Here is a 57,324-nt window from a genome sequence, read left to right as displayed (position 1 = left end):
GACGACGCCGGAACACGACACGAGCAGCACCGTAAAAACGGCGGCGACCAGCGGTGATACCACCGTCGCGCTGCGGTTCACCGCGGTCTCCTCACTCGGACTTCGAACCCCGGCACGCGAACGACGATGCCCGGAGTACAGTGCTGAGTATGCAGCGCGCACTCCTCCTTGGTTGCCGCGACGGGGTCTGATCCAGACTGGCTTCCCGTCGCGGGGTTTTTCGTGCGCCGGTCGACACAGCCGTTGGACTCCCGACAGTCCACATCGAACCTGGAGATCAATCCCATGTCCCCCGCTGACGCCTTTACCTCCGGAACGCGCACCATCACGCCGCCTTCCAAGCCTGCTCCCTCCGATCAGCCGGAATGGAACACGCAGAAGAATTCGTCGATGCCGACGTTCCGCTACCGCTCCTTCTCCGAGGAAGTGGAGCCGGTGTCGCTGCCGGACCGCACGTGGCCCGACAAGATCATCGACCGCGCCCCGCAGTGGTGCGCCGTCGACCTCCGTGACGGCAACCAGGCACTGATCGACCCGATGAGCCCCGCCCGCAAGCGCCGCATGTTCGAACTGCTGGTGCGGATGGGGTACAAGGAGATCGAGGTCGGCTTCCCGTCGGCGAGCCAGACGGACTTCGACTTCGTCCGCGAGATCATCGAGGACGGCGCGATCCCGGACGACGTCACCATCCAGGTGCTCACGCAGTCCCGGCCGGAACTGATCAAGCGCACGTTCGAGGCCTGTGAGGGCGCGAACAAGGTGATCGTCCACTTCTACAACTCGACGTCCGTGCTGCAGCGCCGGGTGGTGTTCAAGGCCGACCGCGAGGTGATCAAGAAGATCGCGACCGACGCGGCGACGCTGGCCCTCGAAGAGGCGAAAAAGTACCCGGACACGCAGTGGCGCTGGGAGTACTCCCCCGAGTCGTACACCGGCACGGAGCTCGAGTACGCCAAGGAGGTGTGCGACGCCGTCACCGAGGTGCTGCAGCCGACGCCGCAGAACCCGGTGATCCTGAACCTGCCCGCCACCGTCGAGATGGCGACGCCGAACGTGTACGCCGACTCCATCGAGTGGATGCACCGCAACCTGGCCCGCCGCGACTCGGTCATCCTGTCGCTGCACCCCCACAACGACCGCGGCACGGGTGTGGCCGCCGCCGAGCTGGGCTACCAGGCCGGGGCCGACCGCATCGAGGGCTGCCTGTTCGGTAACGGCGAGCGCACCGGCAACGTCTGCCTGGTCACGCTCGGGCTCAACATGTTCACCCGCGGCGTCGACCCGCAGATCGACTTCTCGAACATCGACGAGATCCGCCGCACCGTCGAGTACTGCAACCAGCTGCCCGTCCACGAGCGCCACCCGTACGGCGGCGACCTCGTGTACACCGCGTTCTCCGGCAGCCACCAGGACGCGATCAACAAGGGCCTCGACGCGATGAAGGTCGACGCCGATTCGCAGGACGCGGACGTCGACGACATCCTGTGGGCGGTCCCCTACCTGCCGATCGACCCGAAGGACGTGGGCCGCACGTACGAGGCCGTGATCCGCGTGAACTCACAGTCCGGCAAGGGCGGCGTCGCGTACATCATGAAGGCCGATCACGGGCTGGTGCTGCCGCGTCGCCTGCAGATCGAGTTCTCGCAGGCCGTCCAGCGGATCACCGACGGCGAGGGCGGCGAGGTGTCGCCCAAGGAGATGTGGGACGTCTTCCACGAGGAGTACCTGGCTCCGATCACGCCGCTCGAGCGGATGAAGCAGAAGGTCACCGCGGCCGAGGAGGACGGCGGCACCGACTCCATCACCGCGACGGTGAAGGTCGACGGCAAGGAGCACGAGATCTCGGGTTCGGGCAACGGCCCGCTCGCGGCGTTCGTCGACGCGCTCGCCACGATCGACTTCGACGTACGCGTCCTCGACTACTCGGAGCACGCCATGTCGGCGGGCGACGACGCCCAGGCGGCCGCCTACGTCGAGTGCGCCGTGACCGCTCCCGACGGACGGAACACCGTGGTCTGGGGTGTCGGCATCGCGACGTCGATCACCACCGCGTCGCTGCGCGCCGTCGTCTCGGCGGTCAACCGGGCGCACTGACCACTTCCGCACCACCGCTGCCGCAGGCGCGCATCACGCGCACCTGCGGCAGCGTCGTTTCCGGGCCTTGTTTCGGGGCGCGAAAGTGGCGCTCTCCGGGCACCGGGTGACTACCCTGGTAACGGAGTCCACACCGGACCCGAACCGCCTCGGACCCTTCGGGGGGCGTCGTGAATCTGGCATTTCAACAGCATCGGCCGGTCCGTCCGTATCCGGCCCGGCGTCGCCCCAAGGGCGCCTTCTTCTACAAGATGATCACGACGACGGATCCCAAGGACCTGGGGATTCTGTACCTGATCACGTCGTTCGCGTTCTTCATGGCCGGCGGTCTGATGGCGCTGCTGATCCGCGGCGAACTGGCCGTCCCGGGTCTGCAGTTCCTGTCGAACGAGCAGTACAACCAGTTGTTCACGATGCACGGCACGATCATGCTGCTGCTGTACGCGACGCCGATCGTGTTCGGGTTCGCCAACTACATCCTGCCTCTGCAGATCGGCGCCCCCGATGTCGCGTTCCCCCGTCTCAACGCGTTCAGTTACTGGGCGTTCCTGTTCGGCGGGACCATCGCGATCGCGGGGTTCGTCACGCCGGGCGGCGCCGCGGACTTCGGCTGGACGGCGTACTCGCCGCTGACGAGCACGCTGCACTCGCCGGGGGTCGGCGCCGATCTGTGGATCATGGGGCTGGCGCTGTCCGGTCTCGGCACCATCCTCGGCGGCGTCAACATGATCACCACCGTCATCTGCCTGCGGGCGCCGGGCATGACGATGTTCCGGATGCCGATCTTCACGTGGAACATCTTCGTCACCAGCATTCTGATCCTGGTCGCGTTCCCGATCCTCACCGCCGCACTGATGGGCCTGTTCGTCGACCGGCACCTGGGCGGGAACCTGTACGACCCGGCGACCGGCGGCGTGCTGCTGTGGCAGCACCTGTTCTGGTTCTTCGGCCACCCGGAGGTGTACATCGTGGCGCTGCCGTTCTTCGGCATCGTCACGGAGGTCTTCCCGGTGTTCAGCCGCAAACCGGTGTTCGGGTACAACGGGCTCGTCTACGCGACGATCGCCATCGCGGCCCTGTCGATCGCCGTGTGGGCGCACCACATGTACGCGACCGGCGCGGTGCTGCTGCCGTTCTTCTCGTTCATGACGTTCCTGATCGCGGTGCCCACCGGGGTGAAGATCTTCAACTGGGTCGGCACCATGTGGAAGGGTCAGCTGACGTTCGAGACCCCCATGCTGTTCTCGCTCGGCTTCCTCATCACGTTCATCTTCGGCGGCCTCACCGGCGTGATCCTCGCGAGCCCGCCACTGGACTTCCACGTCACGGACAGCTACTTCGTGATCGCCCACTTCCACTACGTGCTGTTCGGGACGATCGTGTTCGCCACGTACGCCGGCATCTACTTCTGGTTCCCGAAGATGACCGGGCGCATGCTCGACGAACGCCTCGGCAAGTGGCACTTCTGGACGACGTTCACCGGGTTCCACGGCACGTTCCTCGTCCAGCACTGGCTCGGGGCGGAGGGGATGCCTCGCCGCTACGCGGACTACCTGCCCTCGGACGGTTTCACCGTCCTCAACTCGGTGTCCACGGTGTTCGCGTTCGTCCTCGGCGCGTCGACGGTGCCGTTCGTCTGGAACGTCTTCAAGAGCTACCGCTACGGCGAGGTGGTGACGGTGGACGATCCGTGGGGTTTCGGCAACTCCCTCGAGTGGGCGACCAGCTGCCCGCCGCCGCGGCACAACTTCACCGAGTTGCCGCGCATCCGCTCCGAGCGGCCGGCGTTCGAACTGCACTATCCGCACATGGTCGACCGGATGCACCGCGAGGCGCACGTGGGCCTGCGGGGCGCGGTGGCGCACGCGACCGAACCGGCCGCCGTCGAACCGACGGTGAACCCTCAGTAACTTCCGTGTGAAAGTTCCCGTCTGCGAGAACATCTCGAAAAACCGGACGAAACCGACTCCGTGACAACGGGTTGCAGATAGTTTGCCGAAGGACGCCCAGTTCGACGGAATTCCGGCCTTCTTACTCTCTCGTAGGGTCGACACGCAAGTCCTTGAAGACTTGACAAGCCGATCCCGGCCTCGCAGAAGTTACGCGCGGGTACATATTTTCGACGTTATGCTCGCATTCCCCGAGCATCGAACCTGCAACGACGCAGGTCCGACGATCGCGTTCGGGGCGCCCCTGGAGGTAGTCAAGCGGGTTGTGCAGGGGTGCACGTGTCCGCGAAGGCGGCACCCAGTCCTCGGCGGACATGGCCTTGGCCATCGAAACACTCTGCGGATCAATGAGTTTTACGGAAACGGAGCGATAACAGATGTTCAAGCGAATAGCGATAGTGAACCGCGGCGAGGCGGCCGTCCGCCTGATTCGTGCGGTGCGCGAACTGAACGCCGAGCACAACTACGGCATCCGCACGATCGCCCTGCACACCGAGGCTGAGCGTCGCGCGATGTTCGTCCGGCAGGCCGACGAAGGTGTGTGCTTGCGCACAGTCAAGACCGGCACCGCCTACCTCGATCACGCCGAGCTGGCCCGCGCGCTGCGCGAGAGCAAGGCCGACGCCGTGTGGGTCGGCTGGGGCTTCGTCGCCGAGGATCCCGCGTTCGTCGAGGTCTGCGAGCAGCTCGGCATCACGTTCATCGGCCCGCCCGCCGAAGCGATGCGCCTGCTGGGCGACAAGGTCGAGGCCAAGCTCCTCGCCGAGAAGGTAGAGGTCCCGGTCGCGCCGTGGAGCGGTGGCCCCGTCGCCACCCGCGCCGACGCCCGCCGTCACGCCCAGGCCATCGGCTACCCGCTCATCATCAAGGCCCGCTCCGGTGGCGGTGGCCGCGGTATCCGCAAGGTGTGGTCGGAAGACGAGCTCGAACTCGCGCTCGAACGCACCCAGGGTGAGGCCCAGCGGTCCTTCGGCGACCCCGTCGTGTTCATCGAACGGCTGGTCACCGACGCACGCCACGTAGAGGTACAGGTCATCGCCGACAACTTCGGCAACGTCTGGGCTCCCGGTGTGCGCGACTGCTCCATCCAGCGCAAGAACCAGAAGGTCATCGAGGAGTCCAGCTCCCCGCTCCTCACCGACGAGCAGTCGAACCACCTGCGCACCGTCTCCGCCGAGCTCGTGCGCGCCGCCGGCTACCGCGGCGCCGGCACGGTCGAGTACCTGTACCAGCCCGAGCAGAAGACGTTCACGTTCCTCGAGGTCAACACCCGCCTGCAGGTGGAGCACCCCATCACCGAGGCCACCACGGGCATCGACCTGGTGAAGCTGCAGATCCTCGTCGCCAGCGGCGAGCCGCTCGTCGGCGACTGCCCGCCCGAGTTCGGTCACGCCGTCGAGGCCCGCCTCAACGCGGAGGACGCCGCCAACGGCTTCGCTCCCGCACCCGGCGCCGTGCAGCTGCTCAAGTTCCCGCTCGGCAGCGGTCTCCGTGTCGACACCGGCATCGCCCAGGGCGACGTCATCCCGCCCGACTACGACTCGATGGTCGCCAAGGTCATCGCCTGGGGCCGCGACCGCTCCGAGGCCCTCGCGCGTCTGCGCACCGCACTGCGCGAGACCACCGTCGTCCTGCAGGGCGGCACCACCACGAAGTCGTTCCTCCTCGAACTGCTCGACCGCGAAGAGGTCATCTCCGCGTCCGCGGACACCGGCTGGCTGGACCGCACCGGCGTCGGTAGCGTCACGACGCCCACCAAGGTGGCCGATGTCGCACTGATCGCCGCCGCCATCGACGTCTACGACGCCGAGGAGAAGCTCGAGCGGGAGGCGTTCCTGTCCTCCGCTCGCGGTGGACGCCCCCGCGCCGGTCACGCCATCGGCCGCAAGGTGGAGCTCAGCTACCAGGGTCAGGCCTACGGCCTCACCGTCACGCAGGTCGGCGCCCACAGCTACCGCGTCGACGGCGACAGCCCCGACGTCGAGGTCGAGGTCGACCGGCTCAGCGAATTCGAGAGCCGCCTCGTCGTCGGCACCCGCCGGCACCACGTCGTCTCGGTCGCCGGCCGCGCCCAGTACCTCGTCGAGGTCGACGGCATCAGCCACCAGATCAGCCAGGACGAGGCCGGTGTCGTCCGCGCACCCGCTCCCGCTGTCGTGGTCGCGGTGCCCGTGTCCGTCGGCGACGAGGTCGAGGTAGGCGACACGCTGGTCGTCCTCGAGAGCATGAAGATGGAGACCGCCGTCCGTGCGCCCGTCGCAGGCCGGGTCCGCGAGGTCCTCGCGATGGTCAACTCCCAGGTCGACGCCGGCACCGCACTGCTGCGCGTCGAGGAGACCGCGGAGGAGTCCACCGCCCCGAAGTCGCCGCGCGTCGAATTCGAGGTCGCCGTCCCCGCCTCGAAGGGCGACGTCCGCACCGACGCCCTCGAGCAGATCGACGCGCTCGCCGCGCTGCTCACCGGGTACGACGTCAGCGCGAAGCGGGCAGGCGTCCTGCTCGCCGACTACGAGAAGCTGCGCTCCGAAATCGCCGGCGACGCGGATCTGGTGCAGGCGGAACTCGCCCTGCTGAACACGTTCGCGGACATCTGCGAGATCGGGCGTAACCGTCCCACCGCAGCCGAGGAGGACGCCGACGAGCGGGTCCACAGCCCGCGCGAGCACTTCCACACCTACCTCCACACGCTCGACGTCGAACTCGAAGGCCTGCCGGAGTCGTTCACGACCCGGCTGTCGCGGGCGCTGCGTCACTACGACGTCACCGACCTCGAGCGCACCGGCGAGCTGGAGGAGGCGGTCTACCGCCTGTTCCTCGCGCAGCAGCGCATGGACAACCAGGTTCCCGTCATCGCCGCCCTGCTCGACCGGTGGCTGAACGAGGGCAACGCTCCCGGCCGCGCACCCAGCGGACTCGGCGAGGTCCTGGACCGGCTCATCACCGCCACCCAGGTCCGTTACCCTGTCATCGGCAACGTCGCCCGCAACGTGCGGTTCCGCTTCTTCGACGAGCCGCAGATCCGCAAGGCCCGCGAGCAGGTGTACGACGGTGTCCGCGGCAGCCTCGAGTACCTCGCCGAGAACCCCGGCGCCGGCGACTACCAGGAACGCCTCGAGGCCCTGGTCGCCACCCCGCAGTCGCTGACCGAACTCCTCGGACAGCGGATCGCGCGCAAGAGCACCACCGTCGGCCCGCTGCTCGAGGTCGTCACCCGGCGCTACTACGACATCCGCACGCTCGAGGACGTCACCGCCTTCGAACGCAACGGACGCCGTTTCGTCACCGGCAACTTCGACCTGCTCGGCGAGCGCCTGAACCTGGTCTCCGCCGTCGCCGAGTACGCCGAACTCCCCGGCGCGCTCGACGAGATCGGTGCCGTCGCCTCGGAGAACCCCGAGAACCTCGTCCTCGACCTCTACCTGTCGTGGACCGCGCCGCCCGCCGACCCGGACACGATGTCCGAGGACCTGCGGAAGGCACTGACGGCGCTGCCGCTGGCCGCGACCTGCCGCCGCGTCACGGTGTCCGTCTTCGGCGGAACCGACGTCGACGTCCGCAAGTTCACCTACCGCCCGGACGCAGGCGTCCTCGCGGAGGAGAAGCTGATCCGGGACATGCACCCGCTCACCGGTCAGCGACTCGACCTGTGGCGCCTGAAGAACTTCGACGGCACCCGCCTCCCCGCGGCCGCCGAGACGTTCCTGTTCAACCTGGTCTCGCGCGACAACCCCACCGACGAACGCCTCATCGCGCTCGCCGAGGTCCGCGACATCACGCCGGTCCGCAACGAGGACGGCCAGGTCATCGGTGTTCCCGCCGCGGAACGCGTGCTGCAGTCGTGCCTCGACGGCATCCGCCGGGCGCAGGCCACGCGCGGCAGCAAACGCAAGCTCGACGCCAACCGCGTCGTGCTGTACGTGTGGCCGAAGATCGACGCCCCCGCCGAGGATCTCGAGGCGTTCGCCCGGGTCGCGGCACCGCTCACCGCGGGCGCCGGCCTCGAGGAGATCACCGTCATCGCCCGTCTCCAGGGCGAGCCCGGCACGGAGTCGCGGGAGAAGGCTCTGCGCTTCTCCTACCGCACCGGCGCCGGTGTGGTCGTCAAGGTCACCGAACCGCCGACCGAGCCGCTGCAGCCGCTCGACGCGTACACGCAGAAGGTCCGCAGCTCCCGTGCCCGCGGCACCGTCTACCCGTACGAGCTGATCCCGCTGCTCACCGGCCGCGACGGCAGCTTCGTCGAGCACGACCTGGACGAGTCGGGCCAGTTGGTGCCCGTCGAGCGTCCGTACGGCCAGAACAAGGCCGGCCTCGTCGTCGGTCTGGTCACGGCCCGCACCGACCGGCACCCCGAGGGCATGACCCGCGTCGCGCTGTTCGGTGACCCGACGAAGGCACTGGGCACGGTCGCGGAAGCCGAGTGCGCCCGCCTCGTCGCCGGTGTCGACCTGGCCGAGAAGCTGGGTGTTCCCGTCGAGTGGTTCGCGCTGTCGTCCGGCGCGACGATCTCCATGGACAGCGGTACCGAGAACATGGACTGGGTGTCGCGCGGTCTGCGTCGCCTCATCACGTTCACGCAGGACGGTGGCGAGGTCAACGTGATCGTGGCCGGCATCAACGTCGGTGCGCAGCCGTACTGGAACGCCGAAGCCACGATGCTGATGCACACCAAGGGCATCCTCGTCATGACGCCCGACAGCGCGATGGTGCTCACCGGCAAGAACTCGCTCGACTACTCGGGTGGCGTCTCGGCCGAGGACAACTTCGGCATCGGTGGTTACGACCGCGTGATGGGCCCCAACGGTGAGGCGCAGTACTGGGCGCCGAACCTGCCCGCCGCGTGCGAGATCCTGTTCGCGCACTACGACCACGCGTACGTCGTTGCCGGAGAACGCTTCCCGCGCCGGGCGCAGACCAGCGACCCGATCGGGCGCGACGTGCGGTCCTTCCCGCACATCCACCCGTCCAGCGACTTCACCACGGTCGGCGACATCTTCTCCGCGGAGACGAACCCGGAACGCAAGAAGCCGTTCGACATTCGCACGGTGATGCGTTCACTCGTCGACCAGGACCACACGGTGCTGGAGCGGTGGGCCGACATGGCCGACGCCGACACGTCCGTCGTGTTCGACGCGCACCTCGGCGGTTACCCGGTGAGCGTCATCGGCATCGAGTCGCGGGCCATCGCCCGTAAGGGATGGTCCCCGGCCAACGGTCCCGACCAGTGGACCGCGGGCACGCTGTTCCCGCAGTCGTCGAAGAAGACAGCCCGCGCGATCAACGCCGCCAGCGGCAGCCGGCCGCTCGTGGTGCTGGCCAACCTGTCCGGATTCGACGGTTCCCCGGACTCGCTGCGGCACATCCAGCTCGAGTACGGCGCCGAGATCGGCCGCGCCATCGTCAATTTCGACGGCCCGATCGTGTTCTGCGTCGTCTCCCGCTACCACGGTGGCGCGTTCGTGGTGTTCTCCGGAGCACTGAACGACAACATGGAGGTGCTGGCGGTCGAAGGCTCGTTCGCCTCGGTCCTCGGTGGCGCCCCTGCCGCGGCCGTCGTGTTCACCCGTGAGGTCAACTCGCGGGTGGCGGCGGACCCGTCGATCCGGGAGCTCGAGGCCAACCTGGCGGGCGCCCAGAACGACGCCCAGCAGGCTCACCTGCGGGTGGAACTGGCGGCCCAGCAGGCTGCGGTGCGCAACGAGAAGCTCGGTGAGGTCGCGGCCGAGTTCGAGGCCGTGCACAACATCCAGCGGGCACAGCGGGTCGGCTCCGTCGACGCCGTCATCCCCGCCGTGGAGCTGCGTCCGTACATCATCGGTGCGGTCGAGCGCGGCATGCGCCGGGCGGTCGAAGCAGGCAAGTAGTCCCCACCCGAACGGCCGCGGCACCTACCTGGTGTCGTGGCCGTTCGGCGTTTCACGGGGCCTGGGCTCTGCACGCCGCATTTCACCTGTTTCGGATGACGCGGGCGCCCCGACCCGGTGCGATAGTCAGCGCAGAGTGAATTCGACTGTGAATGGAGCGCTGCTATGGACTCTTTCTGGGACTTTCTCTGGGTGATCATCGTCACCTTCGGCTTCGTGGCCTACCTGATCCTGTTGTTCTCCATCATCACCGACCTGTTCCGCGACCATAAGACGTCGGGCTGGGTGAAGGCGATCTGGATCGTCTTCTTGTTCTTCGTCCCGCTGCTGACCGCGCTCGTGTACCTCATCACCCGCAGCAAGAGCATGGCCGAACGGTCGATGGCGGCCGCGCAGGAGGCGAAGCAGGCGCAGGACAGCTACATCCGTTCCGTCGCGGGCAAGTCCTCGGCCGAGCAGATCGCGGACGCGAAGGCCCTCCTCGACGCCGGCACCATCACGCAGGCGGAATACGACACGCTGAAGGCCAAGGCGCTGAGCAGCTGAGCACTGAGCAGCTGAGCGCCCGCCGCGACGAAGGCCCGCCTGCCCGGCGGGCCTTCTTCCGTGTCCGGCCCCTTCACACCGCAATCCGCTCCTTCACTCCCCGATCCGGGCCGCGACGTCCCGGAACGCCTGCAGCACGGTGGCGACGGCGGGAACGTCGTCGGCGGCGGGTCTGCGCGCCAGTTCGTAGATGCGGGCCGCACGGACCCCCGCGAGGGGAAGCTGGACCACCGAGCGGCTGGTCACCGCGTGCCGAGCCAGCAGGGCCACGCCGTGACCGCCTGCGACGAGTTCCTCGATGACCCGGAAGTCGTTGATGCGCATCGCCACGTGCGGCTGCACACCGGTCGCGGCGGCCACCGACATCAGCACGTCGTCGACAGGAAAGCCGCCGCGCACACTGATCCACCGCTCGTCCGCCAGCTGGTCCGGCCGGACCGCGTCCTGTCCGGCGAGCGGATGGCCGGGCGGCAGGATGAGGTCGATGGGCTCGCGCATCAACGGCTCGGCCGTCACCCGCGGCGAAGACGTGTCCGGGGCCCGCTCGTCGCGATGGGTCAGCACCACGTCGTAATCGGCGAGCAGGGCGGGCACCGCGGCCGCCGGCAGGTCCTCGTCACGCGCCCGCAGGTCCACCCCGCTGCCCGCGAGCGCGTCCAGCAGTCCGGGCAGCAGCAGCGCGGCACCGGACGGAAACAGCGCCACCCGCACCCGGCCGCGCGGCGAACCGCGGTAGGCGCTCATCTCCGCCGCCGCGCGGTCCAAGGCGGCCACGACGTCGTCGGCGCGGACGACGAGGGCCTGACCGGCATCGGTGAGCCGCAACCGGCGGCCTGCTGGTTCGAGCAGCGTCACCCCCGCCTCCCGCGCGAGGATCTTGAGCTGCTGCGACACCGCCGACGGCGTCATCGACAACGCCTGTGCGGTCGCCGCCACCGTCCCGCGGTCCGCGAGCTCGCGGAGCACACGCAACCGGGTCGCATCCATGTAGCAAAACTACATCGATGGTGCACTTTAATGCGCTTGTCCTGATTATTTCCGGCCCTCACGATGGAATGCATGACCTCCCGCGACCGGCTGCTCGGACTCACCGTCGTCGTCCTCTGGGGGCTCAACTTCCTCGCCATCCGCGCCGGCCTCGACCACTTCCCGCCGTTCTTCTTCGCGGCGCTGCGCTTCTTCGTCATCGCGATCCCAGTGGTCCTGTTCGTTCCCCGTCCGCAGGTCCCGCTGAAATGGCTGCTCGTGTACGGCCTCGGGTTCGGCGTCGGCCAGTTCGCGTTCCTGTTCTGGGCTATGCACGTCGGGATGCCGACCGGGCTCGCGTCGCTGGTGCTGCAGTCGTCGGCGCCGTTCACGGTGGTCCTCGGCGCGGCCGCGCTGCGGGAGCGGCTGCGGCCGGCGCAGGTGGGCGGACTGCTCGTCGCGATGGCCGGGATGACCGTCATCGGCTGGGACCGCGCCCAGCACGCCGCGCTGCTGCCGGTGGCCCTGACCCTGCTCGCGGGACTGTCGTGGGCGCTGGGCAACATCGGCAACCGCAAGGCCGCGTCCGACCAGCCGATGCGACTGATGCTGTGGATGTGCGTCATTCCGCCGCTGCCGATGCTGGCGCTGTCGCTCGGGGTGGAGGGCCCGTCGGCCGGCTGGGACTCCCTGACGTCCTCGCTGCACGGCACCGGCCCGCTGGCGCTCGCGGGCCTCGCCTACATCGTGATCCTCGGCACGGTCGCGGGCTCCGGTCTGTGGACGGCGCTGCTCAGCCGCTACCCCGCCGGGATGGTCGCGCCGTTCTCGCTCCTGGTCCCGATCGTCGGGATCGGGGCGTCCTGGCTGGTGCTGCACGAGGAGCCGAGCGTCCTGTCGCTGGTCGGCGGGGCGGTCGTCATCGCCGGTGCCGCCGCCACCCAGGTGAGCGCCAAAGTGCGTCCGGGCACACTTTCGCACTCACCTGCCCCCGCGCGAGTCGGCGTCTGACCGGACCCTGTGCAAAACTCGCGGAGTGAGTACTGGAACTGGGATCACCACGCGCGGCAAGGTCGCCCTGCGCGCAGCGGCCGCGGCCTCCTGGGCGTCGCAGAAGGCCGGGCGCGGCAAGGGCTCGATGATCGGCGGCCTGATCGCCCTCAAGATCGACCCGACCCTGATGGAACAGCTCGGCGCCCACCGGCGCACCGCGGTGATCACCGGCACCAACGGCAAGTCCACCACCACCCGGATGACCGCGGCGGCGCTCTCCACGCTCGGTGAGGTCGCGACGCAGGCGGACGGCGCCAACATGGACGCCGGCATCGTCGCCGCGCTCAGCACCCGCGTCCACGCGCCCCTCGCCGCCCTCGAGGTCGACGAACTACACGTCCCGCACGTCAGCGACGCCGTCAACCCCGAAGCCCTCGTTCTGCTCAACCTCAGCCGCGACCAACTCGACCGCGTCGGCGAGATCAACATGATCGAACGCAAACTCCGCGCCTGCGTCGCCGCGCACCCGGAATCCGTCGTCATCGCCAACTGCGACGACGTCCTCGTCACCTCCGTCGCCTACGACGCGAAGAACGTCATCTGGGTCGCCGCGGGCGGCGGCTGGGCCAGCGACGCCGCCAGCTGTCCACGCACCGGCGAACCCATCGTCTGGGAGGGCTCGCACTGGCGCAGCACCGGCTCCGACTTCGCGCGCCCGACCCCCGACTGGTGGCTGGACGACGAAAACCTGTACGGGCCCGACGGTCTGAAGATCCCGATGACCCTCGCCCTGCCCGGGCGCGCCAACCGCGGCAACGCCGCGCAGGCCGTCGCGGCGGCCGTCGCGATGGGCGCGAAGGCGGAGGACGCGGTCGCCGCCGCGGCCACCGTGCAGGAGGTCGCGGGCCGCTACAGCACCGTCGAGGTCGGATCGCACTCCGTGCACATGCTGCTCGCCAAGAACCCCGCCGGCTGGCAGGAAGCGCTGTCGATGATCGACCCCACCGTCGACGGACTCGTGATCGCCGTCAACGGACAGGTCCCCGACGGCGAGGACCTGTCCTGGCTGTGGGATGTGCGGTTCGAGCACTTCGAGGGCGTCAAGGTGGTGGCGGCCGGCGAACGCGGCACCGACCTGGCCGTCCGCCTCACGTACGCCGGAGTCGAGCACACCCTCGACCCGAACCCGTTGCGGGCCATCGCGTCCTGCCCGCCCGGACGCGTCGAGGTGCTCGCCAATTACACCGCGTTCCGCGACCTCAACACCGCCATCGCGAAGGAGGCGCGCAATGCCTGACTCGACCGTCCGCATCGGCCTGGTGCTGCCCGACGTGATGGGCACCTACGGCGACGGCGGCAACGCCCTCATCCTCCGGCAACGGCTGCGGATGCGCGGCTACGACGCGGAGATCGTCGAAATCACGCTGAACGACCCGGTCCCGGAGTCCCTCGACGTGTACACGCTCGGCGGCGCCGAGGACTCGGCGCAGCGCCTCGCCACCCGGCACCTCGCCAAATACCCCGGACTGCAGAAGGCCGCCGAACGCGGCGCCCCCGTCCTGGCGATCTGCGCCGCCATCCAGGTGCTCGGCAACTGGTACGAGACGTCGAGCGGCGAACGCGTCGACGGTGTGTCGATGCTCGACGTCACCACGTCCCCGCAGGCGACGCGGTCCATCGGCGAGGTGATCACGACCCCGCAGATCGACGGATTGACGCAGCCGCTGACGGGGTTCGAAAACCACCGCGGCGGAACCACACTCGGCTCCGGAGCCCGCGGCCTGGCAAAGGTCACGCACGGCGTCGGCAACGGCGTCGGGGACGGCCTCGAAGGCGTCGTGCAGGGTTCCGTGATCGGCACGTACATGCACGGACCGGCGCTCGCCCGCAACCCCGAACTCGCCGACCTGCTGCTGAAGCGGGCACTGGGCGTCGACGAACTCGCCCCCCTCGACCTGCCCGAGGTCGAGCAACTGCGCCGGGAGCGTCTGCGCGTCTAGGCACGTGAGTGGCAATGTGTGGTCCCGCACGCTTTCCCACTCACCTGGGCAGGTGAGTGGGAAAGAGTCCCCGGACACGTTTTTTCACTCACGTGGGCAGGCGGGACAGCGGTGCGTCGTGTCGGTCCAGCCCTCGCGGACCAGCACCCGCCGCACCTCTTCGAACCCCCCGCACGGGTCGCTGGTGGTCTCGTCCCACCCGTAGACCAACCGCGGACGGTCGGCGAGTTCCGCGGCATTGTCGCGCCGGCGGTCGCGGAAGCGGGACTGCTGCCCGCTGTGGTACTGCTGCCCGTCGAGCCGGACGATCAGCGGGACTCCCGTCGGGCTGTAGTCGACATCCTCGTACAGAATCCGGCCGTCCACGACGTGCGGCATCTGACGCTTTCCGGCCGGCAGTCCGTGCGACCTCTCGACGTCGAGCGCGTACCGGTGTTCGAGGACGGATTGGACGCCGTCGCCGAGCAGTGTCACGGCGTCGGCGATGTCCGTCGCGTGCCGGTACGGACGCCGGAGCTCGAGTTTCCGGCGGAGGGCGTCGACATGGACCTTTCCGTTGGTGGCCGCTTCGATCAATCGCGCGGCCGCTTCCTTCGGGGTTTCTTCGGACACCGCGAGGTCGAACACAGTGTCGGCCTTCGATGTTCGGGGTTGGCGAAACGGGACGGCGATGTGCCCGAATGCCCGGGACCGATGGACCACGACGCCGCCGTGCACGAGGGCGTTGCCGGCGGAGGTCGGGCGTGGACCGCCCGGTGTCCGTACCGTCGGCCCCTGGTTCACCGCCGAGCACTTGTAGGGCACGGTGATGTGGACGGGAGCCGACGGGTCGTCGACGCGAATCATCCCCCACTCCTCGGCCGCGGTCCGGTGGCTGAGGATCGCGCGACCGCCGCCGTAGAGAAGCGCGGCGGAGAGGGCCATCAGGCGCGTGAGCGGGCCGTTGGTCACCGCGATGACCCGGGGAAGCACCCTCAACCATTGGCCGGTGACCACCCGGTGCCGGAGTGCGGTGGCACTGACGCCGTGCGCCCGTAGCTGTGCCGTGGTGACGACGCCGTCCTGGGCGTCGAGAAGCGCTTGCCATAAGTCGTGTTCCATGCCGGAAACGGTGTCGGCCGGCCCCGACACGAAACGGCCCCACAGGACCAGTTATCCACAGGCTGTGCATAACCTAGGTGAGTGGCAATGCGTCCCCGGCGACGCTTTGCCACTCACGTGCCAATGCAACCGGAAAGTTGCAGAAAACATCAGACGTGTGCAACCATGGAGTTGCAGATCATCCCACGAGGAAGGTGACCGTCATGGACGCATCGAGCAGCATCACCCGGACCGTTGTCGTGAACGCCCCGAGATCGGCGGTATGGGCGGCGATCACGGATCCCGACAAGATCAGCCAGTGGTTCGGGCAGCGCACGTCGCTCGACCTCAGCGTCGGCGGCGAGGCCGCCTTCACGTGGGACGAGCACGGCACGGCCCGCGCCGTCGTCACGGAGCTCGACGAACCGAACGCGTTCGGCTTCCGCTGGGCCGCGGACATCGACGCTGACCCGGTGATCGGCAACTCGACCCTGGTGCGGTTCACGCTGTCCGAGCACGCCGCCGGCACCGAACTGACCGTCGTCGAGACGGGATTCGACACCCTCGACCGCGACGTTGCCGACCAGAAGCAGGCCCGCGAGGCCAACGTCCAGGGCTGGCACGCCGAACTCGACGAACTGGTCGCGTACCTGCACGGCGTGAAGGCATGACAGTGGGCACGTATGCCGAACTGGCCTCGGTGTTCGCGGCGCTGTCCGACGAGACTCGCTGGGAGATCCTGACCGAACTCGGGCGGTCCGACCAGTCGGCGTCGTCGCTGGCCACCCGACTTCCGGTGTCACGGCAGGCCATCGCGAAACATCTGACCGCGCTGCAGGCCTGCGGGCTGGTGGAGTCGGTGAAAGTGGGCCGCGAGATCCGCTACCGGGCGCTGGGCGCCGAACTGAACAAGACGGCGCGGACGCTGGAGCGAATCGGGGCCGAGTGGGACCGCCGCTTGGCGGCCATCAAAGAGATCGCGGAATCGATGGAGGAGTAAAGACCCCAGACAGGGGTTCGGCCGGGAATGCTTCTGCATTCTCGGCCGGATCTCTGCTTCTCGAGTTTTCTCTGCTCACAGGTACATTTCCTCGATCCGCATCACTGACGATACACGCGAGTGATCTACGTCACAAGAGGTTCCATTGGACTTTTCTTCGCTCGATCGTGCCCGGGCAGGGCGAGGGACACCGCGAACACCAGGACCGCCAGCACGGCGCACACCCCGTAGGCGATCGAGAATCCCGCGGCCGACGCGACGCCGCCCACCATGCTCGCCGCCAGGACCGTCGCGACGACCGCACTGCACATGGTCGTGCCCATCGTCCGCAGCAACACGTTGACGCCGTTGGCCGCGGCCATCTGCGTGGACGGCACGGCCCGGACGATCAGCATCGGCAGCGTGCTGTACACCAGCGCCGTGCCGATGGCCGCGACCCCGAGCGCCGCGATCACCAGCCACAGCTCCTTGTTCGGCACGGTGTGCAGTGCGTAGCCGAGGACGAGGCAGATCGCGCCCGACAAAATCGTCACCTTGGACCCGTAGCGCTCTGACACCCGGGCGCCGACCTGCGCGAACACGATCATCGACAGGCTCGTCGGGAGCTGGCACACCGCGGCCTGCAGGATTGTCAGGCCGTAGCCGGCGTCGCCGCGGGGCGCCTGAAGAAGCTGGGTGGTGATGAGGGCATTTCCGTAGAACGCGAAACCGACGAGCAGCGCCGTGACGTGGGGCAGCAGCACCGACCGTCGCGCCGACACCCGCAGGTCCACGAGCGGATTCCGGTTCCGTAGCTGCTGATACCCCCACAGCGCGAACAGGAACACCGACGACCCGAACATGCCGAGCACCGCGGGACTTCCCCAGCCCCACGAGCTGCCCTGGGTGATCGGGACGAGCAGGCAGACGAGCGCGGCGGTCAGGCCGACGGCACCGGTCCCGTCGAACCGCCCGCCCGACCGCACCTCCGACTCGCGGATGAACAGCGCCGCGGCCAGGGTGACCGCGAGCCCGATGCCGGCGATGACCCAGAAGAGGACGTGCCAGTTGGAGTACTCGGCAACGGATGCTGCGAACGGCAGTCCGAGCGCGGTGCCGATGCCGAGGGTCGAACTCATCATGGCGATGGCGCCGTGGACCTTCTCGCGCGGCAGTTCGTCGCGGAGTATCGAGATTCCGACCGGGATGACGGCGGCGCCTGCCCCCTGCAGTCCCCGCGCGAAGATGAGGAACGCGATGTCGGACGTCACGGCGCAGATCAACGCGCCGATCGTCATGAAGACGAACGCGACGAGGAGCATGCGCTTCTTGCCGAACATGTCGGCGAGCCTGCCGAAGATCGGGGTGACGACCGCGCCGACAAGCAAGGTGGTGGTGATCAGCCAGGACACCGACGTCTGACTCGCGCCGGTGAACGTCGGCATGCTGGGCAGGAGGGGCACCATGACCGTCTGCAGGACGGCCTGGAACACCCCCGCGAACGCGAGAATCGGAAAGAGGTAACGCGATCCGTTGGCCGACGCGGGTTGCGCGCCCGGGTGATCCGCGGGCGCCGAGAGCGGGCGCGGCAACGAGATCGTCAAATGTCACCCCTCGCGCCGCTGGTAAATGGTTGTTCACCACATTAGGTGAACAACCATTTACCCCGCAAGCCGGACAATCCGCCCTCAGCCGTCGAGCAACTCCTGCACCAGCGGGGCGTACTGCGCCACGACCTCGTCCGGGGTGCCCGTCGCATGCTCCTGCATCATCTTGCGGCGCATGACAGCGAGACCCGTCAGCATCGACATCACCAGTTCCGCACGCAGCCGGCCGCCGGGCCCGGGCAGTCGTTCGGCCAGCGTGTCGATCATCTGCGTCGAGTAGTTGGCCCGCAGCTTCCGGCTGGCCTCCTCACTCGGCCCGCTCATGAACAGGATGCTCAGCGACAACGGCTTGTACGGTTCGAGCGGCCGCGCGAACATCGACACCATCCGCTCACCGAGACCGTCCAGCGGACCGCTGAACAGCAGCTCCGCGGCGGCACGGAAATCGACGAGCGCGTCGAACAGCTGCTCCTTCGACCCGAAGTACTTGATGATCAGCGGTGCGCTGACCCCCGCGTCCTCGGCGATGTCCTTGAGCGTGATCTCCCGGTACGGACGCGTCGCGAACGCCCGCCCCGCAGCGTCGACGATCAGCGACCGCGACTGCTCGGCCGTCCGCTTCACGGGCGCCGCCGTGCCCGGATCCGACGTCACAGCGTGCGTCTCCCCGACAACGCCCGGCCCAGGGTGAGCTCGTCGGCGAACTCGAGGTCGCCGCCCATCGGCAGACCCGACGCAAGCCGGCTGACCGTCAGCCCCGGGAAGTCCCGCAGCATCCGCACCAGATACGTCGCGGTGGCCTCCCCCTCGGTGTTGGGGTCGGTCGCGATGATCACCTCGGAGACGTCGACGCCGTCCTCCTGATTGCCGATGCGCGCGAGCAACTCCCGGATCCGCAGCTGGTCGGGGCCCACCCCGGACAGCGGATCCAGCGCGCCGCCCAGAACGTGATAGCGGCCCTTGAACTCGCGGGTGCGCTCCACGGCCTGGACGTCCTTCGGCTCCTCGACCACACAGATCACCGTGCGGTCGCGGCGCGGATCGGCGCAGATGCGGCAGTGCTCCTTGTCGGACACCGTGCCGCACACCACGCAGAACTGGACGCCGTCACGCACCCGCTGCAGGGCGTTCTTGAGCCGGTCGATCTCCGGCGGCTCGACACTGAGCAGGTGGAACGCGATGCGCTGCGCGCTCTTCGGCCCGACGCCGGGCAGCTTGCCCAGCTCGTCGATCAGATCCTGAACCGGACCTTCGTACACGCCGCGCCTCTAGAAACCGGGGAGGCCTGGCAGGCCTCCCCCACCGAATCCACCCGCGAGCGGACCGAGCTTCTGCGCCGCGATCTCCTGCGCCTTGCTCGACGCGTCCTCGATCGCACCGATCACGAGGTCCTGCAGAGTTTCCACGTCGTCGGGATCGACGACCTTCGGATCGATCTTCAGACCGACCACTTCACCTGTCCCCTTGACCGTCGCGGTCACGAGTCCGTCACCGGCCTGCCCGGTGACCTCGGCCTCGGCCATCTCCTGCTGCGCGGCCATCAGCTGCTGCTGCATCTGCTGCGCCTGCGCGAGGAGCTGCGACATGTCGGGTTGTCCACCTGGTTGCACTGACGTGGTCCTTTCTGCTGTTTCCCCTGCCAGCGTAGACCGTGACCGTCAGCGCGGTCCGCCGCCGACGCCGTCGCGGGAATCCCGTCGACGACGCCGGAGCGAACAGGACCGGGTCAGCCGAGTTCGCGCTCGAGGTTCGCCAGCACCTGCCCCTGGATCTTCTTCAGACCCAGCGGGGCGAACGTCTTCTCGAAGAAGCCGCCGATGCCGCCCGCACCCTTCCACTCGGTGGTCGTGGTGACCGTCGACCCGCTGCCGCTCGGCGCGACGACCCAGGTGGTGACGAGCGACGAGTTCGCGTCCGTCTCGGTGATCGTGTTGCCCGCCACCGTGACCGTCGCCTTGATGTCGCGGGACCGCTTCTCGGTGGCCTTCAGCGTCCACTGCGCGACGGTGCCGCCGCCCTGCCCGCCCTCGAGGACGCGGTAGTCCAGGTACTGCTCCGAGAGGATGCGCGGACGCACCGTCTCGTAGTCCGTCAAAGCCGCGAGCGCCTTCTCCGGTGTGGCTGCGACGGTGATCGAACTGCTCGCGCTGACCTGACCCACTGTTCTGACTCCTCTTGTACGATTTGTACGAAACTGCTTCCTCCTCCCATCCTGCCTTCCGGCCGCGAGTCCGGGCGATGACGTGGCAATCTATTGTGAGGTAGCTCACTTCGGCATGGTCGCGACCCGCACATTGATGAGACATTTGTGTGAATCTTCGGTCGCGCGCGCCGATATGCGTGGCTTGAACCCTCGGAGAGGGATAGCGTCAAGGTGTGGCTGCCTCTTCGGTTGAACTACTGAAAAGCATGCGGGAGGGTGGACGCCCCTTCCGTGCGCATCGCACTCTGCCCGTCACGGGGATCGACGCTCACCGCGCCGGCGTCCGACGACTCCTCGCGTCCTACCGTGCGATTCCCACGGACGCCACCGTGCGGCTCGCGAAGAAGACGTCCAACCTGTTCCGGGCCCGGGCGCAGACCAGCGCACCCGGCCTCGACGTCTCCGGCCTCGGCGGAGTCATCTCCGTCGACCCGCAGGCCCGGACCGCAGATGTCGCCGGAATGTGCACCTACGAGGACCTGGTGGACGCCACCCTGCCGTATGGGCTGGCGCCGCTGGTGGTTCCGCAGCTCAAGACCATCACGCTCGGCGGCGCGGTCACCGGCCTCGGCATCGAGTCGACGTCGTTCCGCAGCGGGCTCCCCCACGAATCGGTCCTCGAGATCGACGTCCTGACCGGCAGCGGCGACATCGTCACCGCGACACCGGAAGGCGAGAACTCCGACCTGTTCTGGGGGTTCCCCAACTCCTACGGAACACTCGGCTACTCGACGCGTCTGCGCATCCAGCTCGAGCCCGTCAAACGGTATGTGGCACTGCGCCATCTGCGTTTCGACTCGCTGGACGAGTTGCAGTCGGCGATGGATCGCATCGTCACCGACCGCGTCCACGACGGCATCCCCGTCGACTACCTGGACGGCGTCGTCTTCACCGAGTCCGAAAGTTACCTGACGCTGGGCCACCAGACGGACGAGGGCGGACCCGTCAGCGACTACACCGGGCAGAACATCTTCTACCGGTCCATCCAGCACAGTTCGGTGAACCATCCCAAAACGGACAAACTCACCATCCGAGACTATCTGTGGCGCTGGGACACCGACTGGTTCTGGTGCTCGCGCGCGTTCGGCGCCCAGAACCCCACCGTCCGCAGGCTGTGGCCGAAGCGGCTCCTCCGCAGCAGCTTCTACTGGAAGCTCATCGCCCTCGACCACAAGTACGACATCGGCGACCGACTCGAGAAGCGCAAGGGCAACCCGCCGCGGGAACGCGTCGTGCAGGACGTCGAAGTGCCCATCGACCGCACCGCGGACTTCGTCCGCTGGTTCCTCGACGAGATCCCCATCGAGCCGCTGTGGCTGTGCCCGTTGCGGTTGCGGGAACCCGCCCCCGCAGGAGCGTCCTCGCAACGCCCCTGGCCCCTGTACCCCCTCGAACCGAAACGCACGTACGTGAACATCGGCTTCTGGTCCTCGGTACCCATCGTTCCGGGCAGGCCCGAGGGGGCGGCGAATCGACTGATCGAAGACAAGGTCAGCGACTTCGACGGACACAAGTCCCTCTACTCGGATTCGTACTATTCACGAGAAGACTTCGAACGCCTCTACTACGGCGGCGATCGATACACGGAACTGAAAAAACGCTACGACCCCAAAACACGATTACTGGACCTTTTCTCCAAGGCGGTGCAACGTCGATGACAACCCTGAAAGCTTCACGCTCGCAAGACCACAAGCTGACCATCGCAGAGATTCTCGAAACTCTGTCCGACGGCATGCTCCCCCTGCGGTTCTCCGCCTACGACGGCAGCGCCGCAGGCCCCGAGGACGCCCCGTACGGGCTCCACCTCAAGACGACGAGGGGCACCACCTACCTCGCGACCGCCCCCGGCGACCTCGGCATGGCCCGGGCCTACGTGTCCGGCGACCTCGAGGCCCGCGGCGTCCACCCCGGCGACCCGTACGAGATCCTCCGCGTCATGGGCGACGAACTGCACTTCCGCCGTCCGTCCGCGCTCACACTCGCCGCCATCACCCGCTCGCTCGGCTGGGATCTGCTGCGCCCCATCGCCCCTCCCCCGCAGGAACACCTCCCGCGGTGGCGCCGGGTCGCGGAAGGCTTGCGGCACTCCAAGTCCCGCGACGCCGAGGTCATCCACCACCACTACGACGTCTCGAATACCTTCTACGAGTACGTCCTCGGGCCGTCCATGACGTACACGTGCGCGTGTTACGAGAACGCCGAGCAAACCCTCGAAGAGGCACAGGAAAACAAGTACCGCCTCGTCTTCGAGAAGCTCGGCCTCCAGCCCGGAGACCGCCTGCTCGACATCGGTTGCGGCTGGGGCTCGATGGTCCGGTTCGCCGCACGCCGCGGCGTCAAGGTCATCGGCGTCACCCTGTCCCGCGAACAGGCCGAATGGGCGCAGAAGGCCATCGCCGAAGAGGGGCTGTCCGACCTCGCCGAGGTCCGGTTCTCCGACTACCGCGACGTGCCTGAGACCGGATTCGACGCCATCTCCTCCATCGGACTGACCGAGCACATCGGCGTCGGCAACTACCCGTCGTACTTCGGACTGCTGCAGAGCAAGCTCCGCGAAGGCGGCCGGCTGCTGAACCACTGCATCACCCGGCCCGACAACCAGAGTCAGGCCCGCGCAGGCGGGTTCATCGACCGGTACGTGTTCCCCGACGGCGAACTCACCGGCTCCGGACGCATCATCTCCGAGATCCAGAACGTCGGACTCGAGGTGCGGCACGAGGAGAATCTGCGCGAGCACTACGCACTCACCCTCGCCGGATGGTGCCAGAACCTGGTCGACAACTGGGACGCCTGCGTCGCAGAGGTCGGGGAAGGCACCGCCCGCGTGTGGGGCCTCTACATGGCCGGGTCGCGACTCGGCTTCGAACGCAACGTCGTTCAGCTGCATCAGGTCCTCGCCGTCAAGCTCGGGCCGAAGGGCGAGGCGCACGTCCCGCTCCGGCCGTGGTGGAAGTAGGCGGCTCCGCCGCCCGTGAGTGGTTAAGGAGTCTGCGCACTCCTTGACCACTCACAGGCCCGGCAGGGGATTTCGCCGGGCCTGCTCCACCCCTCCCGCACCAGCACGGTCTCCACCTCCTGGGCCACGACGCACGGATTCTTCGTCACCTCGTCGAACCCGTAGACGAGTCGCGGCCGCCCCTGCAGTTCCGCCGCGTTGTCGCGTCGGCGGTCCCGGAACGCCACCTCCGCCATGGCGTGTGCGCGGCGACCGTCAAGTCGCACGATGAGCGGCACACCGTGATCGGAGTAGTCGCAGTCCTCGAAGAGGGTGCGCCCGTCCACCACCACGGGTGACTGCCTTCGCGCCCGCGGAAGCCCGTGCGCGTCCTCGACGTCGGTGGCGTAGCGGTATTCGAGCACCGACTGCACTCCGTCTGCGAGTAGTCGTACCGCGTCCAGGAGCGACTTGCGATATCGGCGCGGACGCCGCTCCTCCATGCGTCGTCGAATGTCCCGCAGAGGGATCCGGGCATTGGTCACGAGGGCGATGAGGCGGGTGAACGCGTCCCGCGCCGTCGGTTCGGCGATCGCCACATCCAACGCGGTGTCCGCCCTCGACGTCCGAGGCTGGTCCGTGTCGACGGCAATGTATTCGTGCGCCCTCGACCGGTGCACGACGACACCGGGATGCAAAACCGTACCTTCCCGGTGGCACAGGCTGGTCGACGCGAGACCCACACCGACGGTCGGCGGCTGCGTGACAGCCGATCTTCCGTAGGGAACGGTGATGTGCACGGGGCGTGCCGGTTCGGCACGAATCATGCCCCATTCCTCGGCAGCGGTGTGGTGGCTGAGGACGGCCGCTCCGCCTCCGAACAGAAGTGCGGCTTCCAGCGCCATTTCACGACTGATCGGTCCGCTGCTCACCGCGTACACCCCGTGCAGCACCGCTTGCCACAGTCCGGATTCGACACGGTGCCGGACCCTGCTGTGGGGAAACCCGAGGGCACGGAGTTGGGTATGGGTGATGAGGCCGAACTGAGCGTCGACGACGTCTTTCAGAGCGGCGAATTGCGTAGAGGTCATACCGGCACGGTCACCGAGACCCCCGACCGGTCCCGGTGTCGTACCTGGGAAAAGAAATTGCCCTGTGGATAGCCGACAGGTTGGGGATAACTCCGCCCGTGCGTGGTTAACGAGTCCAGAGACTCCTTAACCACGCACGGGCGGCGGAGCCGCCTACGCCTTCAGCGACGCCGGCGGGGTGAAGCGCTCGCCGTACTTGGCGGCGAGTTCTTCGGCGCGCTTGACGAAGCCGGTCTGGCCGCCTTCGTAGCCCTGGATGTACTGCGACACACCGCCGGTCCAGGCGGGGAAGCCGATACCCATGATGGAGCCGATGTTGGCGTCGGCGGTGGTGAGGAGCACGCCCTCGTCGAAGCATTTCTGCGTTTCGATGGCCTCGATGAACAGCATGCGCTCGATGAGGTCCTGGAACGGGACTTCGAGTTCCTTGGAACCGAAGTTCTCCCGCAGCCCGGACCACAGGCCGGTGCGCTTGCCGTCGGCGTAGTCGTAGAAGCCTGCGCCGCCGAGTTTGCCCTTGCGGTCGAACTTGTCGACCATCGTGTTGATGACGTCGCCTGCCGGGTCGGCGGGCAGGTCCTTGCCTTCGGCCTTCGCGGCTTCCGCGGTTTCCTTGCGGATCTTCTGCATCAGCGTCAGGTTCAGCTCGTCGGACAGCTGCAGCGGTGCCGCCGGGTAGCCGGCCTGCATGCCTGCCTGTTCGATGGTGGCGGGCTCGATGCCCTCCGCCAGCATGGCGATGGCCTCGTTGATGAACGTGCCGATGACGCGGGAGGTGAAGAAGCCGCGCGAATCGTTGACGACGATCGGCGTCTTGCGGATGGCCTGCACGTAGTCGAAGACGCGGGCGAGGGCCTCGTCGGATGTCTTCTCGCCGCGGATGATCTCGACGAGCGGCATCTTGTCGACGGGTGAGAAGAAGTGGATTCCGATGAAGTCCTCTTGGCGCTTCACGCCGGTCGCGAGGCCGGTGATCGGCAGCGTCGACGTGTTCGAGCCGAGCAGCGCCTTCGGGTCGACGATGTCCTCGATCTCCTGGAACACCTTGTGCTTGAGGTCCTGCGACTCGAACACGGCCTCGATGACGAAGTCGACACCGGCGAAGTCGGCGGGGTCGGCGGTCGGCGTGATGCGGTCGAGGAGCGTCTTCGACTTCTCCTCGGTGGTCTTGCCCCGCGACAGCGCCTTGGCCTCGATGCCCTCGGAGTACGCCTTGCCCTTGGTGGCGGCCTCGATCGTGACGTCCTTGAGGACGACGTCGAAGCCGGCTTTCGCGGAGACGTAGGCGATTCCGGCGCCCATCATTCCGGCGCCGAGCACACCGACCTTGGTGATCGGGGTCTTCTCGATGCCCTCGGGGCGGGACGCGCCGGAGTTGATCGCCTGCAGGTCGAAGAAGAACGCCTGGATCATGTTCTTCGCGACCTGACCGGTGACCAGCGACGTGAAGTACCGGGCCTCGATGAGGAGCGCGTTGTCGATGTCGACCTGCGATCCCTCGACGGCGGCGGCCATGATGGCGCGCGGTGCCGGCATGGGTGCGCCCTTGAGCTGCTTGCGCAGGTTCGCGGGGAACGCGGGCAGGTTCGCGGCGAATGCCGGGGTGGACGGGGTGCCGCCGGGGATCCGGTAGCCCTTCTTGTCCCACGGCTGGACGCCGCCCTCGGGGTTGGCCTTGATCCACGCCTTCGCGGCGGGCACCAGTTCGTCGACGGAGGCGACGACCTCGTCGACGAGTCCGACCTCCTTGGCCTGCACCGGTCCACGCTGCTGGCCCTGGAGCAGCACCTGCATGAGGGCGTTCTGCAGACCGAGCATGCGGACGGTGCGCACGACGCCACCGCCGCCGGGCAGCAGACCGAGAGTGACCTCGGGCAGGCCGATCTTGACTCCCTTCACGTCCGCGGCGACACGGTGATGCGTGGCCAGGGCGATCTCGAGTCCGCCACCGAGTGCGGCACCGTTGATGGCGGCGACGACGGGCTTGCCGAGGGTCTCGAGGCGGCGCAGGTCCGACTTGATCGCGACGCTGTGGCTGTAAATCTCGTCGGCGTTCTCCGGGCCGACCTTGATCATGTTCTTCAGGTCGCCGCCGGCGAAGAACGTCTTCTTGCCGGACGTGATCACGACACCGGTGATGGAGTCCTTCTCGTCGACGAGGCGGTCGACGGTCGCCTTCATCGAGGAGATGTAGGCGTCGTTCATGGTGTTCGCGCCCTGGTTGGGATCGTCGATGGTGAGCACGACGATGCCGTCGGCGTCCTGCTCCCAGTTGATGATGTTCTGCTCGCTCACTGCTTCAAGTCTCCTGATGGTCCGGGCGGTCAGACGCGCTCGATGATGGTGGCGACGCCCATACCGCCGCCGATGCACAGGGTGATGAGGGCGTACCGGGCGTTGCGGCGCTCGAGCTCGTCGATCATGGTGCCGGTGATCATGGCGCCGGTGGCTCCGAGCGGGTGACCCATGGCGATGGCACCGCCGTTGACGTTGAGCTTCTCGTCGGGGATGTTCAGGTCCTTCTGGAACTTGAGCACCACGGACGCGAACGCCTCGTTGATCTCGAACAGGTCGATGTCGTCGACGGTCAGACCGGCGGCGGCGAGCACCTTCTTCGAGGCGGGAGTCGGGCCGGTGAGCATGATCGTGGAGTCGGCACCGCTGGTGGCCGTCGCGACGACGCGGGCGCGCGGGGTCAGGCTCATGTCCTTGCCGGCCTGCTCGGATCCGACGAGGACCAGTGCGGCCCCGTCGACGATGCCGGAGCTGTTGCCGCCGTGGTGGACGTGGTTGATCTTCTCGACCCAGTGGTACTTCTGCAGCGACACCGCGTCGAAGCCGCCCATCTCGCCGACACCGGCGAAGGACGGGTTGAGGCCCGCGAGATTCTCGAGGGTGGTGCCGGGACGCATGTGCTCGTCCTGGTCGAGGACGACGAGGCCGTTGATGTCCTTGACCGGGACGACGGACTTGGCGAAGTAGCCGCCGGTCCACGCCTTCGCGGCGAGGTCCTGCGAGCGGACGGCGTACGCGTCGACGTCCTCGCGGGAGAAGCCCTCGATGGTGGCGATCAGGTCGGCGCCCACACCCTGGGGGACGAAGTAGTTGTCGTAGTTGGTGGCCGGGTCGAGCGCCCACGGTCCGCCGTCGGAGCCCATCGGCACGCGGGACATCGATTCGACGCCACCGGCGATGACCAGTTCGTCCCAGCCGGACCGCACCTTCTGCGCGGCGGTGTTGACGGCCTCGAGGCCGGACGCGCAGAACCGGTTCAGCTGGACGCCGCCGACGGTGTCGGGCAGTCCGGCGTCGTTGACCGCGACGCGGGCGATGTCCATACCCTGGTCGCCGACGGGGGTGACGACGCCGAGGACCAGGTCCGAGATGCGATCCTCGTCCAGGTCGGGGAAGCGGGCGCGGAGCTCGTCGATCAGGCCGGTGACCAGCGAGATCGGCTTGACCGAGTGCAGCGAACCGGTCTTCTTTCCGCGGCCGCGCGGGGTGCGGATGGCTTCATAAATGAATGCCTCTGTGGTCACTGTGGAGTGTTCCTTCCTTATCTGCGTCGACGCCGACCGTGCACACGGCGCTCTGCACGGGGCATACCCCGGCACATTTACCTTAGAACGTGTTCCAAAACAGTAGGAAGGACCGAAGCGATCCTGGATCGTGACCCAGGCGATCACGACCCGGCGACCTGGACTGCCGCGCGGTGAGGCCGGCGCCTCAGGCGTCGAGGCCGAGGCCCGCGTCCCGTGCCCGCACGATGGCGGCGGGACGGTCGGGCACACCCAGCTTGGTGAGCACATTCGACACGTGGTTGCGCACCGTCTTCGGGCTCAGCACGAGTCTGCGCGAGATGCTCGCGTTGTCGTAGCCGCAGGCGACGAGGTCGAGAACCTCCCGTTCGCGGTCGGTGAGTTCCGGAAACACGGTGGGCTCCATCCGGCGCGAGGCGGCCATGAAGCTCATCGCGCGGGCCGCGACCGCGGCGCCGAGGATCACCTCCCCGTTGGCGACCGCCCGGACCGCCCGTTCGACCTCCCCCGGATCGGCGCCCTTCACCAGGTAGCCGCGCGCCCCGGCGCGCACCGACGCGACCAGCGATTCGTCGTCCTCGTGCATGGTGACCACGAGCACCCGCAGTGCGGGGTGCCGCTCGACGAGCCGCCGGGTGGCGTCCACCCCCGAGCCGTCGCCGAGTTCGAGGTCCATCAGCACCACGTCGACGTCCCCATCCACGACGTCGAGCGCCTCGGCGACGGAACTGGCCTGCGCGGCCACCTCCATGCCGTCCAGCGTCGACAGCAACGCGACCATGCCCAGCCGGAACACCGGGTGGTCGTCGACGACGGCGACCCGGATGGACGAGGTGGTGGAGTTCGTCGTGCCCGCGCTCATGATGCGGTCAACGGTAACCGGGCGGTGACCACCGTGCCTGTCGGACGGCCGGATTCGATGTGCAGCGTGCCGCCGAGTTCGTGGGCCCGCTCGCGCATCGACCGGGTGCCGACGCCGCCTCCGCCGGCCGGATCGAACCCGCAGCCGTCGTCGTGGATGACGACCGTCAGCACCTCCGGAGCGAACGTGGCGTCGACCCGGCAGCCGTCGGCGCCGCTGTGCCTGCGCGCGTTGGTGACGGCCTCGACGACGATCCCGTACGCCGCGGCGCTGATCTCCGCGCCCAGCCTCGGCGGCGGATCGGCCTGCACCCGCAGCTGGAACCCGCTGCGCGACTGGGTGGCCGCCAGTTCGTGCAGCGCCGGGACCAGCCCGAGTTCGTCGAGCACCGGCGGGAACATGCTGCGCGACAACTGCCGGACGCCTTCCACCTGATGGTCGAGTTGCTGCTGCAGCGCGTCGATGAGTTCGGCGGCGGCGGCCGGATCCGAGCCGAGCAGGTTCCGGGCGCCCTGCAGACCGAGCCGGATGCCCGCGAGCGACGGACCCAGGCCGTCGTGCAGTTCGCGGCGAATCATCTGCCGCTCCTCGAGCCGCACGGACGCCAGCCGGCGCCGCGCCTCCTGCAGGTTCTCCGCCGACTGCAGCACGACGAGACCGGCCGTCACGACCGCCGACAGTTCGGTGAGCGACCGGCGGGTGCGCGCCCCCAGCGACTCCCCCGGCGGCGCCGTCACGACCATCGTCCCCAGCACCGCGCCGCGGTGCACCAACTCCACCGACTCGGCAGGTCCCGTCGCCGAACCCCACACCGCGGCAACCCCGCCGGCGCGCCGTACGGACACGGATTCGAGCCGCAACGCGACGCCGACGCCGGCGGCGAGACCCTCGAGGAGTTGTTCCGGGGTCTCGGCGCTGCCGAACTGCCTGCCGAGGGTGCGGACGGCCCGCGCCGGATCCTCGCCCTCGCCGTACACCAGGCGGTGCACCCTCCGCTGCAGCCACAACCGCACCGGTTGCACTGCGACGGCGACGACACCCGCCGCGACCACCTGCGCCCCCACCGAATCGCCGTCGGGAAGCAGCGCCGTCAGCGCCGTGGCCACCACCACGTACAGCACCAGCAGCGCGACGGTGAGGGTGCCCGCCACCGTCGCGCGGCTGACGACCAGGTTCAGCCCCCACATGCGCTGACGCAGGATGCACACCAGGATCGCGACCGGGTAGAACGCCTGAACAGCCAAGTGCACCAACGGGTTGAGCACCCACAGTCCCGGCAGCGACGCGGGCAGCGCCAGCGGAATGTACGCGGCCGTCATCAGCGCCGTCCCCAGGCACATCCACCCGAGACCCACCCGCTCGCCGGGTGGACCGTGACGCCACCGCCACCCGCAGTCCGCGGCCGCCGCGAAACCGACCACGAGGACGGGCACGATCTGCCAGACCGCGGGGGTCTGCGTGAATGTGCGCGACCAGAAGTACCAGGCCGTCGCGGCGACACCGGCGAGGACGCCGAGTTTCGCGCCGACGCCGAGCGGATGGTCGCGGATCAGCCACGGCACGATCAGGAACAGGCTGAGCGTCCCGGGAATCCACGCCGTGTTCTGCAGCGGCGACAGCACGTCGAGCCACGGCAGCCCCGGACGCACGGCCGCGAGTTGCGAGTAGCTGTAGCCGAGTGCGGCGAGACCCACGCCGATCGCGGTGAGCCCCATGATGATCGGCACCGGGTGCACCCGCCGTGCCAGGACGACCCCGGCCACCGTCCCGTAGACCGCCGCCCCGACGACGTCGACCAGGAAGAACAGCTGATTCGAATCGATGCCCGGATCGGCGCGGACGAACGCCACCACCGACAGCACGACCAGGATCCACGCGGACACCGCCATGACGGCAGCGGGTACGGGCGCACCGCCCGCACCTGCCGACCCCTCGGTCATCGGAGTGTCCTTCTGCTTCGCCATGGTGCGAACGAGTATCTCCCCTACTCGCGCGCGGTGTCGGCGAAAGCGAACCCGATCGCGCTGACCAGCACCCACAGCGGCCCGGTGAACCCCGCGAGGTACTGCAGCGGTGAGACGCCGATGACGGCGGTCACCAGTCCCAGGACCAGGCTGACCCAGCCGATCCAGCGTGGGCCCGCGTGTCCCCGGAGCAGCGCGGCGGCCACCGCCAGCGCGCTGACGCCCGCACCCGCCCACAGCCACGGAATGGTGCCCATCCAGTGGCCGCCGACCACCGCGAACGCCGGCACCAGCCGGCTCGTGTCACCGAGGCCGAACACCAACTCGGTGGTCAGCCCGGTCCCCAGCAGACACGCCGCCGACGTCAGGACCAGCCCGAACGCCGCGACCGACGGCAGGATGCTGTCGGTTGGCAGTGCCGCCCGCAGGCGCTGGGACAGCCCGGCGGCGAAGACGAGGATCAGCAGCGCCGCGGTCATGATCGACACGTGCATCACCAGGATTCCGGTGCGCTGTCCCGCGAGACCGTTCATGATGGCGACCGCGTCGCCGGCCGACGCCTCCACGTACACCGCGTCGACCGACATGCTCGCCTGGATGCCGACGATTCCGGCCACGCCGGCGAGGACCCCGGCGTACGCCCACCACCGGCCGCTTCGCGGTCGCGCGGTCGCCGGGACCTCGTTCCGCACGCCGTCTGGAACATTCACTGTGCTCATGAGACGACGATCGGGCACCCGGCGTCCCGGGCACCAGGGGCGGATGTCCCGATGTGGCGGGACCGCCGTGCGCTCAGCCCTCGAGCTTCTTGGCTCCGAGCATGTCCTTGAGCAGTTCGAACGCCACGTCCTCCGGGTCGCGGCGAGTCGCGGGGTCGGCGGGTTCCGCCGCCTCCTTGAACATCTCTTCCTCGTCCTCGGGTGTGGAGACGGGCGGCGTCGACGCCGAAGCCTCGTAGTCGATCGGCCCCGGATCGTCCGGGTAGTCGGGTGCCTCCGGCGGCGGAATGTCGTCGTCCGGTTCGGACAACGGACGTGCCTGCGCCGCACCCGAACCCGCATCGGTGCGCTGGCCGTCGGACTGCTGCTGCTGCGGGCGCTGCGCAGCCCGCTCCTGGCTGGGCCGGGAGAACCGGGGTGCACCCGCCGGCTTCGTCGGCGCCGCAGCGGCCTTCGCGACCGGTGGGGGCGGCGCCGTCGGAGCACCGGCCTGATACTCCACTTCCCAGGTGCCGCCGAACATCTCGGACAGCACCTCGGTGATCACCTGAGCGTTGTGCGGCGACGCGATCCGGGCACCCAGGTTGGGGACCGGGTGCGCCAGGATCAGGCGGTTGCCCTGCACGTCGTGCACCGTGGCGGCCGACAACATCGCGGGAAGAATTTTGTTCCGCTGACTCACCTTCTCGCGCAGCGAATTCCAGGCCTCGCGCAGGGTCGCAACATCCGGGCCCGCCGACGCTGCGGGTGCCGCCTCCACCTCGGGTGCGAGCGGCTCAGGTTCGGGTTCGGGAGTCGGCTGGGGCTCCGGAACCGGCGCCGGCTCAGGCGCAGGAGTCGGCTCGGGTTCCGGGACCGGAACGGGAGCGGGCTCGGGCACGGGCTGCGGCGTCGGCTCGGGTGCCGGCGTCGGCTCCGGAACGGGTGTCGGTTCAGGCTGCGGCGTCGGCTCCGGTTCGGGAACGGGGGCAGGCGCGGGCTCCGGAACGGGCCGCGGCATCGGTTCGGGTTCCGGCTCGGGCGGCGGCGGCACGGTGGCCGCCGCGGCTTGGCGCATCGACGGTCGCTGGAACTTCGGCTCCGGTTTCGGCTCGGCGGGCGGTTGCGGCGCGCGCTCCGGTGCCGCGGCAGGCCGCTCGGCTGCGGCTGCGGCGGCGACCGGTGCGGAGCCTGCGGGCGGAAGTCCGCGCTCGACGCGTTCGAGCCGCTGCAGCACGGCCGACTCCGCATCGGACGCCGACGGCAGCAGCATCCGGGCGCACATCACCTCGAGCAGCAGTCGGGGGGCGGTGGCGCCGCGCATCTCGCCGAGACCGGCGTGGATCACCTCGGCGTACCGGGTGAGCGTGGCGGGACCGATCCGCTGGACCTGGGCGCGCATGTTCTCGAGCACGTCGCCGGGAGCGTCGACGAGGCCACGCTCGGCGGCGTCGGGGACCGCCTGCATCAGGATCAGGTCGCGCAGGCGCTCGAGCAGGTCGACGGCGAACCGGCGGGGATCGTGCCCGGCGTCCATGACGCGATCGACCGTCCCGAACAGCGCGGCGCCGTCGCCGGTGGCCAGCGCGTCCACGGCGTCGTCGATCAGCGCGACGTCGGTGACGCCGAGCAGCGCGAGCGCGCGCGGGTAGGTGACGCCCTCGTCGCCTGCGCCGGCGAGGAGCTGGTCGAGGATGCTCAGCGAGTCACGCGGGGACCCACCCCCGGCGCGGATGACCAGCGGATACACCGGGTCGGCGACCGGCACGCTCTCCTGCTGGCAGATCTTCTCCAGCAGCCCGCGCATCGTCGTCGGCGCGAGCAGCCGGAACGGATAGTGATGGGTGCGCGAACGGATGGTCGGCAGCACCTTCTCGGGTTCGGTGGTCGCGAAGATGAAGATGAGGTGCTCCGGCGGCTCCTCCACGATCTTGAGGAGGGCGTTGAAACCCGCCGTGGTGACCATGTGGGCCTCGTCCACGATGAACACCCGGTACCGGGACTCGGCGGGCGCGTAGAACGCGCGGTCGCGCAGCTCACGGGTGTCGTCGACGCCACCGTGGCTGGCCGCGTCGAGTTCGGTGACGTCGAGGTTGCCCGACCCGCCGGGGCCGAGCGCCACGCACGAGGGGCACTGGCCGCACGGCGTCGAGGTCGGGCCCTCCACGCAGTTCAGCGATCGGGCCAGGATGCGGGCAGACGACGTCTTGCCACAGCCGCGGGGACCGGAGAACAGATACGCGTGGTTGATCCGTCCGGCGTCGAGAGCGGTGCTCAGTGGTTCGGTGACGTGCTCCTGCCCCACCACCTCGGCGAAGGATGCGGGTCGGTACTTCCGGTACAGGGCCACGCGGAAAGACTACCGGCGGGCCCCGACAGTCCGGTCCGGGTGGTCGAAGCGCCTGCTCGGCACCCCGCTCGGGTGCTACTCACAGGTAGAAATCCGGACCTGACCGGATTGCGTAACACGTTCGCAACGCGTCGGCATCACAGTTGAAACGGCCCGCAGCCATCGTGAATTTCCGCACCGGGTTTCGTCCGGGTGTGTGAGGAGAATGTCGTGCCTGCAATCGACGCCGGAGCAACCGCCTGGCTTCTGATCAGTACCGCACTGGTCCTGCTGATGACCCCGGGGCTCGCCCTGTTCTACGGCGGGATGGTCCGCTCCACCGGCGTACTGAACATGATCATGATGAGCTTCGTGTCGATCGCGCTCGTCACGGTCGCCTGGCTGGTGGCCGGGTACTCCCTCATCTTCGGCGACGACATCGGCGGCGGACTGATCGGCGGGCTCGAGCACGTGGGGATGGCGGGCATCGACCCGACCACCGTCCACGGGCAGGTCCCCGAGATCCTGTTCGCCACGTTCCAGCTGACGTTCGCGATCATCACCGCCGCGCTGATCAGCGGTGCGATCGCCGACCGGGCCAAGTTCTCGGCCTGGATGATCTTCGTGCCCGTGTGGGCCCTCGTCGTCTACGCACCCGTCGCGCACTGGGTGTGGAACCCGCAGGGCTGGATCGCGCAGTTCGGCGCCCTCGACTACGCGGGCGGACTGGTCGTCGAGATCGTGTCCGGCGCGTCGGGCCTGGCTTTGGCCCTGGTCCTGGGTCCGCGGCTCGGATTCAAGTCCGAGTCGATGCGCCCCCACAACCTTCCGCTGGTGCTGCTCGGTGTCGGCCTGCTCTGGTTCGGCTGGTTCGGTTTCAACGCGGGCTCCGCGCTCGCCGCCGACGGCACCGCCGCCGCGATCTTCCTGAACACGCTCGTCGCCGGGTGCACCGGCCTGCTCGGCTGGCTCCTCGTCGAGCAGAAGCGCGACGGTCACCCCACGACGTTCGGTGCGGCGTCCGGCGTCGTCGCCGGGCTGGTCGCGATCACCCCGTCCTGCGGCACCGTGAGCATGGTCGGCGCGGTGATCGTCGGCGCGGTCGCCGGTGTGGTCTGCTCGTTCGCCGTCGGCTGGAAGTTCCGCCTCGGATACGACGACTCGCTCGACGTCGTCGGTGTCCACCTGATGGGCGGCATCGTCGGCACGATCCTGATCGGCCTGCTCGCCACCGAGGTGATGACGGGCGGAGCCGAAGGCCTGCTGTACGGGGGCGGGTTCGCGCAACTCGGCAAGCAGGTGCTGGCCGTGGTCGTCGTCGCCCTGTACGCGTTCGGCGTGACGTTCGGGCTGGGCAAGCTGATCGACCGGATCTTCGGGTTCCGGGTGAGCGCCGAGGACGAGTCCTCCGGCATCGACCTCGCATTGCACGCCGAGTCGGCGTACGAACACGGTGTGCTCGGGCACGGACCGATCGGCGGCGGCCAGGGCAACAGCGTCTTCCCGTGGATGCACGAGGCGGAACGCAGGCGGCAACTCGACGCAGAACGCAAGCAGGAACCGGACGACACGGAGTAGCGGCGGCTACTTCTCGACGACACGGAGTAGCGGCGGCTACTTCTTCTTCGCTGCCGCCGCCTTCTTCGCGTCGGCCTTCGCGGCCTTCTTGAACTCGCGGACCTCGTGGAGGCTCTTGTCGTCCACGACGTCCGCGATCGAACGCCGGGACCCCTCGGTGCCGTAGTCGCCTGCCGCTTCGCGCCAGCCCTTCGGCTCCACCCCGATCTGCTTGCCGAGCAGCGCCAGGAAGATGCGAGCCTTCTGGTCGCCGTACCCCGGCAGCGCCTTCAACCGCTTCAACACTTCTTTGCCGTCGGGGTCACCGCTCGTCCACAGCGCCTCGACGCTGCCGTCGTAGTTCTCGACGAGGAACGCACACAACGACTGGATGCGGGTGGCCATCGATCCGGGAAACCGGTGGACCGCGGGGGTCTGTGAGCAGACGGCCGCGAACTCTTCCGGATCCATCTCCGCGATGCGGTGCACCTCGAGACCGCCGATCCGGTCGTCGAGTTTCTTGGGGCCCGCGAACGCCGTCTCCATCGGAACCTGCTGATCGAGCAGCATCCCGATGAGCAACGCCAACGGATCACTCGCGAGGAGTGCGTCGGCGTCCGGATCCCCTACCAGGTTCAGCGTGCGTGCCATGCTTCGATCCTGCCATCCCACGATGGGGCGGGTGCGCCCTTCACGGCGACGCGCGGTTTATTCACAGAGTTATCCACATCACTGCATTACCGGTGCGTAACCCAGCATCGAGGCCACGCCGGCGATCAGTCCGTCGCGCCAGTGCAGCGCGTCGTGACCACCGCAGAACTCGCGGTAGCGCACGTCGTGGCCGGTGCCGGCCAGCAGGTCGCGGACTTCGCGGTTGGGTTCGACGAGCATCCATTCGAGGGTCCCGACCTCGATGCCGAACCGGCTGTGCGACGGGGCGGCGGCGCGAACCCGGTCCTGGAACGGGACCCCCGGCCCGGATCCGGGCCACCAGAACGATCCGGACAGGCTGACGGCGCACCCGAACACGTGCGGCGCCGTCAGCGCGAGGTGGCAGGCCGTCAATCCGCCCAGGCTGCAGCCGGCCACGATCGTCGACGCCGGGTCGTCGGTGACGGCCCGGTCCTGCCGCAGCCACGGGAGCAGTTCGCCGGTGAGACCCGCGGCGAACGCGGGACTACAGCCGAGTTCCTCGGATCGCAGTTCGGGTCCGACGCTGTCGACCATCACGACGAGCGGAACCCGGTGACCGGCAGGTCCGAGTGCGTCGACGGCACCCGCGATCGGCAGGTCGACCGCCCACGTCCGGCCGTCGAGCAGCACTACCACCGGACGAGATCCGGCGGCGAGTCCGGGCGGTTCGTATACCCACACCGACCGTGGTGTGCCCGACAGCGTGAACGTCGTCTCGTGGAGTTCGCCGCGGCCGGGCCGGTCCGTCCACCAGCGCTGCGCGGGCGCCGCGGGCATCACCGCCTCGGAGCAGTCGCCGGCCTGCGCCGCTCGGGTGGGCAGCGGGTTGAACGGGTCGGGCTGTGCGCGGCGGCGAGGCGGTCCCAGAACGCGGGGACGGCGCCCTGTGCCAGGTCGTCGATCGCGCGTGTGCGTACGACGCGGCGCTCCGGTCCGGGTACCCGTTTCAGCATCCACTTCCCCATTCGAATGTAGGTAACGCTAGCCTAAATTAGTTCCTTACCCGCGCGAAAGGGAGTCCCACCGTGAAACTTCGTCGCCCACTGGCAGCCCTCGCTGTCCTCGCCGTCGGGATCGGCGCGGCCGCGTGCTCGTCCGATCCCGCCACCGAATCCGCGACCACCGGCAACCCCGCAGCGTCCGGCCAGGGCTGGCCGCGCACCGTCACCGACGAGACGGGCAGCGTCACGATCGAACACAAGCCCGAGCGGATCGTGTCGACCAGCGTCACACTCACCGGCTCGCTGCTCGCCCTCGACGCACCCCTGATCGGCACCGGCGCGCAGCGACCGAGCGACGTGACCGACGAGAACGGCCTGTTCACACAGTGGGCGGACATCGCCGCCGAGCGCGGCGTCGAGACGCTCTACCAGGGCGAGCCCAACGTCGAGAAGATCACCGCCGCCGATCCGGACCTCATCTTCGTGTCCGCCACGGGCGGCGACTCGGCGGTCGAGCAGGTGGACACGCTGAGGCAGATCGCGCCCGTCGTGGTGCTGCGGTACGACGACAAGTCGTGGCAGGACCTCAGCGGTCGGATCGCGGCGGCGATCGGGGCCGAGGAGCAGGCCGAGGCCCTCGTCGCGAAGTTCGACCGGCAACTCGACGACGCCAAGTCGGCGCTCGGCGACAAGGTCGCCGCGGCGAACCCGGTGAACGTGCCCGCCTACAACTCGCCCGAGGAGTCGCGGATGTTCACCGCCGAATCGGCCCAGGGCATTCTGCTGGAACGCCTCGGATTCTCGCTCGCCGACCTGCCCGCCGACATCAGCGGAGCCGACAAGGGCGTCATGACCGGCCGCAAGGACGTCGTACCGGTCGGGCAGGAGAACCTGCCGCGGGCCGTACCCGGCAACACCACGTTCATCGTGATCGGTGACGCGGCGGACGCCGAACGGTTCCTCGCGGATCCGACGTTGCAGCAGACGCCGTCCGTCGAGAAGAAGCAGGTGATCGGGCTCGGCAAGGACAGCTTCCGCCTCGACTACTACAGCGCCTCCAACCTGATCGACCGAGTCACGAACGCTGTGCGATAGCGCCCGGCCCGTGTCGGCGCGGTGGATACCGGGTACCCCTACGGTCAAGGGACTCCGGTCCAAGCGCACGAGCCGTAAGGACACCCGATGGCACAGCACGAAACGAACAAAGCCGGTGGGATGAGCCGTGCCGTGGACAAGGCAACCGACAGCACCACTTTCGAACGGGTGGCGCGGGCGGGGCACGTGATGAGCGGCTTCGTGCACCTGCTGATCGCGTACATCATCGTTCAGCTGGCGTTCGGGAGCGGTGGCAACGCCGACCAGTCCGGGGCGCTGGGCACGCTGGCCTCCAAACCCGGCGGCCGGATCGCATTGTGGGTGGCGACGATCGCGTTCATCGCCATGGCGCTGTGGCGGCTCGCCGAAACGGTCCTCGGCCCCCACGCCACCGAGAAGTCCGGCGACAACGACGACACGTCGCTGCTGGACCGCGCGAAGGCCTTCGGCCTGGCAGTCGTCTACTTCGCGTTCGCCTTCTCGTCCTACCAGTTCGCGAGCGGCGGTGGGAAGTCGAGCGGCCAGCAGAACGCCGGAATGAGTGCACGCCTCATGGAGTCCGGGGCAGGCAAGACCCTCCTCGTGATCGTGGGCCTCGTCGCCGTCGCGATCGGCGGCTACCACATCTACAAGGGAGCGGCGAAGAACTTCCTGGACGACCTGAAGGGCACCCCGTCGAAATTCGTCGAACCGCTCGGGGTCGTCGGCTACGTGGCCAAGGGCCTCGTCATCGCCGGCGCGGGTGTGCTGGTGATCGTCGCGGTCCTCAACTCCGACCCGTCCAAGGCGACGGGCATCGACGGCGCAGTGAAAACCCTCGGCTCGGCGCCGTTCGGGCAGTTCCTGCTGATCCTCGCCGCACTGGGTATCGCCGCGTACGGGCTGTACAGCTTCGTGATGGCGCGCTACGCCAGGATGTAGAGACACGTCCGGCCGCTCACCTGACACAGGTGAGCGGCCGGACGTCTACTTCTAAGACTTCGGCAGGCCCAGGCGCGATTCGGTGGCCGCGAGCAGCACGCACGTCGCGACACCGTTCATCGACTTGTCCAGGTCGTCCATCGACGGGAAGCTCGGCGCGAGCCGGATGTTCTTGTCCTCCGGGTCGATTCCGTACGGGAACGCCGATCCGGCGGCGGTGAGCGCGATCCCCGCGTCCTTCGCCAGGGCGATGACGCGCTTCGCGGTGCCCTCGACCACGTCCAGGCTGATGAAGTATCCGCCCTTCGGCTCCGTCCACGACGCCACCTTCGACGCCCCGAGACGGTCCTCGAGGATCTTCAGGACGAGCGCGAACTTCGGCGCCAGGATCTCGCGGTGCTTCTCCATGTGGGCGCGAACCCCGTCGGCGTCACCGAAGAACCGCAGGTGACGCAGCTGGTTCAGCTTGTCCGGTCCGATGCTCTTCTTGCCGAGGAACTTCTGGTACCAGGCCAGGTTCGCGGCCGAGGAACCGAAGAAGCTGACGCCCGCACCGGCGAACGTGATCTTCGACGTCGACGCGAACACGAGCGGCCGGTTGGGGTGACCCGCCTCCGCGGCCATCCCGAGGATGTCCAGCGACGGCGCCGTCTCGCCGACCAGCGGATGCACCGCGTAGGCGTTGTCCCAGAACAGCCGAAAGTCGGGGGCGGCGGCCGGCATCGACGCGAGCGCCCGCGTGACCTCTTCCGAGTACACCGCGCCCGTGGGGTTGGAGTAGTTGGGAACGGCCCACAGACCCTTGATCTGCGGATCGTTCGCGACGAGTTCGGCGATGACGCCGACGTCGGGGCCGTCCGGGCGCATCGGCACCGGGATCATCTCGATGCCGTAGGTCTCGGTGATCCCGAAGTGCCGGTCGTAGCCGGGCGCCGGGCACAGGAACTTGACCTTCTCCTCCTGCGCCCAGGGGCGCGGGGAGTCGGGGGTGCCGTGCAGCAGAGCGAACACGACGTTGTCGTGCATGATCTCGAGGCTGGCGTTGTTGCCGGCGAGCAGGTTCTCGACGGGGATGCCGAGCAGTTCACCGAAGATCGCGCGCAGCTCCGGCAGGCCGGTGAGCCCGCCGTAGTTGCGGGTGTCGGTGCCGTTGCCGTCGCGGAAGTCGCCGTCACCGGGCAGCGTCAGCAGCGCCGCCGACAGATCCAGCTGCTCGGGCGAGGGCTTACCGCGGGTGAGGTCGAGCGTGAGCTTCTCCGTCTTCAGCTGCGCGTAGCTCGCAGTCTGGCGCTCATGCTCCGAAAGTAGTTCCTCATGGCTCATCAACCCGATCTGGGTCTGGTTGGTCATCAGGAGCGGCCTCTCACCGACATCGTGGGTCGGGTATGCGAAAGATAGGGGACCCCGCGCACCCGGCAGAGCCCGTTGACCCTTGCTGCCTTCCGGCCCTGGGGGAGTTCACAGGATGCGCGCCGCGCGGGATCCACCACAGAGTGTAGACGGCCCCGAGCCGCTACCGGGATCCACCCCGGCCCGCGCCCGACGCTGCACGTCAGACCACCGCCAGTGCTACGGTCGCCCCCGCATTCGGCCACCGTCGGCAAAGGATCGGGATGAAACTCAGAAGGACAGCACACGTGGCGGCCCTCGCCGTCGCCGTCGCAGCACTCTCGGCGTGCGGCGGGAGCAGCGAAGACGCGGCCACGTCCGACGCGGTCAGCTGGGACGCGGCCGAGCCGTGCTCACTCGCGGACGATGCGACGCTCGCACCCCTCCTGACGGCAGGCGCCGGCGAGGGCACCGCCACCGACAGTCCGGAACGTCGCGCGTGCACGTGGGGCAAACCCGAGTCGCTGAACACTGTGACCGTCACCACCACGAGCGCGCCGGAACCGGTCGACCCGCTGCGCACGATCGACGTCGGCGGACTCGAGGGCCGGGCGCTCGCCGAGAGCAAGTACCAGTGCATCCTCGAGGTCACCACCGACGCGGGCACCCTGTCGATCGAGACGAAATTCGGTCTGGACGCGACCGCGAACCCGGACACGTCCTGCGACCGTTCCGTGCCGCTCGCCGAGCACGCCCTCGGCCAGCTGAAGTGGGCGTAGAACCGGCGGCCACCTGGTCGTTTAACGGTGAGCCGTCGTCGTTGGGTATGCTCCTCCACGGAGGATTCGCCTAGTGGCCTATGGCGCTCGCCTGGAACGCGGGTTGGGTTAACGCCCTCAGGGGTTCAAATCCCCTATCCTCCGCCACAGGAACCCCTGTGAACCGCTGAAAAGTGGTTCGCAGGGGTTTCTTGCATCTCCGGGCAAACCAGGCGGCGCCGCCCTCGGAGCACCGCCTGCGGACCCGTCCGCACCGGGAATCCCAGGCCACGACAGGCACAACCCGTTATCTCCCTGTTATCGTCTCCGGTGCAGCGTTCGCTGTGCAGTGTCTGTTACGAGATAAAAGGACATTCGGATGGCGATACGTCGCACCCGCGCGCTGATCGTGGGCCTGGTCGCAGTGTTGGCATCGGGCCTCGTGTCCGTACTGGCCGGAACCGGCATCGCGCATGCCGACTCGGCCCTGATCTCGGTGTACTCACCGTCGATGGACAAGGACATTCCCGTCAAGGTGCTCAAGGCTGCCGGCGGCGGTCCCGCGCCGACGCTGTACCTGCTCGACGGCCTGCGCGCGCCGGACGACAACAACGGCTGGCTGATCGAGACCGACGTGGAGAATTTCTTCGCCGGCAAGCACGTCAACGTGGTCATCCCGTTCGGCGGCGGCGGCACCTTCTACTCCGACTGGCTGCGTGACGACCCGAAGCTGGGCCGCGTCAAGTGGGAGACCTTCCTGACCAAGGAGCTGCCCCCGGTGATGGCTTCGCAGTTCGGCAGTGACGGCGTGAACAACGCGGTCGCCGGTCTGTCGATGAGCGGCACCTCCGCGTTGAACCTCGCCACTCACCACCCCGACTTCTACAAGGCCGTCGCGTCCTACAGCGGGTACCCGACGGCCAGCTCGCCCGGCTTCGCGCAGGGCATTCAGGTTTCTGTCGCCCAGATGGGCGGCAACGCGCTGAACATGTGGGGCTTCTGGCCGTCGGCGACGTGGCTCCGCAACGACCCGCTGCTCAACGTCGGCGCGCTGCGCGGCAAGTCCGTCTACATCTCGTCCGGTGCCGGTTCGGCTGCCGGCGATCCCACGGTCGACCCGGACAGCAAGTCGTTCGACCCGGTGAAGTTCTCGCAGACGGTTCCCCTCGAGACCGCCTCGGGTCTGAGCAGCAGGTCCTTCGTCCCCGCGGCGAAGGCAGCAGGCGCCAACTTGCAGACGCACATCGCCGACGAGGGCCTGCACACGTGGAACTACTGGCAGGACCGCCTGCACGAGTCCTGGGCCAGCACGCTCGCGCCCGCCCTCGGCACGTCCTAGTCGAGGCGTTCCGATCGCCTGAACTCCGCCACAGCGGCCCCCGATCTCCGGATCGGGGGCCGCTGTCGTTCACCGCGGTGTTTGATGTGTGATGTGCCGATCGACGACAGCAGGCAGATGCTCGTGCTGGCGGTGGTGCTGTCCGCGCTGGCCGGCTACGTCGACGCGCTCGGATTCATCACGCTCGGCGGGTTCTTCGTCGCGTTCATGAGCGGCAATCTCACCCGGTTCAGCGTCGGGTTCGCGGACGGGGCGTGGTCGCATGCGCTGACGGCCGCCGCGGTGATCGGCACGTTCGTCCTCGGCTGCGCCCTGGGCGCCGTGGTCGTGCACCTGTCCGATCGCAGGCGGCTGCCCGTCCGGACGACGGTGCTCGTCGTCGTGTCCGGACTTCTCATCGCAGGCGCCGTCGCCGCGACCGTCGGGGCGAGCACCGTGGCCGTCGGCGCGATGCTGCTCGCCATGGGCGCGGAGAACTCCTTCTTCCAGAAGGACGGCGAGGTCACCATCGGCCTCACCTACATGACGGGCGCCCTCGTGAAGATGGGCCACCGGCTTGCCGCGGCGCTGTTCGGCGGGCCGCGGTGGGCGTGGCTACGACATTTCGCGCTGTGGGCGGGCCTGGTGGCAGGAGCGGTGACGGGCGCTCTCTCTCACCACTGGATCGGGTTGGACGCCCTGTGGTTCGCCGCCGGACTGTCGGCGGCGCTGACCGTCACCGTCCATCTGCGGATCGACCGCGCTACTCGCCGCCCGCAGTTGTCGTGACCGGGTTGCCTGCGGAGTCGAGGGTCCACCACACGCTGCCGACCGCCTGCCCGTATGCGTCACCGGGTTCGTTGTCATCCTTGTACCGGTACACGGGTCGCCCGTTCACGGTGAGCTGATGGGTGCCGTCCGCGGCGGGGATGGTGTCGATGACGACTTCCTTCAGCCCCTGCACCGTCGGGTTCTCGGTGACGGCGGTGACCGGCGGCCACGACTGCAGGCACGTGTCGCGGCACGAACTGGCACCGGAGCCGACCTCGTCCTTGTCGTACACGTAGACCGTCATCCCGCCTTCGTCGACCATCACCTCGCCGAGCGTCGTCGGTCCCATCTTCAGGACGGGTGTTCCGGGCAAGGCCGGTGGGGACGTCGGCGTCGGGGACACCGGGGCGTTGCCGCCCGTGTCACCGGAATCCGTGCGGTCGTAGGCGCAACTCGAGAAGGTCAGGCTGACGGCGACGATCGCTGCCAGCGCCCATGTTCGTCTCATGGAGTCCTCGTTCTCTGTGACGGCGAAGTGGCGGGCCTCCTGGGGAACCTCTGCGGACCCGTACATACAGTTCACCTCGAGTTGCGTGCCGGTGCGGGCACTTCGGGCGATGTGACGGGCCCGCACGTGTCGGTATCCGTGATTAGGCTCCTGTGCATGGGCTGGTACACGCCGACCTCGCCGGCACCCGACCTCGCCGGCACGCTCGTGTGCGGGTGGTCCGCGCGCACGCAGGGCGAGCATCTGCTGGTGCCGGACGCGTGCATGGACATCCTGTGGATCCAGGATGTGGGGATCCGGGTGTGCGGTCCCGAGACCACGGCCTGGTCGTTCACGCTGCCGCCGGGCACCGAATCCGTCGGCGTCCGTTTCCGTCCCGGCGCCGGCTCGCATCTGCTGCGGACGTCGGCGGCCGAGGTCCGCAACATCCGGGTCGGCCTCGGCGACGTACTCGGGTCCACGTGGGAACGGACACTGACCGACCGGCTCGACAACGCGTCCGGCCACGCGGAACGAATCGCCCTGTTCGAGAACGCCGTGCGCGCGTGGCGGAGCCGCGGGCCGGAGGCCGACCCGCTGATCGGCACCGTGCGGCGGGCCCTGGCCCGGCAGTCGTGGAACGTGGGCGCGCTCGCCGACGCCGCCTCCGTCACGGAGCGGCAACTGCAGCGGCGATGCAACGACGCGTTCGGATACGGTCCCGCGACGCTCCGCGGAATCCTGCGGCTGCAACGGTTCATGGCGCTCGCGCAGTCGGGGACCCGGACGGGTCTCGCCGCACTCGCCGCCACCGCCGGCTACAGCGACCAGGCGCACCTGTCGCGGGAATGCCGGCGGATCTCCTCGCTCACCCCGTCCGAGCTCCTCGCCAGCGAGGCCCCCGACTGGCACGGAAACGAATCCGTCGTCGATGTCGGAAATGTTCAAGCCGTCGGGCGCCGGACGGGGGAAGAATCGGCAGCATGACCTCGACAACCGAAACCCCCGCAGCCCACTACCGCGACCTCGCCGCGAAGTTCACCAAGCGCGTCGAATCCGTGCCCGCCGCACGCTGGGACGACGCGTCTCCGTGCGACGGCTGGACGGCCCGCGACGTCGTGCGGCACGTGATCGACACGCAGCGCTACATCGTCACCGTCGTCGATCTGGAACTGCCGGAGCCGCCGTCCGTCGACGACGATCCGGTTGCCGCGTGGGCGGCGACGCGCGACGGCATGCAGGAGATCCTGGACGATCCGGCCAAGGCGGGCCGCGAGTACGACGGGCATTTCGGCCGCACCGAACTCGGCAAGACCGTCGACAGCTTCTACTGCTTCGACCTGGTGGTGCACGGCTGGGACCTCGCGCGGGCCACCGGCCTCGACGAGACCATCCCTGCCGACGACCTGACCTGGGTGGGTGGCGTCGCGGAGCAGCTGGGCGACAACATCCGCACGGCCGGAGTGTGCGGCCCGGCCGTGGACGTCCCCGCGGACTCCGACGAGCAGACCCGGGTCCTGGCCTTCCTCGGCCGCAAGGCCTGACGGTCCTTCCACCTCACCCCTGCCCGGCCGCGCTTGTAACCTCGACTCATGAGCGTGCCGGGCAGGATTGCCGTGCTGACGGCGGTGTCACTGGCCGCGGCGCTGCTCGGCGGTGACGTGGTCGCGGTGGCCGATCCCGAACCCCGGGGTGCGTCCGGACTGCCCGCCCGCGGCCTGGTCACGTCGGCGCCGCTCACGTCGGCGCTGATGTTCGCGGGGGCCTCCGGTGAGGCCACACCGTCGCAGCGGGTTCCGGGTGCGGAGTCGGACGGGATGTCGGCCACCGGTCACCGCTTCGGCGAGTACCCGTACATGCGGTACGAGGTCCGGTTCGGTCCGGACACCGCGGGCTCGGACGTGACGTGGCACGGACGTTCGGTGAATCTCGACGACCTCGCGATGCACGTGTGGGACGAGGAGGCGAAGAGTTGGGGTGAGCCGGTCGCGACGGCGCAGCCGGCCGAGCCGGGCGGCCCGGTCACCCTGACCACCCGGATCGAGGGCGAGGACGCCGCCCAGATCCTCGTCATCGACAGCCCGCGCCGGGACCGCGGTTTCCGCGAGGCGAACGCGATCGCCGATCAGCAGTTCGCCGACCCGGACACGTACGACTTCGCGCTGCAGCACATCTCCGACACCCAGTACGTGTCCCGGGACCGCCCCGAAGTGTATTTCGACATGACCCGCTGGACCGCCGACAACGCCGCCGACCGCAAGATCGCGTATTCGATGCACACCGGCGACCTCGTCCAGAGCTGGATACGTCCCGGGGCGCCCGAGTCCCGCGCGCGTCCCGAGTTCGAGGTGGCGGATAAGGCGATGGCGACGCTCGAGGACGCCGGAATCCCGTACGGCGTCCTGCCCGGCAACCACGACAACCTGTGGAACGTCGGCGGACGGCTGATTCCCGGCGAGCACGAGAAGAACCACGCCCTCTACAACGAGTTCTTCGGGCCGTGGCGGTTCCGCGACCAGCCGTACTGGGGTGAATCCGTCACGGACACGGACAATTCGGCGCACTACGACCTGCTCGACATCGCCGGCGCGAAATTCCTGATGCTCTACATCGGCTACAACCCGCCCGAGCACGTCCTGCAGTGGGCGGAGAACGTACTCGCCGCCCACCCGGACCGCAACGTGGTGATCGGCAGCCACTACTACCTGGACGAGGACGGCTCGCTGCGGATGAGCGGGTTCGGCGACATCGGCACCAGTGCGGGACAGCAGATCTGGAACCGCCTCGTCGTCCCGTTCGACACGGTGTTCCTCGTCCTCGCGGGGCACGTCGACGGGCAGACGACGGTCACCGACCGGAAGGTGGGCGACACCGACCGGAAGGTCGTGGAGCTGCTGGCCGACTACCAGTACTTCACGGTGAACGGCCTCCGCGAGACCGGGTTCCAGCGACTGCTGCAGTTCGACGTCGACGGCGGAACCCTCGCCGTCACGACGCACTCCCCCACCCTGGACAGCTTCCGGGTGGAGGACTTCGATCCGCAGCGCCGTTACGTGCCCGGTGACGGCGACTTCGTCACCGACGTGGAATTGCGGGCCGACCTGCCGCGCGCCGTCATCCCCGCGCCCTGAGATGTAGGTCGATCAGCTGCGCGACGAAACCGTCCGCGTCGATGTCGCCGGCGATCACCTCGATGCTGCGGGTGGCGCGGAGGGTCGCCACCCCGTGCAGCTGGGTCCACAGGTTCAACGCGACCACGTGCGGGTCCGCGGCGCCGGCGTCTGCGGCGAGCGCGGCGACCGTCTCGAACAGGGGTTTCGAGTGCTGCCGCAGGTCCTCGCCCGAACCCTCGAGCAGGTCGTGACGGAACATCAATTCGAACAGGGTGCGATGGGTGCGCGCGAAGGAGAGGTACCGGTATGCGATCTGCCGCAGTCGCGCGACCGGATCCGTCTCGGACGCGATCGCTGTTCGGAGTTCTGCGGACAGCTCGGCGAACCCCGATGCCGCGATCGCGGCGAGCAGCGCCTTGTGCGTCGGGAAGTACCGCCGCGGCGCACCGTGCGAGACCCCCGCGTGCCGGGCGACGGAGCGCAACCCGACGGCGTCGATGCCGCCCTCGTCCAAGAGTTCACGGCCGCAGTCGATCAGCCGCACGCGCAGGGGTTGCACTTCACCACTCATGTAGACAGTGTCTAACATGGCGTGAGTAGACACTGTCTACGACCTTCGGCGCGCGAGGCAGGAGTTCACCGTGTGGTACTGGATCTTCAAGTTTGTGCTGATCGGACCGGTGCTGCGGATCTTCGGGCGGCCCGCGATCCGCGGCGCCCACCACATCCCGGCGTCGGGGCCGGTGATCCTGGCGAGCAATCACCTCACCGTCGTCGACCCGTTCTTCCTCGTCCTGACGGTGCGCAGGCGGATCACATTCGTGGCCAAGAACGAGTACTTCACCGAGGGCGGCGCGAAGGGCAGGGCGAAGCGCTGGTTCTTCACCGCGGCCGGCCAGGTGCCGATCGACCGCTCCGGGGCCTCCGCCGCGGAATCCGCCCTGAACACCGCGCGGAAGATCCTGGACGACGGCAAGGTCTGGGGCATCTACCCCGAGGGCACCCGGTCGCCCGACGGCCGACTGCACAAGGGCAAGACCGGCATCGCCCGGGTCGCGCTCGCCACGGGCGCCCCGGTCGTGCCGATCGCCATGCACGGCACCCGGCGGGTCAACCCCGTCGGATCGAGAATGTGGCGGTTCGGCAAGGTGACGGTGACCGTCGGTGAGCCGCTCGACTTCTCCCGATTCGCCGAGCTACGCGACAACCGGCACGTCGTCCGGGCCGCGACGGACGAACTGATGCACGTCCTCATGACGCTGTCGGGCCAGGAGTACGTGGACGACTACGCGCTCAGGCGTCCGGCGTAGCGACGGCGCGCGTCACCAGATCGGCGATGAGGCGCTCGGTGTCGACGCCCTCGAGCACCCCGGGCAGCGTCAGGTGCTCGACGATGAGCGCATTCATCGCGAGGTAGAGCATCAGCACGGTGCTGCGGTCGCCGGGCAGTCCCGAGCCCAGATGAAACCCGATGTCCCGCTCCAGGTTGCCTGAGATGGTGCGGGTCAGGGTGGTGCGCAGTTCGGGACGGCGGACCGCTTCGAGCCGCAACTCCTGCAACGCGAGGTAACCCGTCCGGTCGCGGGTGATCCGGCCGAACAATCCCTGCATGTACTCGATCGCGAGGTCGAGATCCTGCGGCTTGCGGGCGCTTTCCTCGATCACCGAGGGGTCGGGACCCATCCGCTCGTGGATCCGTTTGCCGACCTGGTCGAACAGGTCGTCGCGGCTGGCGAAGTAGTTGGAGGCCGTCCCTTTGGGAACGCTCGCCTCGACGTCGACGGCACGGAAGGTGAGGCCGCGCGCACCCTCTCGCGCGAGCACTTCGATCGCCGCGGTCACGAGAGCTGCACGGCGTTCCGGATTCTGTGCCATCGACGCTCCTCGAAAAAAGAACTTGCAACCACTGCAGCCATAGTACTACAAACGGAGTAGTTACCGACTGCGGGAGGACTCACATGCGAAAACTCGTCTACTACGTCGCCACCACCATCGACGGATTCATCGCCGGCGCCGACGGCGCGGACCCCACCGGCACGGTCTTCGAACTCGAGGGCGATCACATGCCCGCGATGATCGCGGAGTACCCGGAGACGGTCCCCACCCACGTTCGGTCAGCGATGGGAATCGATGCCCCCAACCGGCATTTCGACACCGTGCTCATGGGCCGCGCCAGCTACCAGCCCGGCCTCGACCTCGGCGCGACCAGCCCGTACGCGCATCTGCGGCAATACGTGTTCTCGACGACGATCACCGAGTCGCCCGACCCGGACGTCGAGATCGTCTCGGGCGATCCGATCGAGAAGGTGCGCGAACTCAAGAAGGAGGACGGCAAGGACATCTGGCTGTGCGGCGGCGGGAAGCTGGCCGCCGCGGTGCAACCCGAGGTCGACGAACTCCGGATCAAGCTCAACCCCGTCGCGATCGGCACCGGCATTCCGCTGTTCGACGGCGAATTCGACCCCCAGCGGTTCCGGCTGACCTCGACCCGCGCGTTCGAGAGCGGGATGATCTTCCTGACGTACGTCCGCCGATAGCCGACAGTCACACCCACCACTTGCGGCGACACGGGCGCCTGACGCATGTATTGATTCAATACGCAAGTAATGTTCGAGGCATGCGCGAACGCCGGTACTCGTCCACCAGCCCCGAACACCTGGCTGCGGCCCTGTTCGACGTCGCAGCCGAGTCGGGCCTCGAGGGCGCCAGCGTGCGCGAGGTCGCCAAGAGGGCGGGTGTGTCCATCGGAGCCGTGCAGCACCACTTCTCCACGAAGGACGAGATGTTCGCGTTCGCGCTGCGCACCCTCGTCGACAAACTGCTCACCCGGCTGGCGGAGATCGACCGCGACGGCGACCCCGCCCAGGACCTGTTCGCCGCGATGTCGCAGTTGCTCCCCCTCGACGAGTCACGGTCGCGGGAGGCGCACGTCAGGGCGGCATTCGCCGTCCGGGCGGCCACCTCCCCGTCGCTCGCCGAGATCCGCCGCACCACCCTGTTCACCATCCGCACCGGACTGTCCGCGGTGCTCATCGGGATCGGCACCCCGGAAGCGGAAACCCGTGCGGCGCTTCTCCTCGCCACCGTCGACGGCCTCGCCCTCGAGGCGATCGGCAGTCCGGATCTGTACCCGTCCGAATACCTCGAGCACGCCCTGGAAGTCCAGATCGGCATGATTCTGCAGGGCGCCGACGTCGCGCCGACGCCGTCGATCGAACTGGCCAGCTGACCCCTCGTCCCGATGTCTCATCCGTCCGGTCAGAGTGAACCGCTGCCCCGTCACGCGGAGGGTGCGGGACGGTTCGCGCCCAGCCCGTCCGGCGACCTGCACCTCGGCAACCTGCGGACGGCCGTGCTGGCGTGGCTGTTCGCCCGGTCCACCGGCCGTCGCTTCCTCCTGCGCGTCGAGGACCTCGACCGCGTCCGCGACGGCGCCCGGGGCCGGCAACTGGCCGACCTCGCGGAACTCGGTCTCGACTGGGACGGTGACGTCGTGTCGCAGTCGCACCGGCTGCCGCGGTATGACGCCGCCATCGCCGAACTCCACGCCGCCGGACTCACGTACGAGTGCTTCTGCACGAGAAGAGAAATCCTGAAGGCGGCGTCTGCCCCGCACGCACCCCAGGGCGCCTACCCGGGGACCTGCCGCAACCTGACACCGGACGAGCGCGCCGACCGTCTCGCCGGCGGGCGACCACCGGCCCTGCGTCTGCGCGCCGCCGTCCCGTCGTTCACCATCGACGACGTCCTGCACGGAAGCTACTCAGGAATGGTGGACGACCTCGTGCTGCGCCGCGGCGACGGAACACCCGCCTACAACCTGGCGGTGGTCGTCGACGACGCCGCCCAGGGGATCGACCAGGTGGTGCGCGGCGACGACCTGCTCTCGTCCGCGCCTCGCCAGGCATACCTCGCGGGACTGCTCGGGCTCACCGCCCCCACCTACGCACACGTGGCGCTCGCACTCAACGAGGACGGCAAACGGCTCGCGAAACGCGACGGCGCCGTCACCCTCACCGACCAGAAAGCGTTGGGACGCACACCGAGCGACGTCCTCGGAGTGCTGGCAGCGTCACTCGGACTCGCGGAACCGGGCGAGGTCGTGGATCTCGCGACCCTCCTCGCCCGGTTCGACCCGGCCCGCCTGCACCGCGAACCGTGGGTCGTCAGGCCCCCGACGCCGCCGCGATCAGCATGATCACGAAGAACAGGATCCATCCGACGACGTAGGCGCCGCCGATGGCGATCCCGGCGATCGCGAGCCCGCGGCCTTCCTGACCGGACTGCTTGATCTGGCCCAGCGCCACGATGCCGAGGATGATGCCGACGATCGAGCCGACACCGTAGAAGCAACCGCCGACGATCGACGTGATCAGCGACGCGATCGCGAGACCGTTCGTCCCCCGCGACTGCGGGTAGGTCGCGCCGTACGGGTTTGGGGCGCCGTACTGCGGGGCGGGGCCACCGTATTGGCCCGCCCCGTACTGATTGGGTGCGCCGCCGTACTGGTTCGGGGTGCCGTACTGGTTCGGGGCGGCATACGGGTTGGGCACCCCGTACTGCTGCTGGCTGGGAGCCCCGTACTGGTCGCCGCCGTACTGATTCGGCGCGGCATACGGATTCGGAGAAGTCCCGTACGCGCCCGGCTGCTGATAGTCGGGGTACTTCTCGGTGGGCGCCGAATACGTGGGATAACCGGATTCGTCGACCCCGTATCCGTCGCGCGGCAACGGCGGAACCTCGCCGTAAGTCGGTGGTGTCTGCCCGTTGTACGGATTCGAATCGTCCGATCCCCCAGAATTAGTCACGATAACCAGCGTAAAGCATCAAAACCGCAGGAGAAGAAGCAGACCAAAGGGAGGCGGGTAAAGGATTGTCCACGTAGTGTTTATTCGCACTGTCACGCGCGAGCATTCAACTCTTGCTGAGGGGATCACATGACGACTGGTGGATACGACCCTAACGACAAACCCGAAGGTGGTGACCAGGGCGGATACCCTCCGCGGGGCAATCCTCCACCGCCGCCCGGCGGATATCCGCCACCCCGGGGAATTACCCGCCGCCGCCGCAGGGACCGCCGCCCGGCGGATATCCGCCACCGCCTCCCGGCGGAAACTATCCCCCTCCGCCCGGTGGAAACTATCCGCCGCCCCCGGTAATTACCCGCCGCCTCCGCAAGGGCCCCCGCCCGGCGGTAATTACCCGCCGCCGCAGGGAAATTACCCGCCCCCTCCGCAGGGTCCGCCGCCCGGCGGATATCCGCCGCCCCCGCCGATGTCGGATTACGGCGCCCCCGGGCAGACGCCGGGACAGTTCTCCGTGGGTGACGCGATCGGCTACGGCTGGAACAAGTTCAAGGACAACGCGCTCATCTGGATCGGCATCCTGCTGATCGCCGCCGTCATCCAGGTGGTGCTGAACCTCGTCTTCGGCGGCTTCAGCACGTCGTCCGACATGAGTGCGGCGTTCTCGGTGTGGCGCATCATCGGCACGATCGTCACCACCATCGTCGGCTACCTGATCAACGCGGCGCTCGTGCGCGGGGCACTGCACGAGGTGGACGGCAACAAGCCGGCGTTCGGTTCGTTCTTCCAGTTCACCAACGTCGGGGCGATCATCATCGCCAGCGTCATCATCGGTGTCGCCACCACCATCGGTTTCGTCCTGCTCATCATCCCGGGTCTGATCGTTATCTTCCTGACCTGGTGGACGCTGCAGTTCGTCATCGATCAGAACGAGGACGCGATCACCGGCATCAAGTCGAGTTTCCGCACGATCTCGCAGAACGTCGGACCGGTACTGCTGCTGGCCCTGGCCCTCGTCGGCATCAACATCGTCGGTGCAATCCTCTGCGGCGTCGGACTTCTCGTCTCGATCCCGATCACGATCATCGCGTCGACCTACGCGTACCGCGTGCTCACCGGCCGTTACGTCGCGGCCTGACCGTTCGCTCCCCACGGGTGAGCGTGCTCCCGCCCCTCGGGCCGGAAGCACGCTCACCCGTTTTGCTACTCCCGTCACTCGAGTCACTCCCACCCCTTGCGTAAGGTGCTCAGGCGTCATCCGAGACGATTCGAGGGGGAACACATGACTACTGGCGGATTCGATCCCAACCAGGGGCAGCAGCAGTTCGGCGGGCAACCGCACTACAACGGGGCGGGGCAGCAGCAGTTCGGCGGGCAACCGCACTACAACGGGGCGGGGCAGCAGCAGTTCGGCGCGCCGCCGCAGTTCGATTCGGCGCAGCAGTTCGACTCTGCACAGTTCGGCACCCAGCCGTTCGCGCAGCCCGACTTCGGGTTCAACCCGTCCCGGCCGGGCGAACTCCTTCCCCGCCTGGGCGCGCGGGTGATCGACGGCCTGATCGTCGGCATTCCGACGGGCGTGGTCACCATCGTCATCTCGCTGGTGCTGGGCACCTTCCTGGGCAGTGTCCTGGGCGCGATCCTCACCGCGGCGGCCGCCGTGGGCTACTTCGTGTTCCTCGAGACGACGCGAGGCCAGACCGTCGGCAAGCAGATTCTGGGTCTGCGCGTCGAGGGCCCGAACGGCGGACTGCCCACCCAGCAGCAGTCGCTGACCAGGAACGGCTTCTACGTCGTCGCCGCGCTCGGCGGGTTTCCGTTCCTCGGGTTCCTGTTCGGACTGCTCGGTTTCGTCGCGGCGATCATCATCGCCGTGACGATCAACGGCAGCCCCACCAAGCAGGGCAAGCACGACGAACTGGCGGGCGGCACGCGCGTCGTCCAGGGTTAGCCCGAGCACGGCCCGACGCGCGCACGACCCATCCCGCGGGTGAACGTACCTTTCGTCGCCTCAGATCGGACAAAAGGTACGTTCACCCGTTCCTGATTCGCGCCTCTCCACGTGCAAGTGCTTGGATTGCGGCGTGACAGCCTCAGATCAGCAGACCAAGCCAGACGACCACGCGACGTTCGCGCACGTCAGCCGGGGGTACTACCCCACGTTCGTTGCCCTCTTCACCGCGACGCTGCTGATCTCGAATATCTGCGCGACGAAAGGCGTCGCATTCTTCGCCGACTCGTCGCTCACCGTCGGCCCGCTGCAGATCCTGCCGGTCATCACCGACGGCGGCTTCTTCCTGTTTCCGCTGGCCTACATCCTCGGCGACGTGCTCAGCGAGGTGTACGGGTTCAAGTCGACGCGTCGCGCGATCTACCTGGGCTTCGGTGCCCTGATCCTGGCCGCGTTCTGCTTCTGGCTGCTCATCGAACTGCCGTCCGCCGACTTCTACGAGAACCAGGAAGCGCTGCGGTCCGTCGTCGGCGTCTACCCGCGGCTGCTGCTCGCCGGGCTGGCCGGCTACTTCGTCGGGCAGATGCTGAACTCGGTGACGCTGGTCCTGATCAAGGAGCGGACCAAGGAGAAGCACCTGTGGGCGCGGCTCATCGGATCCACCATCGTCGGTGAGTTCGCCGACACCCTGATCTTCTGCTCCATCGCCGCCGGCGCGATCGGCATCAGCACATGGAGCGATTTCGTCAACTACGTGATCGTCGGGTTCCTGTGGAAGACCCTGGTGGAGGTGCTGGTCATGCCGATCACGTACCGCGTCATCGCGTACGTGAAGAAGCGCGAACCCACCTACCAGCTCTGACCCCCACGTGAGTGGGAAAGCGTCCCCGAGGACGCTTTCCCACTCACGTGCGGTAGAAGCGGCCCAGCGTCTCGGCCTTGAACTCCTCGAAGTAGCCGCCCTCGATGCCGGCGCGGATCTGATCGACCAACCGCACCGTGAAGCGTTCGTTGTGAATCGTGCACAACGTGGACGCCAGCATTTCCTTCGCCTTGAACAGGTGGTGGATGTAGGCGCGGGTGTAGTTCGCGCACGTGTAGCAGTCGCAGTTCTCGTCGATCGGGGTGAAATCACGCCGGAAGCGGCTGGTGTTGATGTTGAACCGGCCGTCCGGGTGGTAGATCGCGGCGTTGCGCGCGACCCGCGACGGGTTCACGCAGTCGAACGTGTCGGCGCCGTTCTCGATGGCCACGAAGAAGTCGTCCGGCTCGCTGATGCCGAGCATGTGCCGCGGCTTGTGCTCGGGTAGCTCCTCGTTGCACCAGCGGACGATGGTGCCCAGGTTCTGCTTCTCGAGCGCCCCGCCGATGCCGTACCCGTCGAAACCGCGGCCGCTCTCCCCCGTGATCGACTCGAGCCCCCGGCACGCCTGCCGCCGCAGGTCCTCGTACTGCGCGCCCTGGACCACCCCGAACAGCGCCTGGTACGGGCGGTGTGACCGCTCGGCGGTGAGCTTCTCGTGCTCGGCGATGCACCGCACCGCCCACGCCTGCGTCCGCTCCACCGACTGCTCCTGGTAGCCGCGGGTGTTCAGCAGCGTCGTGAGCTCGTCGAACGCGAACATGATGTCGGCGCCCAGCTGATGCTGGATCTGCATCGACACCTCCGGGGTGAACCGGTGCCGCGACCCGTCGAGGTGCGATTTGAACGTGACGCCGTCGTCGTCGACGGTCGCGAGGCGTTCCTTGCCCTTGGCGATGACGTCGTCGGAGCGCACCCCGACCGCTTCCATCGCGAGGACCTTCTTGAATCCGACGCCCAGCGACATCACCTGGAATCCGCCGCTGTCGGTGAACGTCGGGCCGTCCCAGTTCATGAACTTGCCCAGCCCGCCGGCCTCGTCCACGATGTCCGGGCCCGGCTGCAGGTACAGGTGGTACGCGTTGGCGAGCACCGACTGCGCGCCGAGTTCCTTCATGCTCTCCGGCAGCACCGCCTTGACGGTGGCCTTGGTGCCGACTGCCACGAACGACGGCGTCGCGATGTCGCCGTGCGGGGTGTGAATGGTTCCGGTGCGGCCGAGCTGTCCGTCGAGTCGGGTGCCGACGGTGAAGAACGGATCGGGCGGGGTCGGGACTACGGCATTCACGGGTGTATCCAATCACGCGCGACATTTCCGGCGACACATCACTACTTCGTTCGAAAGTGGGTACAGAGAGTGAGACGATCCCACCCCCTCGACCGGAGGAACCGCCATGAGCGACGAGAAGACCGGCCATCGGATCGACAGGCGAACGTTTCTCTCGGGTGCCGCGGTCGCGGGCGGGGTGACCGTGATGTCGGGTCTGTTCGACCGTCGGGCGGACGCGTCGCAGAAGCCGCTGAGCCGTCAGCGCGGCAATTACGTGCAGCCCAACATCGTGTTCATCGTCGTCGACGAGATGCGGTTTCCCCAGGTCTTTCCGGCCGGGATCACCACTCCGGATCAGTTCCTGCAGCGGTTCATGCCCAACCTCTACAAGTTGTGGGCGCCGGGGGTGAAGTTCACGCAGCACTACACGGCCGGCGTGGCGTGCAGCCCCGGCCGCGCGTGTTTCGTCACCGGGCTGTACCCGCTGCAGAACTGGATGCTGCAGACCCGGACAGGTAATCGGGCGTCGCCCGTCCCGTCCCCGGCGATGGGGCGGGAGTTCCCGACGTACGGCAAGCTGCTGCGGCAGGCGGGGTACGTCACGCCGTACGTCGGGAAGTGGCACCTGTCGCCGTCCCCCGACGAGGATTCGGGGCTCGCCCCCGGCTACCTCGAGGAGTACGGGTTCGACGGACTGACCATGCCCGACATCATCGGATTGAACGGTGAGGGCTTCGAATTCGACGGGCACATCGCCGACCAGGCCGCGGCGTGGTTGTCGACGCGCAAACCCTCCGACGGCCCGTTCTGCCTGACGGCGAGCTTCGTCAACCCTCACGACCAGCAGTTCTTCTGGGCCGGAACGGAAGCCGAACGCTACCAGTCGCTGTACGCGAACAACGTTCCCCCGCTCAGCCCGGCCCGGTCGTGGTCGGTGACCACCGGTGAGAGCGACCCGCCGCGGCTGGGCTACCCGTCCGTGCCGCCGAACTGGGAACCGGAGAAGGCACTGCAGTCGAAACCGAGCACCCAGGTGTTCGCGCGGGAGTTCCAGGCGCTGGTGTGGGGCGGCGTCACCGACGACGTCCAGAACCTGTCGAACTACTACCTGCAGCCGTACGGTCAGGGCACCGATCCCGACCGGCACATCGCGTTCGCGCCGTACACGTACTGGGAACGGGCACTGGACAGTTACACCAATGTGCTGTCGATGGTCGATCACCACATCGGCACGGTGATCGACTCGCTGCCGGAAGACGTCGCGGCGAACACCGTCTTCGTGATGACGTCCGATCACGGCGAATACGCGGGGGCGCACGGCTTCGTCGCGGGCAAACTGTCCACCGCCTACGACGAGGCGTTCCACATCCCGCTGATCGTCGCCGACCCCACCGGGCGGTTCACCGGTGACACCGACACCCCACGCGGGCAGCTCACGTCGAGCGTCGACGTGGTGCCGCTGCTCGCGACGCTCGGCCACGGCGACCGGAACTGGATGTCCGGGGATCTGTTCGCCACCTATGCCGAACGCGCCGACCTGATGCCGTTGCTGCGGAGCAACGCCGCGGCCGGTCGCGACCACGTCGTGCTCGCCACCAACGAGCATGCACCGCAGGGGATCAACTGGAACAACTCCCCCACCCACATCTACGTGCTGCGCACTCCGGAGGCGAAGGTCGCGGTGTACTCGAAGTGGCTGGGCCCCACCGCCTACGTCGATCCCGCCTCGTTCCAGTACGAGTTCTACGACTACG

At 68.2% G+C, this 57,324-nt stretch carries 51 protein-coding genes, 1 tRNA gene and 1 other RNA gene (2 of these 53 running past the window's edge); 29 read left to right on the top strand and 24 right to left on the bottom strand.

Annotation, left to right across the window (positions count from 1 at the left end; all coding sequences use genetic code 11):
* Positions 1-81, bottom strand: the 5' end (the start) of a protein-coding gene (locus I1A62_RS30500) for a hypothetical protein (protein WP_219456033.1). The gene continues 927 nt to the left of window position 1, outside the view; only the first 81 of its 1,008 coding nucleotides appear in the window; the start codon lies at positions 79-81; its stop codon lies off the left edge, out of view.
* A gap of 204 nt (positions 82-285) precedes the next feature.
* Here I1A62_RS30500 and leuA point away from each other — a divergent pair, with 204 nt between their 5' ends.
* From leuA to I1A62_RS30480, 4 genes are all read left to right on the top strand, one after another.
* Entirely contained in the window at positions 286-2,094 is a 1,809-nt protein-coding gene (gene leuA, locus I1A62_RS30495; RefSeq protein WP_124390233.1) for a 2-isopropylmalate synthase, read from the top strand.
* Between the two features lie 170 nt (positions 2,095-2,264).
* Entirely contained in the window at positions 2,265-4,004 is a 1,740-nt protein-coding gene (gene ctaD / locus I1A62_RS30490; RefSeq protein WP_124390232.1) for a cytochrome c oxidase subunit I, read from the top strand.
* Positions 4,005-4,420: 416 nt separating this feature from the next.
* Positions 4,421-9,907: a biotin carboxylase N-terminal domain-containing protein gene (locus I1A62_RS30485; protein WP_219456031.1), complete on the top strand. Its 5,487-nt coding sequence runs from the start codon at positions 4,421-4,423 to the stop codon at positions 9,905-9,907.
* A 165-nt stretch (positions 9,908-10,072) separates the two neighbouring features.
* A complete protein-coding gene (locus I1A62_RS30480) occupies positions 10,073-10,453 on the top strand; it encodes an SHOCT domain-containing protein (protein ID WP_072938202.1) in 381 nt (126 codons plus the stop codon).
* 93 nt (positions 10,454-10,546) lie between these two features.
* Here the strand turns inward: I1A62_RS30480 and I1A62_RS30475 are convergent, their stop codons facing one another.
* Positions 10,547-11,440, bottom strand: coding sequence for a LysR family transcriptional regulator (locus I1A62_RS30475; protein ID WP_124390229.1), 894 nt, complete (start codon positions 11,438-11,440; stop codon positions 10,547-10,549).
* 72 nt (positions 11,441-11,512) lie between these two features.
* On the opposite strand from I1A62_RS30475, the gene I1A62_RS30470 reads away from it, so the two are divergent.
* The 3 genes from I1A62_RS30470 to I1A62_RS30460 are packed head-to-tail and all read left to right on the top strand — an operon-like array spanning position 11,513 to position 14,412.
* Positions 11,513-12,430 (top strand): EamA family transporter, encoded by a 918-nt coding sequence (locus I1A62_RS30470; protein ID WP_219456030.1) that lies wholly within the window; start codon positions 11,513-11,515, stop codon positions 12,428-12,430.
* Positions 12,431-12,455: 25 nt separating this feature from the next.
* Positions 12,456-13,709, top strand: a complete 1,254-nt coding sequence (locus I1A62_RS30465) for a MurT ligase domain-containing protein (RefSeq protein ID WP_124390227.1) — start codon at positions 12,456-12,458, stop codon at positions 13,707-13,709.
* Positions 13,702-14,412: a type 1 glutamine amidotransferase gene (locus tag I1A62_RS30460; RefSeq protein WP_219456027.1), complete on the top strand. Its 711-nt coding sequence runs from the start codon at positions 13,702-13,704 to the stop codon at positions 14,410-14,412. The genes I1A62_RS30465 and I1A62_RS30460 overlap by 8 nt, the downstream gene beginning before the upstream one ends.
* An 84-nt stretch (positions 14,413-14,496) precedes the next feature.
* Here the strand turns inward: I1A62_RS30460 and I1A62_RS30455 are convergent, their stop codons facing one another.
* Positions 14,497-15,513 (bottom strand): type IV toxin-antitoxin system AbiEi family antitoxin domain-containing protein, encoded by a 1,017-nt coding sequence (locus I1A62_RS30455; protein ID WP_219456026.1) that lies wholly within the window; start codon positions 15,511-15,513, stop codon positions 14,497-14,499.
* Between the two features lie 203 nt (positions 15,514-15,716).
* On the opposite strand from I1A62_RS30455, the gene I1A62_RS30450 reads away from it, so the two are divergent.
* The gene (locus tag I1A62_RS30450) at positions 15,717-16,163 is read left to right on the top strand and encodes an SRPBCC family protein (RefSeq protein ID WP_124390224.1); all 447 of its coding nucleotides are present in this window, start codon (positions 15,717-15,719) and stop codon (positions 16,161-16,163) included.
* Positions 16,160-16,492 carry a helix-turn-helix transcriptional regulator gene (locus I1A62_RS30445; RefSeq protein WP_072938215.1) on the top strand — a complete coding sequence of 111 codons (333 nt, stop codon included), beginning with the start codon at positions 16,160-16,162 and terminating at the stop codon, positions 16,490-16,492. Before I1A62_RS30450 ends, I1A62_RS30445 begins: the two co-directional genes overlap by 4 nt.
* Positions 16,493-16,617: 125 nt before the next feature.
* Here I1A62_RS30445 and I1A62_RS30440 read toward each other — a convergent pair whose 3' ends face one another.
* The 5 genes from I1A62_RS30440 to I1A62_RS30420 form a co-directional block, all read right to left on the bottom strand.
* Positions 16,618-18,075: an MFS transporter gene (locus I1A62_RS30440; protein ID WP_219456024.1), complete on the bottom strand. Its 1,458-nt coding sequence runs from the start codon at positions 18,073-18,075 to the stop codon at positions 16,618-16,620.
* An 84-nt stretch (positions 18,076-18,159) separates the two neighbouring features.
* A complete protein-coding gene (locus tag I1A62_RS30435; RefSeq protein WP_124390222.1) occupies positions 18,160-18,732 on the bottom strand; it encodes a TetR/AcrR family transcriptional regulator in 573 nt (190 codons plus the stop codon).
* Positions 18,729-19,337 carry a recombination mediator RecR gene (recR, locus tag I1A62_RS30430; RefSeq protein ID WP_005248644.1) on the bottom strand — a complete coding sequence of 203 codons (609 nt, stop codon included), beginning with the start codon at positions 19,335-19,337 and terminating at the stop codon, positions 18,729-18,731. The genes I1A62_RS30435 and recR overlap by 4 nt, the downstream gene beginning before the upstream one ends.
* Before the next feature lie 9 nt (positions 19,338-19,346).
* Positions 19,347-19,664, bottom strand: a complete 318-nt coding sequence (locus tag I1A62_RS30425) for a YbaB/EbfC family nucleoid-associated protein (protein WP_219456022.1) — start codon at positions 19,662-19,664, stop codon at positions 19,347-19,349.
* Positions 19,665-19,804: 140 nt separating this feature from the next.
* Entirely contained in the window at positions 19,805-20,239 is a 435-nt protein-coding gene (locus I1A62_RS30420) for an SRPBCC family protein (RefSeq protein WP_087557182.1), read from the bottom strand.
* A gap of 248 nt (positions 20,240-20,487) precedes the next feature.
* On the opposite strand from I1A62_RS30420, the gene I1A62_RS30415 reads away from it, so the two are divergent.
* Positions 20,488-21,939 carry an FAD-binding oxidoreductase gene (locus tag I1A62_RS30415; RefSeq protein WP_124390293.1) on the top strand — a complete coding sequence of 484 codons (1,452 nt, stop codon included), beginning with the start codon at positions 20,488-20,490 and terminating at the stop codon, positions 21,937-21,939.
* Positions 21,936-23,237 (top strand): class I SAM-dependent methyltransferase, encoded by a 1,302-nt coding sequence (locus I1A62_RS30410; RefSeq protein WP_124390220.1) that lies wholly within the window; start codon positions 21,936-21,938, stop codon positions 23,235-23,237. The genes I1A62_RS30415 and I1A62_RS30410 overlap by 4 nt, the downstream gene beginning before the upstream one ends.
* A gap of 23 nt (positions 23,238-23,260) precedes the next feature.
* Here I1A62_RS30410 and I1A62_RS30405 read toward each other — a convergent pair whose 3' ends face one another.
* The 7 genes from I1A62_RS30405 to I1A62_RS30375 all read right to left on the bottom strand — a co-directional run bounded on the left by I1A62_RS30405 (position 23,261) and on the right by I1A62_RS30375 (position 33,720).
* A complete protein-coding gene (locus tag I1A62_RS30405; protein ID WP_219456020.1) occupies positions 23,261-24,307 on the bottom strand; it encodes a type IV toxin-antitoxin system AbiEi family antitoxin domain-containing protein in 1,047 nt (348 codons plus the stop codon).
* Positions 24,308-24,460: 153 nt separating this feature from the next.
* Positions 24,461-26,602 carry a 3-hydroxyacyl-CoA dehydrogenase NAD-binding domain-containing protein gene (locus tag I1A62_RS30400; protein ID WP_219456019.1) on the bottom strand — a complete coding sequence of 714 codons (2,142 nt, stop codon included), beginning with the start codon at positions 26,600-26,602 and terminating at the stop codon, positions 24,461-24,463.
* Between the two features lie 29 nt (positions 26,603-26,631).
* Positions 26,632-27,846, bottom strand: coding sequence for an acetyl-CoA C-acetyltransferase (locus tag I1A62_RS30395; protein WP_012691313.1), 1,215 nt, complete (start codon positions 27,844-27,846; stop codon positions 26,632-26,634).
* A gap of 187 nt (positions 27,847-28,033) precedes the next feature.
* Positions 28,034-28,708 carry a response regulator transcription factor gene (locus tag I1A62_RS30390; protein WP_219456017.1) on the bottom strand — a complete coding sequence of 225 codons (675 nt, stop codon included), beginning with the start codon at positions 28,706-28,708 and terminating at the stop codon, positions 28,034-28,036.
* Complete coding sequence (locus I1A62_RS30385) at positions 28,705-30,648, bottom strand: sensor histidine kinase (protein WP_219456016.1); 1,944 nt, start codon at positions 30,646-30,648, stop codon at positions 28,705-28,707. Before I1A62_RS30385 ends, I1A62_RS30390 begins: the two co-directional genes overlap by 4 nt.
* 44 nt (positions 30,649-30,692) lie before the next feature.
* Positions 30,693-31,391 (bottom strand): hypothetical protein, encoded by a 699-nt coding sequence (locus tag I1A62_RS30380; RefSeq protein ID WP_219456014.1) that lies wholly within the window; start codon positions 31,389-31,391, stop codon positions 30,693-30,695.
* Between the two features lie 73 nt (positions 31,392-31,464).
* Positions 31,465-33,720: a DNA polymerase III subunit gamma and tau gene (locus I1A62_RS30375; protein WP_219456012.1), complete on the bottom strand. Its 2,256-nt coding sequence runs from the start codon at positions 33,718-33,720 to the stop codon at positions 31,465-31,467.
* Between the two features lie 210 nt (positions 33,721-33,930).
* Between I1A62_RS30375 and I1A62_RS30370 the strand changes: the two genes are divergently transcribed.
* Complete coding sequence (locus I1A62_RS30370) at positions 33,931-35,277, top strand: ammonium transporter (RefSeq protein WP_124390213.1); 1,347 nt, start codon at positions 33,931-33,933, stop codon at positions 35,275-35,277.
* 36 nt (positions 35,278-35,313) lie between these two features.
* On the opposite strand, the gene I1A62_RS30365 is transcribed toward I1A62_RS30370, so the two are convergent.
* On the bottom strand, positions 35,314-35,907 hold the full coding sequence (locus tag I1A62_RS30365; protein WP_087561518.1) for an HhH-GPD-type base excision DNA repair protein: 594 nt from the start codon (positions 35,905-35,907) through the stop codon (positions 35,314-35,316).
* Between the two features lie 78 nt (positions 35,908-35,985).
* Positions 35,986-36,906, bottom strand: a complete 921-nt coding sequence (gene fes / locus I1A62_RS30360; RefSeq protein ID WP_257890585.1) for an enterochelin esterase — start codon at positions 36,904-36,906, stop codon at positions 35,986-35,988.
* Between the two features lie 68 nt (positions 36,907-36,974).
* Here fes and fepB point away from each other — a divergent pair, with 68 nt between their 5' ends.
* Both fepB and I1A62_RS30350 read left to right on the top strand, forming a co-directional pair.
* Entirely contained in the window at positions 36,975-37,985 is a 1,011-nt protein-coding gene (gene fepB, locus I1A62_RS30355) for a Fe2+-enterobactin ABC transporter substrate-binding protein (RefSeq protein WP_219456011.1), read from the top strand.
* Between the two features lie 87 nt (positions 37,986-38,072).
* Positions 38,073-38,906 carry a DUF1206 domain-containing protein gene (locus I1A62_RS30350; protein WP_219456009.1) on the top strand — a complete coding sequence of 278 codons (834 nt, stop codon included), beginning with the start codon at positions 38,073-38,075 and terminating at the stop codon, positions 38,904-38,906.
* A 51-nt stretch (positions 38,907-38,957) separates the two neighbouring features.
* On the opposite strand, the gene I1A62_RS30345 is transcribed toward I1A62_RS30350, so the two are convergent.
* Positions 38,958-40,256, bottom strand: a complete 1,299-nt coding sequence (locus I1A62_RS30345) for an aminotransferase class I/II-fold pyridoxal phosphate-dependent enzyme (RefSeq protein ID WP_124390210.1) — start codon at positions 40,254-40,256, stop codon at positions 38,958-38,960.
* A gap of 43 nt (positions 40,257-40,299) precedes the next feature.
* Positions 40,300-40,394, bottom strand: an RNA gene (gene ffs / locus I1A62_RS30340) — signal recognition particle sRNA small type.
* Between the two features lie 125 nt (positions 40,395-40,519).
* Here ffs and I1A62_RS30335 point away from each other — a divergent pair.
* The 4 genes from I1A62_RS30335 to I1A62_RS30320 all read left to right on the top strand — a co-directional run bounded on the left by I1A62_RS30335 (position 40,520) and on the right by I1A62_RS30320 (position 43,100).
* Entirely contained in the window at positions 40,520-41,014 is a 495-nt protein-coding gene (locus I1A62_RS30335) for a DUF3558 family protein (protein WP_124390209.1), read from the top strand.
* Positions 41,015-41,073: 59 nt separating this feature from the next.
* Positions 41,074-41,161 (top strand) — tRNA-Ser (locus tag I1A62_RS30330).
* 211 nt (positions 41,162-41,372) lie between these two features.
* A complete protein-coding gene (locus I1A62_RS30325; RefSeq protein ID WP_219456007.1) occupies positions 41,373-42,332 on the top strand; it encodes an alpha/beta hydrolase family protein in 960 nt (319 codons plus the stop codon).
* Positions 42,333-42,416: 84 nt separating this feature from the next.
* Positions 42,417-43,100: a YoaK family protein gene (locus I1A62_RS30320; protein WP_219456005.1), complete on the top strand. Its 684-nt coding sequence runs from the start codon at positions 42,417-42,419 to the stop codon at positions 43,098-43,100.
* Here I1A62_RS30320 and I1A62_RS30315 read toward each other — a convergent pair.
* Positions 43,075-43,656, bottom strand: a complete 582-nt coding sequence (locus tag I1A62_RS30315) for a hypothetical protein (protein WP_225857927.1) — start codon at positions 43,654-43,656, stop codon at positions 43,075-43,077. The genes I1A62_RS30320 and I1A62_RS30315 overlap by 26 nt on opposite strands.
* A gap of 90 nt (positions 43,657-43,746) precedes the next feature.
* Here I1A62_RS30315 and I1A62_RS30310 point away from each other — a divergent pair, with 90 nt between their 5' ends.
* Genes I1A62_RS30310 through I1A62_RS30300 form a run of 3 tightly spaced genes read left to right on the top strand, consistent with a single transcriptional unit; the run spans position 43,747 to position 46,700 of the window.
* Positions 43,747-44,556 (top strand): helix-turn-helix domain-containing protein, encoded by an 810-nt coding sequence (locus tag I1A62_RS30310; RefSeq protein WP_219456004.1) that lies wholly within the window; start codon positions 43,747-43,749, stop codon positions 44,554-44,556.
* On the top strand, positions 44,553-45,113 hold the full coding sequence (locus I1A62_RS30305) for a TIGR03086 family metal-binding protein (protein WP_087561526.1): 561 nt from the start codon (positions 44,553-44,555) through the stop codon (positions 45,111-45,113). Before I1A62_RS30310 ends, I1A62_RS30305 begins: the two co-directional genes overlap by 4 nt.
* Before the next feature lie 48 nt (positions 45,114-45,161).
* On the top strand, positions 45,162-46,700 hold the full coding sequence (locus I1A62_RS30300) for a metallophosphoesterase (protein WP_219456002.1): 1,539 nt from the start codon (positions 45,162-45,164) through the stop codon (positions 46,698-46,700).
* On the opposite strand, the gene I1A62_RS30295 is transcribed toward I1A62_RS30300, so the two are convergent.
* On the bottom strand, positions 46,684-47,271 hold the full coding sequence (locus I1A62_RS30295) for a TetR/AcrR family transcriptional regulator (RefSeq protein ID WP_219456000.1): 588 nt from the start codon (positions 47,269-47,271) through the stop codon (positions 46,684-46,686). The genes I1A62_RS30300 and I1A62_RS30295 overlap by 17 nt on opposite strands.
* A 52-nt stretch (positions 47,272-47,323) precedes the next feature.
* Here I1A62_RS30295 and I1A62_RS30290 point away from each other — a divergent pair, with 52 nt between their 5' ends.
* Positions 47,324-47,992, top strand: coding sequence for a 1-acyl-sn-glycerol-3-phosphate acyltransferase (locus tag I1A62_RS30290; RefSeq protein WP_219455998.1), 669 nt, complete (start codon positions 47,324-47,326; stop codon positions 47,990-47,992).
* On the opposite strand, the gene I1A62_RS30285 is transcribed toward I1A62_RS30290, so the two are convergent.
* Positions 47,976-48,557 (bottom strand): TetR/AcrR family transcriptional regulator, encoded by a 582-nt coding sequence (locus I1A62_RS30285; RefSeq protein ID WP_219455997.1) that lies wholly within the window; start codon positions 48,555-48,557, stop codon positions 47,976-47,978. The genes I1A62_RS30290 and I1A62_RS30285 overlap by 17 nt on opposite strands.
* A gap of 83 nt (positions 48,558-48,640) precedes the next feature.
* Between I1A62_RS30285 and I1A62_RS30280 the strand changes: the two genes are divergently transcribed.
* The 3 genes from I1A62_RS30280 (at position 48,641) to gluQRS (ending at position 50,880) form a co-directional block, all read left to right on the top strand.
* Positions 48,641-49,219, top strand: coding sequence for a dihydrofolate reductase family protein (locus tag I1A62_RS30280; RefSeq protein WP_219455995.1), 579 nt, complete (start codon positions 48,641-48,643; stop codon positions 49,217-49,219).
* 80 nt (positions 49,220-49,299) lie between these two features.
* On the top strand, positions 49,300-49,911 hold the full coding sequence (locus I1A62_RS30275; RefSeq protein ID WP_219455978.1) for a TetR/AcrR family transcriptional regulator: 612 nt from the start codon (positions 49,300-49,302) through the stop codon (positions 49,909-49,911).
* A 12-nt stretch (positions 49,912-49,923) separates the two neighbouring features.
* Positions 49,924-50,880, top strand: a complete 957-nt coding sequence (gene gluQRS / locus I1A62_RS30270) for a tRNA glutamyl-Q(34) synthetase GluQRS (RefSeq protein WP_219455976.1) — start codon at positions 49,924-49,926, stop codon at positions 50,878-50,880.
* Here gluQRS and I1A62_RS30265 read toward each other — a convergent pair.
* Positions 50,849-51,412: a DUF4190 domain-containing protein gene (locus I1A62_RS30265; RefSeq protein ID WP_219461519.1), complete on the bottom strand. Its 564-nt coding sequence runs from the start codon at positions 51,410-51,412 to the stop codon at positions 50,849-50,851. The genes gluQRS and I1A62_RS30265 overlap by 32 nt on opposite strands.
* A gap of 544 nt (positions 51,413-51,956) precedes the next feature.
* Between I1A62_RS30265 and I1A62_RS30260 the strand changes: the two genes are divergently transcribed.
* The 3 genes from I1A62_RS30260 (at position 51,957) to I1A62_RS30250 (ending at position 54,300) form a co-directional block, all read left to right on the top strand.
* Positions 51,957-52,625 carry a hypothetical protein gene (locus I1A62_RS30260; protein WP_124390199.1) on the top strand — a complete coding sequence of 223 codons (669 nt, stop codon included), beginning with the start codon at positions 51,957-51,959 and terminating at the stop codon, positions 52,623-52,625.
* Positions 52,626-52,769: 144 nt separating this feature from the next.
* Positions 52,770-53,438, top strand: coding sequence for an RDD family protein (locus tag I1A62_RS30255; RefSeq protein ID WP_219455974.1), 669 nt, complete (start codon positions 52,770-52,772; stop codon positions 53,436-53,438).
* A gap of 133 nt (positions 53,439-53,571) precedes the next feature.
* Positions 53,572-54,300: a queuosine precursor transporter gene (locus I1A62_RS30250; RefSeq protein WP_206007492.1), complete on the top strand. Its 729-nt coding sequence runs from the start codon at positions 53,572-53,574 to the stop codon at positions 54,298-54,300.
* A 43-nt stretch (positions 54,301-54,343) separates the two neighbouring features.
* Here the strand turns inward: I1A62_RS30250 and tgt are convergent, their stop codons facing one another.
* Entirely contained in the window at positions 54,344-55,588 is a 1,245-nt protein-coding gene (gene tgt, locus I1A62_RS30245) for a tRNA guanosine(34) transglycosylase Tgt (protein ID WP_124390196.1), read from the bottom strand.
* A gap of 106 nt (positions 55,589-55,694) precedes the next feature.
* On the opposite strand from tgt, the gene I1A62_RS30240 reads away from it, so the two are divergent.
* On the top strand, positions 55,695-57,324 hold the 5' portion of the coding sequence (locus I1A62_RS30240) for a sulfatase-like hydrolase/transferase (protein ID WP_219455972.1). 254 nt of this gene lie beyond the right edge of the window; 1,630 of the gene's 1,884 nt are visible here — the first part of the coding sequence; the start codon lies at positions 55,695-55,697; its stop codon lies off the right edge, out of view.

The sequence above is a fragment of the Rhodococcus sp. USK10 genome (assembly GCF_019378875.1).
Taxonomy (GTDB): Bacteria; Actinomycetota; Actinomycetes; order Mycobacteriales; family Mycobacteriaceae; genus Rhodococcus_F; species Rhodococcus_F pseudokoreensis.
This window is presented reverse-complemented; position numbering and strand designations above follow the sequence as displayed.

Excerpts from the sequence above, each read along its gene's own strand:
- leuA (WP_124390233.1), top strand. The coding sequence starts at position 286 with ATGTCCCCCGCTGACGCCTTTACCTCCGGAACGCGCACCATCACGCCG.
- I1A62_RS30485 (WP_219456031.1), top strand. The coding sequence starts at position 4,421 with ATGTTCAAGCGAATAGCGATAGTGAACCGCGGCGAGGCGGCCGTCCGC.
- I1A62_RS30480 (WP_072938202.1), top strand. The coding sequence starts at position 10,073 with ATGGACTCTTTCTGGGACTTTCTCTGGGTGATCATCGTCACCTTCGGC.
- I1A62_RS30475 (WP_124390229.1), bottom strand. The coding sequence starts at position 11,440 with ATGGATGCGACCCGGTTGCGTGTGCTCCGCGAGCTCGCGGACCGCGGG.
- I1A62_RS30470 (WP_219456030.1), top strand. The coding sequence starts at position 11,513 with ATGACCTCCCGCGACCGGCTGCTCGGACTCACCGTCGTCGTCCTCTGG.
- I1A62_RS30460 (WP_219456027.1), top strand. The coding sequence starts at position 13,702 with ATGCCTGACTCGACCGTCCGCATCGGCCTGGTGCTGCCCGACGTGATG.
- I1A62_RS30455 (WP_219456026.1), bottom strand. The coding sequence starts at position 15,513 with ATGGAACACGACTTATGGCAAGCGCTTCTCGACGCCCAGGACGGCGTC.
- I1A62_RS30450 (WP_124390224.1), top strand. The coding sequence starts at position 15,717 with ATGGACGCATCGAGCAGCATCACCCGGACCGTTGTCGTGAACGCCCCG.
- I1A62_RS30445 (WP_072938215.1), top strand. The coding sequence starts at position 16,160 with ATGACAGTGGGCACGTATGCCGAACTGGCCTCGGTGTTCGCGGCGCTG.
- I1A62_RS30425 (WP_219456022.1), bottom strand. The coding sequence starts at position 19,664 with ATGTCGCAGCTCCTCGCGCAGGCGCAGCAGATGCAGCAGCAGCTGATG.
- I1A62_RS30415 (WP_124390293.1), top strand. The coding sequence starts at position 20,488 with ATGCGGGAGGGTGGACGCCCCTTCCGTGCGCATCGCACTCTGCCCGTC.
- I1A62_RS30410 (WP_124390220.1), top strand. The coding sequence starts at position 21,936 with ATGACAACCCTGAAAGCTTCACGCTCGCAAGACCACAAGCTGACCATC.
- I1A62_RS30405 (WP_219456020.1), bottom strand. The coding sequence starts at position 24,307 with ATGACCTCTACGCAATTCGCCGCTCTGAAAGACGTCGTCGACGCTCAG.
- I1A62_RS30390 (WP_219456017.1), bottom strand. The coding sequence starts at position 28,708 with ATGAGCGCGGGCACGACGAACTCCACCACCTCGTCCATCCGGGTCGCC.
- I1A62_RS30385 (WP_219456016.1), bottom strand. The coding sequence starts at position 30,648 with ATGACCGAGGGGTCGGCAGGTGCGGGCGGTGCGCCCGTACCCGCTGCC.
- I1A62_RS30380 (WP_219456014.1), bottom strand. The coding sequence starts at position 31,391 with ATGAGCACAGTGAATGTTCCAGACGGCGTGCGGAACGAGGTCCCGGCG.
- I1A62_RS30365 (WP_087561518.1), bottom strand. The coding sequence starts at position 35,907 with ATGGCACGCACGCTGAACCTGGTAGGGGATCCGGACGCCGACGCACTC.
- I1A62_RS30350 (WP_219456009.1), top strand. The coding sequence starts at position 38,073 with ATGGCACAGCACGAAACGAACAAAGCCGGTGGGATGAGCCGTGCCGTG.
- I1A62_RS30345 (WP_124390210.1), bottom strand. The coding sequence starts at position 40,256 with ATGACCAACCAGACCCAGATCGGGTTGATGAGCCATGAGGAACTACTT.
- I1A62_RS30335 (WP_124390209.1), top strand. The coding sequence starts at position 40,520 with ATGAAACTCAGAAGGACAGCACACGTGGCGGCCCTCGCCGTCGCCGTC.
- I1A62_RS30325 (WP_219456007.1), top strand. The coding sequence starts at position 41,373 with ATGGCGATACGTCGCACCCGCGCGCTGATCGTGGGCCTGGTCGCAGTG.
- I1A62_RS30320 (WP_219456005.1), top strand. The coding sequence starts at position 42,417 with ATGTGTGATGTGCCGATCGACGACAGCAGGCAGATGCTCGTGCTGGCG.
- I1A62_RS30315 (WP_225857927.1), bottom strand. The coding sequence starts at position 43,656 with ATGTACGGGTCCGCAGAGGTTCCCCAGGAGGCCCGCCACTTCGCCGTC.
- I1A62_RS30310 (WP_219456004.1), top strand. The coding sequence starts at position 43,747 with ATGGGCTGGTACACGCCGACCTCGCCGGCACCCGACCTCGCCGGCACG.
- I1A62_RS30305 (WP_087561526.1), top strand. The coding sequence starts at position 44,553 with ATGACCTCGACAACCGAAACCCCCGCAGCCCACTACCGCGACCTCGCC.
- I1A62_RS30300 (WP_219456002.1), top strand. The coding sequence starts at position 45,162 with ATGAGCGTGCCGGGCAGGATTGCCGTGCTGACGGCGGTGTCACTGGCC.
- I1A62_RS30295 (WP_219456000.1), bottom strand. The coding sequence starts at position 47,271 with ATGTTAGACACTGTCTACATGAGTGGTGAAGTGCAACCCCTGCGCGTG.
- I1A62_RS30285 (WP_219455997.1), bottom strand. The coding sequence starts at position 48,557 with ATGGCACAGAATCCGGAACGCCGTGCAGCTCTCGTGACCGCGGCGATC.
- I1A62_RS30280 (WP_219455995.1), top strand. The coding sequence starts at position 48,641 with ATGCGAAAACTCGTCTACTACGTCGCCACCACCATCGACGGATTCATC.
- I1A62_RS30275 (WP_219455978.1), top strand. The coding sequence starts at position 49,300 with ATGCGCGAACGCCGGTACTCGTCCACCAGCCCCGAACACCTGGCTGCG.
- gluQRS (WP_219455976.1), top strand. The coding sequence starts at position 49,924 with ATGTCTCATCCGTCCGGTCAGAGTGAACCGCTGCCCCGTCACGCGGAG.
- I1A62_RS30260 (WP_124390199.1), top strand. The coding sequence starts at position 51,957 with ATGTCGGATTACGGCGCCCCCGGGCAGACGCCGGGACAGTTCTCCGTG.
- I1A62_RS30255 (WP_219455974.1), top strand. The coding sequence starts at position 52,770 with ATGACTACTGGCGGATTCGATCCCAACCAGGGGCAGCAGCAGTTCGGC.